General features: G+C 53.5%; 37 protein-coding genes and 2 pseudogenes. 8 read left to right on the forward strand and 31 right to left on the reverse strand.

What is annotated here, in order from left to right; genetic code table 11:
* Positions 1 to 158: 158 nt before the first annotated feature.
* The 11 genes and pseudogenes from M3G15_RS15100 to M3G15_RS15150 form a co-directional block, all read right to left on the reverse strand.
* Positions 159 to 1,614, reverse strand: a pseudogene (locus M3G15_RS15100) (sensor histidine kinase).
* Positions 1,611 to 2,107: pseudogene (locus M3G15_RS15105) on the reverse strand (response regulator transcription factor). Before M3G15_RS15105 ends, M3G15_RS15100 begins: the two co-directional pseudogenes overlap by 4 nt.
* A gap of 13 nt (positions 2,108 to 2,120) precedes the next feature.
* Positions 2,121 to 2,570, reverse strand: a complete 450-nt coding sequence (locus M3G15_RS15110; RefSeq protein WP_036643904.1) for a GNAT family N-acetyltransferase — start codon at positions 2,568 to 2,570, stop codon at positions 2,121 to 2,123.
* 42 nt (positions 2,571 to 2,612) lie between these two features.
* Entirely contained in the window at positions 2,613 to 3,239 is a 627-nt protein-coding gene (locus M3G15_RS15115) for a DUF4085 domain-containing protein (RefSeq protein WP_260071398.1), read from the reverse strand.
* A 20-nt stretch (positions 3,240 to 3,259) separates the two neighbouring features.
* On the reverse strand, positions 3,260 to 3,724 hold the full coding sequence (locus tag M3G15_RS15120) for a putative immunity protein (protein WP_260071420.1): 465 nt from the start codon (positions 3,722 to 3,724) through the stop codon (positions 3,260 to 3,262).
* Positions 3,725 to 3,751: 27 nt separating this feature from the next.
* Positions 3,752 to 4,006, reverse strand: coding sequence for a hypothetical protein (locus M3G15_RS15125; protein ID WP_260071399.1), 255 nt, complete (start codon positions 4,004 to 4,006; stop codon positions 3,752 to 3,754).
* A gap of 109 nt (positions 4,007 to 4,115) precedes the next feature.
* On the reverse strand, positions 4,116 to 4,748 hold the full coding sequence (locus tag M3G15_RS15130; RefSeq protein WP_009222894.1) for an NUDIX hydrolase: 633 nt from the start codon (positions 4,746 to 4,748) through the stop codon (positions 4,116 to 4,118).
* 38 nt (positions 4,749 to 4,786) lie between these two features.
* The gene (locus M3G15_RS15135) at positions 4,787 to 5,431 is read right to left on the reverse strand and encodes an alpha/beta hydrolase (protein ID WP_260071400.1); all 645 of its coding nucleotides are present in this window, start codon (positions 5,429 to 5,431) and stop codon (positions 4,787 to 4,789) included.
* Between the two features lie 158 nt (positions 5,432 to 5,589).
* Positions 5,590 to 6,159: a GNAT family N-acetyltransferase gene (locus M3G15_RS15140; protein WP_009222892.1), complete on the reverse strand. Its 570-nt coding sequence runs from the start codon at positions 6,157 to 6,159 to the stop codon at positions 5,590 to 5,592.
* Positions 6,146 to 6,682 carry an RDD family protein gene (locus M3G15_RS15145; RefSeq protein ID WP_009222891.1) on the reverse strand — a complete coding sequence of 179 codons (537 nt, stop codon included), beginning with the start codon at positions 6,680 to 6,682 and terminating at the stop codon, positions 6,146 to 6,148. Before M3G15_RS15145 ends, M3G15_RS15140 begins: the two co-directional genes overlap by 14 nt.
* 77 nt (positions 6,683 to 6,759) lie before the next feature.
* Positions 6,760 to 7,266, reverse strand: coding sequence for a GNAT family N-acetyltransferase (locus tag M3G15_RS15150; RefSeq protein WP_009222890.1), 507 nt, complete (start codon positions 7,264 to 7,266; stop codon positions 6,760 to 6,762).
* Positions 7,267 to 7,480: 214 nt separating this feature from the next.
* Here M3G15_RS15150 and M3G15_RS15155 point away from each other — a divergent pair, with 214 nt between their 5' ends.
* The gene (locus tag M3G15_RS15155; RefSeq protein WP_036643901.1) at positions 7,481 to 8,728 is read left to right on the forward strand and encodes an RICIN domain-containing protein; all 1,248 of its coding nucleotides are present in this window, start codon (positions 7,481 to 7,483) and stop codon (positions 8,726 to 8,728) included.
* A gap of 81 nt (positions 8,729 to 8,809) precedes the next feature.
* On the opposite strand, the gene M3G15_RS15160 is transcribed toward M3G15_RS15155, so the two are convergent.
* From M3G15_RS15160 to M3G15_RS15180, 5 genes are all read right to left on the reverse strand, one after another.
* Positions 8,810 to 9,259, reverse strand: a complete 450-nt coding sequence (locus M3G15_RS15160) for a PH domain-containing protein (RefSeq protein WP_009222888.1) — start codon at positions 9,257 to 9,259, stop codon at positions 8,810 to 8,812.
* 80 nt (positions 9,260 to 9,339) lie between these two features.
* Positions 9,340 to 9,984: a pentapeptide repeat-containing protein gene (locus M3G15_RS15165; RefSeq protein ID WP_260071401.1), complete on the reverse strand. Its 645-nt coding sequence runs from the start codon at positions 9,982 to 9,984 to the stop codon at positions 9,340 to 9,342.
* 48 nt (positions 9,985 to 10,032) lie between these two features.
* Positions 10,033 to 12,273: a DEAD/DEAH box helicase gene (locus M3G15_RS15170; protein ID WP_260071402.1), complete on the reverse strand. Its 2,241-nt coding sequence runs from the start codon at positions 12,271 to 12,273 to the stop codon at positions 10,033 to 10,035.
* A complete protein-coding gene (locus M3G15_RS15175; RefSeq protein ID WP_009222885.1) occupies positions 12,270 to 13,616 on the reverse strand; it encodes an ATP-binding protein in 1,347 nt (448 codons plus the stop codon). The genes M3G15_RS15170 and M3G15_RS15175 overlap by 4 nt, the downstream gene beginning before the upstream one ends.
* A 60-nt stretch (positions 13,617 to 13,676) precedes the next feature.
* Positions 13,677 to 15,446 carry a TerB N-terminal domain-containing protein gene (locus M3G15_RS15180; protein WP_260071403.1) on the reverse strand — a complete coding sequence of 590 codons (1,770 nt, stop codon included), beginning with the start codon at positions 15,444 to 15,446 and terminating at the stop codon, positions 13,677 to 13,679.
* A gap of 125 nt (positions 15,447 to 15,571) precedes the next feature.
* On the opposite strand from M3G15_RS15180, the gene M3G15_RS15185 reads away from it, so the two are divergent.
* A complete protein-coding gene (locus M3G15_RS15185; protein ID WP_260071404.1) occupies positions 15,572 to 16,282 on the forward strand; it encodes a M50 family metallopeptidase in 711 nt (236 codons plus the stop codon).
* Positions 16,283 to 16,292: 10 nt separating this feature from the next.
* On the opposite strand, the gene M3G15_RS15190 is transcribed toward M3G15_RS15185, so the two are convergent.
* Positions 16,293 to 16,925: a hypothetical protein gene (locus M3G15_RS15190; protein ID WP_260071405.1), complete on the reverse strand. Its 633-nt coding sequence runs from the start codon at positions 16,923 to 16,925 to the stop codon at positions 16,293 to 16,295.
* An 8-nt stretch (positions 16,926 to 16,933) separates the two neighbouring features.
* On the reverse strand, positions 16,934 to 17,752 hold the full coding sequence (locus M3G15_RS15195; RefSeq protein WP_260071406.1) for a VOC family protein: 819 nt from the start codon (positions 17,750 to 17,752) through the stop codon (positions 16,934 to 16,936).
* Positions 17,753 to 17,935: 183 nt separating this feature from the next.
* On the opposite strand from M3G15_RS15195, the gene M3G15_RS15200 reads away from it, so the two are divergent.
* Complete coding sequence (locus M3G15_RS15200; protein ID WP_260071407.1) at positions 17,936 to 18,670, forward strand: HD domain-containing protein; 735 nt, start codon at positions 17,936 to 17,938, stop codon at positions 18,668 to 18,670.
* Complete coding sequence (gene murI, locus M3G15_RS15205; protein ID WP_009222879.1) at positions 18,651 to 19,433, forward strand: glutamate racemase; 783 nt, start codon at positions 18,651 to 18,653, stop codon at positions 19,431 to 19,433. The genes M3G15_RS15200 and murI overlap by 20 nt, the downstream gene beginning before the upstream one ends.
* A gap of 84 nt (positions 19,434 to 19,517) precedes the next feature.
* On the opposite strand, the gene M3G15_RS15210 is transcribed toward murI, so the two are convergent.
* The 3 genes from M3G15_RS15210 to M3G15_RS15220 all read right to left on the reverse strand — a co-directional run bounded on the left by M3G15_RS15210 (position 19,518) and on the right by M3G15_RS15220 (position 22,170).
* Positions 19,518 to 20,063, reverse strand: a complete 546-nt coding sequence (locus M3G15_RS15210; protein WP_009222878.1) for a GNAT family N-acetyltransferase — start codon at positions 20,061 to 20,063, stop codon at positions 19,518 to 19,520.
* A gap of 206 nt (positions 20,064 to 20,269) precedes the next feature.
* A complete protein-coding gene (locus tag M3G15_RS15215) occupies positions 20,270 to 21,112 on the reverse strand; it encodes a Gfo/Idh/MocA family protein (RefSeq protein WP_009222876.1) in 843 nt (280 codons plus the stop codon).
* On the reverse strand, positions 21,109 to 22,170 hold the full coding sequence (locus tag M3G15_RS15220; RefSeq protein ID WP_260071408.1) for a Gfo/Idh/MocA family protein: 1,062 nt from the start codon (positions 22,168 to 22,170) through the stop codon (positions 21,109 to 21,111). The genes M3G15_RS15215 and M3G15_RS15220 overlap by 4 nt, the downstream gene beginning before the upstream one ends.
* A 233-nt stretch (positions 22,171 to 22,403) precedes the next feature.
* Between M3G15_RS15220 and M3G15_RS15225 the strand changes: the two genes are divergently transcribed.
* A complete protein-coding gene (locus tag M3G15_RS15225; protein ID WP_260071409.1) occupies positions 22,404 to 23,981 on the forward strand; it encodes an FAD-dependent oxidoreductase in 1,578 nt (525 codons plus the stop codon).
* Between the two features lie 68 nt (positions 23,982 to 24,049).
* Here M3G15_RS15225 and M3G15_RS15230 read toward each other — a convergent pair whose 3' ends face one another.
* The 4 genes from M3G15_RS15230 to M3G15_RS15245 all read right to left on the reverse strand — a co-directional run bounded on the left by M3G15_RS15230 (position 24,050) and on the right by M3G15_RS15245 (position 32,366).
* Complete coding sequence (locus M3G15_RS15230; protein ID WP_260071410.1) at positions 24,050 to 28,786, reverse strand: S-layer homology domain-containing protein; 4,737 nt, start codon at positions 28,784 to 28,786, stop codon at positions 24,050 to 24,052.
* A 29-nt stretch (positions 28,787 to 28,815) separates the two neighbouring features.
* On the reverse strand, positions 28,816 to 30,351 hold the full coding sequence (locus tag M3G15_RS15235) for an extracellular solute-binding protein (protein ID WP_260071411.1): 1,536 nt from the start codon (positions 30,349 to 30,351) through the stop codon (positions 28,816 to 28,818).
* Between the two features lie 106 nt (positions 30,352 to 30,457).
* Positions 30,458 to 31,372, reverse strand: coding sequence for a carbohydrate ABC transporter permease (locus tag M3G15_RS15240; protein ID WP_260071412.1), 915 nt, complete (start codon positions 31,370 to 31,372; stop codon positions 30,458 to 30,460).
* A gap of 19 nt (positions 31,373 to 31,391) precedes the next feature.
* Positions 31,392 to 32,366 (reverse strand): ABC transporter permease, encoded by a 975-nt coding sequence (locus M3G15_RS15245; RefSeq protein ID WP_260071413.1) that lies wholly within the window; start codon positions 32,364 to 32,366, stop codon positions 31,392 to 31,394.
* A gap of 326 nt (positions 32,367 to 32,692) precedes the next feature.
* Between M3G15_RS15245 and M3G15_RS15250 the strand changes: the two genes are divergently transcribed.
* Positions 32,693 to 33,022, forward strand: coding sequence for a TIR domain-containing protein (locus M3G15_RS15250; protein ID WP_009222869.1), 330 nt, complete (start codon positions 32,693 to 32,695; stop codon positions 33,020 to 33,022).
* An 845-nt stretch (positions 33,023 to 33,867) separates the two neighbouring features.
* Here M3G15_RS15250 and M3G15_RS15255 read toward each other — a convergent pair.
* Genes M3G15_RS15255 through M3G15_RS21700 form a run of 5 tightly spaced genes read right to left on the reverse strand, consistent with a single transcriptional unit; the run spans position 33,868 to position 39,455 of the window.
* Positions 33,868 to 35,463, reverse strand: coding sequence for a response regulator transcription factor (locus tag M3G15_RS15255; protein WP_260071414.1), 1,596 nt, complete (start codon positions 35,461 to 35,463; stop codon positions 33,868 to 33,870).
* The gene (locus M3G15_RS15260; RefSeq protein WP_260071415.1) at positions 35,408 to 37,228 is read right to left on the reverse strand and encodes a cache domain-containing sensor histidine kinase; all 1,821 of its coding nucleotides are present in this window, start codon (positions 37,226 to 37,228) and stop codon (positions 35,408 to 35,410) included. The genes M3G15_RS15255 and M3G15_RS15260 overlap by 56 nt, the downstream gene beginning before the upstream one ends.
* 32 nt (positions 37,229 to 37,260) lie before the next feature.
* A complete protein-coding gene (locus M3G15_RS15265) occupies positions 37,261 to 38,829 on the reverse strand; it encodes an extracellular solute-binding protein (RefSeq protein ID WP_260071416.1) in 1,569 nt (522 codons plus the stop codon).
* A 44-nt stretch (positions 38,830 to 38,873) separates the two neighbouring features.
* Positions 38,874 to 39,158: a PNPOx family protein gene (locus tag M3G15_RS21535; protein ID WP_311202288.1), complete on the reverse strand. Its 285-nt coding sequence runs from the start codon at positions 39,156 to 39,158 to the stop codon at positions 38,874 to 38,876.
* A gap of 39 nt (positions 39,159 to 39,197) precedes the next feature.
* Positions 39,198 to 39,455 carry a pyridoxamine 5'-phosphate oxidase family protein gene (locus M3G15_RS21700; protein WP_397376633.1) on the reverse strand — a complete coding sequence of 86 codons (258 nt, stop codon included), beginning with the start codon at positions 39,453 to 39,455 and terminating at the stop codon, positions 39,198 to 39,200.
* A gap of 623 nt (positions 39,456 to 40,078) precedes the next feature.
* On the opposite strand from M3G15_RS21700, the gene M3G15_RS15275 reads away from it, so the two are divergent.
* Together M3G15_RS15275 and M3G15_RS15280 are read left to right on the forward strand one after the other, a co-directional pair.
* Positions 40,079 to 41,089 carry an Ig-like domain-containing protein gene (locus tag M3G15_RS15275; protein WP_260071417.1) on the forward strand — a complete coding sequence of 337 codons (1,011 nt, stop codon included), beginning with the start codon at positions 40,079 to 40,081 and terminating at the stop codon, positions 41,087 to 41,089.
* The gene (locus M3G15_RS15280) at positions 41,064 to 42,368 is read left to right on the forward strand and encodes a fibronectin type III domain-containing protein (protein WP_260071418.1); all 1,305 of its coding nucleotides are present in this window, start codon (positions 41,064 to 41,066) and stop codon (positions 42,366 to 42,368) included. Before M3G15_RS15275 ends, M3G15_RS15280 begins: the two co-directional genes overlap by 26 nt.
* Positions 42,369 to 42,381: 13 nt before the next feature.
* On the opposite strand, the gene M3G15_RS15285 is transcribed toward M3G15_RS15280, so the two are convergent.
* Positions 42,382 to 43,371, reverse strand: coding sequence for a dihydrodipicolinate synthase family protein (locus tag M3G15_RS15285; RefSeq protein WP_260071419.1), 990 nt, complete (start codon positions 43,369 to 43,371; stop codon positions 42,382 to 42,384).
* Positions 43,372 to 43,429: the final 58 nt, after the last annotated feature.

The following is a 43,429-nucleotide window of genomic DNA, read 5'->3' on the forward strand; positions in this document are numbered from 1 at the left end:
CCCAAAACGCCCTTTGGGAGCGAAATCGCCCCATTTCAAATGCACTTTTGCATTTCACCGGCTCAAAACCAGCGGTTATCCTAGAAATCAACTGCACTTTTGCATTTGGATGCAAAAAAAGCCCCGACTTATTCAAGTCTGGGCTGAAATGAGCCAGCTTAGCCACCGTTCTCAGGCTGCGGACGTTCAAGCGGCAGCTCGATCACAAACGTGGATCCTTCGGGACCGGAAGCCGCCAGGTTCACCGAGCCGTGCTGCTTCTGCGCAAGGCTGCGCACCAGCGACAGCCCAAGGCCCGTCCCGCCGTGGGCTCTGGACCGGTCGCTGCTGACGGTGTAGAACGGATCAAAGATGCAGGCCTGTGCCTCCGGCGGAATGCCGATACCGGTATCCCTGACCGTGATTTGCATCCGGCCGGTTATATTTCACCGCGTTATCCAACAGATCCATCACCATATGCATCACATTATCTGCATCGGCCCATACCTTGCCGTCCTGCAGGTCGGTGACGATCTGGATGCCTTGCTGCTCTGCCCTCGCCTGCAGGCGTGCCGCCGCCTCCTCCAGCAAGGGCTTCAGGTCCACCGAGGCCGCATGCGTCTCGAATTCATAGACGTCCATGGAGGAGAGCTTCAGCGATTTCTCAACCAGCGCGTACAATCGTTCCGCCTCCATGCCGATCTGGCGGCACGCCTCATCGAGCAGCGCCGGGTCGTCCCGATACATGTCCAACAGATCCGTATAGGCGAGGATCGAGGTCAGCGGCGTCTTCAGCTCATGGCTGATGTTCCCGATAAACAGCTTCTGCTGCTGCTCCAGCTCCTGCAATCGGGTCACGGCCTCGATCAGCTTGCTTTTCTCATCGGTTAACTGGGCGTGGGTCGTGGCAATTTTTCCGCTCATTTCAAAAATCCCCAACGCCAATTCGCCAAGCTCGTCCTTCCGGCGAACTGTTGGCTCACGGAGGTACTCCCCTTCCCCGATGCGCATGGCGGCACGGTTTAGCCGCGTAATCACATTGGCCTGCCGCCAGACATAGAGGTAGCCGAGCAGAAATCCCCCAACCAGTACGGCCGCGCCTACAAGCCAGAACAGCCGCCGAATCCTTTCGTAAAAAGCGTGCTGCTCCGCAAGGGACACATGAAATTGGACCGTCCCTACCGGCTGCTGATCCATCGTATATAGCGGTGCTAGATACAATAGCTGATCCCCTTGCGTGATATACGCCGACTGTCCTTTGGCCGTATAAGCCAGCGCGTCCTGGACGTCCACCTTCGGCTGAAACGGCAACGAGGTGCCAGCAAGCGTCCCGTCCAACTTATATCATGTGACCGGGAGTCCGCTTTCGGCACCTAAATTGACGGCAAGGCCTTGTCCGCTGAGTTCCATAAACGCGTCCGGAGCCGGTGATACGCTCGTCAGCGCTTCTTGACGGACCCGGAGATTCGCGGTTTCCGCCTCTGCGGCCAGCATTTGCTCCAAGCGCTTGCGCTGGTCCTCCCGGATCCCGGCCAATACCAACAGGCTAAGCACAGCGATCACAGCAGCAAGCAGGAAAGCCAGCAGCAGCGCAGCTCTCCATTTCAAACCAAACCCTAGGCCCCGCTGTTTCATGGCGAAGGCTCCACGCTTTTATAGCCGATGCCGTATACGGTTTGTATGCAATCGTTCCACTGGCCCAGCTTCTTGCGCAGCCGTTGCACGTGCATGTCGTGCCGCCCGCGAAATCCATGTCCCACACCTGCTCCAACAGCGCTTCCCGAGAATACACCCGTCCCGGATGACCGGCCAAGAGCGCCAGCAAATCAAATTCCTTTGGCGTCAAATCGATCAGGGTATCTCCGGCATGAACCGTCCGGTTGAGCAGATGGATCGTAAGGATCGCTGGCCGCAATGGCCGCCCCTCCAGCTTGCGGCAAACCTCGTATCCGCTTAGCTTAGGCATCATCACGTCCAGCACCATCACGTCCGGTTTGAACACCTCAACTTGGTCCAAAGCCTCTTGCCCGTACGCTGCCATCTCCACCGTATACCCTTCCCGCCGAAGCGCATACGACACGGCTCCGGAAATACTCGCCTCGTCATCCACTACAAGCACTTTGGTCATGCGATAACTCCCTTTACTTCAAGCTCAAAAAATAATGATAAAACTCCGTATCCCGATCATACCCGCTTGTTTCATACAATCGCTGAGCCCGGACGTTCGTGATCGCTGTTGACAGCTCTAGGCCTTTTGCATCCGTCCGCTGAGCGTGGGATTTTGCTGCTTCCAAGAGCAGCTTCGCCGCACCTTGGTTCCGATATTCCTCCCGCACGTACAAATCATTTAATATCCACACCCGTTTCATCGAGATCGAGGAAAAAGACGGGTACAGCTGCGTAAACCCAATCGCGTTCCCGCTGACCGAATCGATGGCCAGAAAGACGACGGATTCGCGCCGGCTTACCCTTTCCGCCAGAAAACTACGGGCTCCTTCGAGATCCGAGGCTTGTTCATAAAATTGGCGATACTCGTCAAACAGCCGTACCAAGGTCTCCAGGTCACCGGATTCCGCTTCACGGACGATCAATGATGTAGGATTCATCGGTTTAGCTCCTTCGTAAATGATAAACTACTCTATGTTCACGCCGCCGGCAACCAGCGAAAGCTCGTGCATTTCCCTCGGAGCTTCGAGCAGCAGCCGGAACTCAAACCAATGGGGTTCGGTCCAATCGATTTCCTCATACAAGCACATGCTGCCCTGCAGAAGCTCAGGCTTTTCCACACGAAGTGATTTCACGTTCTGAAAAATAAGACGCGTGAATTGTTCTTTACCAACCTCATCAAGTACAATCTCAACGGAACCATCATCGCGCGGAGTGAATACCTGGATTCGGGCATCATGAAATCGGACATTCTCCCAAAGTTGCCGAGCGTCTGCAGGAAGGTTCTGCATGATCTGTTCATATCTATCCCTGTATTCGTCGCAACGCCGTTTCCATTCTGCATCCCAGTTGCCTTTCCACTCCCTGATCCAGGCAGCCAATTCAGGACTGGGCCATCTTGTCTTCATGAAGCTCCCATCAAGAACCTGAGGATGAATGCTGGAAGGGAAATGCTTTAACATCAGAGGTTGAATGAACCATTTATACATCTCCTTGGCTTCTTTATCATAGTCCCTGCCTTGCTCGACATACCAGGCTTTGTCTGCCTCCAGGATTTGCATTTGCTCATACATTGCTTTGGTAAAATACTTCAACTCAACGCCCCCGTCATTGCTTATGTCCCCAATTCCAGCAACCGACGGAGCTGCCACTGCCGCTCCTGCTCGGCCCTTGCTTTGGCCGCTTCCGCGTTGTCCGCAGCATAGGCGATCGCCTTGGCGGCGTAGGTGGCGCTATGCGCCGCGTGCCCCGCCACATGCGCGGTAGCCGCCGCGTGGCCGGCGGCTCGCGCCGCAGCGCCGGCGGAGGCATGGCCGGCATCATGCGCCGCGTTATGCGCCGCAACCGCCGCCGCGCGCGCCGCGGCCATGCTGACTTCGCCGCGCACCCAAGCGCGCGCCGCTTCGATCGCCTGCCGCGGCCGCAGGTCCTTCGGCCGTGCCGCCTCGAAGCAAGGCAGCACGCGTTCCGCGCATTCCGCCGCCCATAACGCCAGCGTTCGCTGGTCCATCTGCTCCGCTTGGTCTGCGATGGCCCGTTTGATTTTCACATCAACAAACTTCCTGGATTCCAAGTGGATTTTCCCCTTTCCCCGATACGAAGCTAGTTAGAACAATCCCCAATAGAAAATAAGCAAGAGCGCAAGAATCACAGCGGCGGTAATGGCCAGGTTTGGGATCAAATTTCCGTAATAGCTTTTGAGGTGTGTATAGCATTCCGTTAAGAGTAATAACCCGGCGAAGATCGTTACAATCATGCCAAGAGCGCGTATAAACCCGAAGATGGGACGAAGCAGAAAGAAATCCATCGCCGGAAAAGGAACCGGACAAAAACCAACGCCGACCAGAAAAGCGTATAGCAAGCTCTTTTCCTTGCTCAGCGGAAGTCACCTCCTCGCTTGTTCTTGCGTTCATGCCGCACACGTCTATACCATTTATATATGCTGACGCCCAGCAGAAAACCCGCCGCGTTCAGAATAAGGCGGTAATCCGGTCAAATAACATTTGATAATACTCGTCCGAATTGGGCGTAAAATCCGTGAGCCGCCACGTGGCCTGTTTTTCCTTCAGAACCCCGTTGGCTTCATCCACGTAAACTCCCGTTGACGTCAGCTCGTCGCGTTCCCCGCGGCGCAGCTCCTGAAAAGCCAGCATGCCCACCCAATACAACCCGGTCAGTTCCTCGGTCTGGATGCGGTAATCGAGCAAGGGCTTTTCATTTTCGTAGATAAAGACATGGTTGACCTCACGGTCGATCAAATCGGGTGAAGGAAAATGCTCTTGAGCTACCCTGCCGAGATAAGTCAGATCCTCGACCGGCACCGCTAACCCAAGCTCCTCCTCCAATTCACGGATACCGTCCTTTGCGTCTTCTCCGGCTTGGAGATGACCTGCGCAGGAAGTATCCAATAGCAACGGGAATACGTCTTTGTTGGGATGACGCCGTTGAAATAACAGATAAATCTCACCCTGGGCATCCCGTTTAATGATCCAGCAATGAAAGGTTTGGTGCCACCACCCTTTTGCATGGACCTCTTCTCTAGAGGCTGTACCCAGCTTCTTCATATCCTTCGTGTAGATGTCAAACATTTCAGTTTCGCTCATGCTGTCCTCCAAGTGGGTTCGTTGTCAGCCGTTCTTCTTTAGTCCTGATCCTCCGCTCCACCAAGCAGTACTTCCTTATATAAAACGGTGAGCTTTCGTAAAATTTCCAAGCTTTCCTCCACCCGTTCCGCTTCCAAGACATGGTTAGCGCCGGGGATCGGCACAATCTTCAGCCGTTCGGATGCCTTCAGACGGCTTGCCAATCCGGGTGGAAACACATCATCCTTCGTACCGTATACGACAACCGCTTGAGTTTCATGGATGTACGGGAGGGTATCAGAAATTGGCGTCAGATAAATATGCCGGATTTCCTCTGCTCTGACCCCCAATCTGCGATGAAATTCGCCAGCCACCACCGTCCCCAAGCTTTTGCTGATAAACACAATTTCTTCATAGCTGCCGATGACCTGCCGTATCGCGTGTTCGCAATCCTCAATAACCTGCGGGATCTCCCGATACTCGAGCTCCTTACGGGCGGCCTGATAACCGTACTCCAGCGCCAGAATATCATATCCGCACTCCCGGGCTACAAGCGCGGCATAATGCAGCGTGGGTTTATCGCAAGAGTAATTTTTGCCGGGAAACAAAACCACCAGCTTTCGATTGGAATCCGTGACTTGGATATATCTTACGCTCATCTCGGTCTTCCAATGGGAAGGAAACTTCAGAGTGGATGCTTTCATCCTTGTCCCTCTCCTCTCAATATTAGAGTAACTCCAGAGTACCTATAGCTGAAACCGCTCCTGAATGATTTGAGCCACCTCGTCTGCCGTCTCCCTTCCGCATATAATACAACCCGGCTCTCGTATACGTTTGGCCGGGTCATGCAGCATATCACGTTCTATTCACGGCGGGGCAGCTTAGCATCCAGAAAATTCGTCTGGCAATCGTCCCGCAGCAGTTCCATGTAGATTTCATCGAAGTAGGTATTGTTCACGTAGTAGCTTTGCGATCTGCGGCCAAACACGCGGAAGCCCGCTTTTTCATAGCATCGGATGGCCGGTTGATTGAACTCAAAGACGCGCAGCATGATGTTGTTGAGGTTCAGGATCTTGAATCCGTATTCGCATAGGAGCTGAAGCGCCTCGGTACCGTACCCTTGCCCCCGCTGTCCCTCATCTCCCAAGAAGATCCCAGCCTCAGCCACTCTGCGGACATGATCGATGGCAAATAACGAACAGTTGCCTAGCAGTTGGTCTCCATCCAGCTGAACGATCGCGTAATTTTGGCCTTCCTTGGCCATGTCTTCCAAAAAGCTCTTCTCCCGTTGCAACCCGATCACTTCACGGGAAGTACCGAGCCGGATGGAAACGGTTAGATCGTTGATCCACCGAGCGTAAGTCTCCGCATCCTCCGGATTCACCGGGGACAGGTACAGTCTGGACCCCACCAGCTTCTTAAAATACTTCATCGGTTATCTCCCTCTCTCGTGCGCTTGGATTCACCTTCGTGCCAGCAACCAGATCGTGGCAGGTCCGGCTTCCCTTAGTGGAAAATAATATCACAAGATAAACGATCATTAAACCGTTCGGCAAGTAAATCCAGCCTGGATGAGCCGGCGTTTCCACGCTCCACCAAGGTTCGGGCACCAAAATGATGGCGTGGGTCATCTCCCAGGGAAGCAGGCGCACCGCCGTTCTAGCCAAAGCTTGCCATAACCGGATCGGCTCCCCCCGGCGGTTCGTAACGCGTAGATTAAGCCACTTTTTTCCAAACGTCTGTCCATCGCGCAGCTCCATCACAGTAAAAAAACTCCATACGGGCAACGACATCGTGGCCAGCACCCAAAGCTCAATTTCAATCCCCTTGTCGAAATCGTCGAAGGGAAAGCCGGAAGCGGCGGCATTTATCAGCCATTGCAAAGACACCAAAATGACTGCCAGCATTGTGAAATCGATCCAATAGGCAAATAACCTCTTCAGGGCGAGTATCATGTCTCACCTGCCGATTCTTTTTTTATACAAGATACGCTTTTCGCGACTCCATCTGACCTCGATGGCGGTGTTCATGCTCACTCCAGCCTTAACGCCATATAATCCTCATCAAAATAGGCTCCATCCCATTTCAAGGCTCTTCGCTCGGTTCCATACCTCTGAAACCCGAGAGATTCGTAAAGCCTTCGTGCCGAATCATTTGTAGAGACCACCGTTAAATTCAGCTGTTCCAGCCCTTCCATCCGCTTGGCTCTCGCAAGGAGTTCTTCCATCAGCGCCTGACCTATCCCCTTCCCACGCATCCCGGGGGTTACTAATAAACCAAACACGTTTCCTTTATGCCGGGTTTTTGGGGAACTTTCTCGAATAAACGTAACGATGCCGGCTAAGGTCCCGTGCTCGTCGAACGCGCCTAGCACAAAGCGGTCTTCGGTTGGTTTGATGCGCTCCGTCACCATGTCCATTGTAAAGTCCGCCTCCCGCTCGAAGGTAGAGCCGAAGGCTTCCGGATTTACCTGCAATCCTTGCAAGCGAAGGCTTTGGTAGATCGACGCGTCGCTCTCCTCTAATATTCGCAGATTCATAGCTTTCCCCCGTTCCGTCTTGGATTGATACCAGAATACCAGAACCCCATCAATTTGAAAAACCTGTAAAAAAAGTTGTTGTAAAACAAACCTCTAAATGGTAATCTATGTAATGATAGCGCTATCATATCAAAATCGAAACCGGTTTAGTATGAATTTCGCCTGTGGTAAGTTAGCCCAATCCATTCATTCTTGAAAGGAGCGATTTTTCATGATGCTAAAACGCGGTAAACCGATTCTCCTCTTTCTGGTGCTCACCCTCCTGGTCGTCTTTGTCCCCGTCCCCAACACGACAAGCGCGGCTCCCAACTGGCAGTTGGTATGGAGCGATGAATTTAACGGTTCCTCGTTGAATCGCGGCGTTTGGACGCCCGAAATTGGCACCGGCCAGAACGGATGGGGGAACAACGAACTTCAATATTATACCGACAGGCCGCAAAACGTACAGGTGACGGGAGGCAATCTGGTCATCACTGCCCAACGGGAAAATTATGAAGGAAGAAACTACACCTCTGCACGAATCAAAACCCAAGGCTTAAAGAGCTTCCAATACGGCAAAATCGAAGCCCGCATTAAGCTTCCAACCGGACAAGGCATTTGGCCGGCGTTCTGGATGCTGGGCGAAAACTTCAGAGATGTCGGTTGGCCTTACTGTGGTGAAATCGACATTATGGAACATGTCAACAATGAATCGGTTGTCCATGGTACCGTCCATTGGGACGCCAATGGATATGCCTCTTATGGCCGGGCCTCGGGCAATTTGGATTTCTCTCAATTCCATACGTACTCCATTGAGTGGGACCCGAGCTATATCCGCTGGTTCGTTGACGGCGTTCAGTACAATGAGATCTATATCGCCAACGGAACCGGGAATACAGAAGAATTCCAGAAGCCGTTCTTCATTCTGCTGAATCTCGCCGTCGGCGGCAACTGGCCGGGCAGCCCGAACGGGTCGACACCTTTTCCTGCACAAATGCTTGTGGATTATGTTCGCGTCTATCAGGATCAAGGGGGTTCCTCGCCCGTCCTTGAGAACGGTGCCGTATACACCATCGCCTCCAAAGTCAGCGGCAAGGTACTGGATGTCGTGGATGTCTCCACTGCGGACGGGGCTAAAATTCAACAGTGGACCAACTATTCCGCCAGCAACCAACGCTTCCGGCTGGAATCCACGGGCGATGGCTATTATAAGCTGACCGCCATCCATAGCGGCAAGGTGCTGGACGTCCCTAGTGCAAGCACAGCCGCAGGCGTGCAGCTGCAACAATGGACGGATAACGGCACCGATGCACAGCGATGGCGAATCGTAGATGCAGGCGGCGGATATTTCAAGCTGATCTCCAAAGCCAGCGGATTGGTCATGGATGTGTCTGGCGCTTCAACAGCGGACGGGGCGGCGGTCCAACAGTGGACCGATAACGGCACGGATGCGCAGAAGTGGATGTTTACGAAGGTAAATTAAGCTTGAGCTTCAAAGGGGCGGATATCAATTTCCGCCCCTTTGGTTCTAGGTAAGCTGGCAGGATAGCCCTTTTCCCCCTGCTCAGGATTGATCGGCGATTTGGATGGAGGGGTTCCGGCGAATCAGCTCTTGAATAAACCGCTCCTGATCCACCGGCGAAATGACGACGCTGCCCAGGACACCGTTCCGGTAATGGATTTCGATCGCATCCCGCGAGAATAAGAGCCGATATCCCAACCAGATATTCGGTTGCCGCGTTATTCGAGTGATATCCTCATAACGAATTTTTGAATGAAACATCCCGCCTTTGACAAACAGCAGATCCTCCCTGATCACATAAGAGATATCAAGCGCTAACCAAGCCAGCAATAGGGTGACGAGCGCATCGGGCACGATGATCCCTACAAGCTCCGTTCGCGTTAACGCTTGCGGATCAAGAAGCAGCGGCCAAAGCAGCACTAGATTAGCAACCAAGAGAAAGAATAGCCAAAGGCATACAAACAACGGATCCCGTTTCGTTTTGAATCGCATAGCAACCCTCCTGCAATTCACGTTTACGAGTAACGTCGAGATATCGCCGGATGTATCCGGGTGTTACGTGCGTTTTTGTATTATTTTACGATCAGGCCAAGCAGTTTGGCAAAGCCGATCGCTTGCTCCGGGGAAACCGTGCAGCCTGCCAAGGCATAGGCCGGGATATCTACGCGTTCAAACGTACAGGTGCTGATATCCATTCCCTTCAGTGAGGTATCGTTAAAATCCGCCTCATTCAGATCCGAGTTCAGCAGCTCAACCTCTTTGAATTTGGCGCTGTAAAAATTCGCGTTCTGCAGAGAACAGTCATGAAATCTCACCTGCTTCAAGGAGGCTTCCACGAAGTCGCCTAAATTCATGATGCAACGCTCAAACATCACGGAACCGGCATTCACTTTGGACAGATTCAGCCCCGTCAACTTGCAGTCTTTAAAATGCACCCGGTGGATAATGGCATTCTCCAGCACCGCGTTGGATAAATCGCAATTTTCCAGCACGACGTCGGTCATGTCCATCCGCTCAAAAGTGGTACCCACAAAGGAACAGCCCCGAAGCATCACTTTGGATAAAATACATTTTTCGATACTCCCGTACTCATAGGATGCGCCCGCCACCGTAGCTCCAACCAACTCATGGTCCTCATCGTCCAGCACATCCTCCCAATCGGCTTCCATTAATTCAGCCGTAAGCTGTGGGGGACTCATTTTCGTTTTTTTGCTCATCAAGTTTCCTCCCGGATGACGTCTTCGCCAACTCATTCACTTCATCGATCAAGCTTCGGAGTTCTTGGATGCTTTCGCGGAGTGTAAATCACTTGGCTTCTGCGCCGCTTCCAAAGCTTCGGCTAATCCCTTTACATCCAGCCCGTCCACGGCAAAAGCGCGCCGTACCAGCTCATGCGGCACAAACTCGTCGTATTTGCCCAGATAAGGGGCTTCCGACGCAGCTAGCAGCGCCTCCGGGTGAGGAATCGAGGCGAGTTCTGCCTCAATGGCAGCAAGCAGCTCCTTGGCGCCTGCTCTCCCCGACACGACCATATAATAGGGTTCCATCGGCACGACCTGGCGCAGGCCCATTGGATCCGACAAGTTGTGCTTCAGCAATCGTTCCAGGGTGCGAAATTGCTTGCTTCCCGCCCACGGTAAAATAAACAGCGAATCGCCGCCTGCCGGAATCACAGGACTGTTAAGCAGCCCGCTCTCCCGGGCTAACCGGCGCGCCCGTTCCAAGCGATTGGCCGCGCCCGGAGCAAGATACGGGTACAAAGTATGCACCTCCAATACCTGGCGCATCTTCTGCATGACCCGGGTATGGACATCTCCCCCGGCGCCAAGCCATAGCGTATCCACCTTGCCGCGCGAGGATTTGACGTACACCGCTTTATGCTTGCTGTCCACTTCCTCGACCTTCCACAGCTTCCCGGCCAAAGAGAAGCAATAGCCAGGCGGCGGCACAGTGGTGATGCTGCCAATTTCCTCAGAGCCGTTGTAGACGACATGCTCCTCGTCATCTTTAAAGACAGCGTAGAAGCGGAAGTTATTTACGACCTTCTCTCCGCCGAGTCCGATGATCAGCGTGCCTTCCTCGGTCTGCTGGATATGGTCGGTTTGCAGCAGGTACTGTAACAACGCCTTGTACTCCTCGGGCTCAACGCCGCGAAACGCCGGCAACGTCAGTACAGCCCGGGCCAAATCCGCCGGTTCCGCTTCGCCGATGCTCTTAAGCGTGCTCATCGTCTGATGGTACAGCACGCCAACCGGCTTCTTGCGCAGCTCGACCGGCTCCACCCAGCGCTCGCGCACATACAGCTCGATGACGGCGATCGCCCGCAGCAGCGTCCACGGCATGCGTGCCGGCAATTGGGCGTCCTCATCCTCTTCCTCTGCGCAGAGGAACATCATCTCCGACGCCTGATCGCCGCGCCGGCCAGAGCGGCCCAGCCGCTGCACGAAGCTGGAGCAGCTGTACGGTGCACCGAGCTGGATGACCCGCTCCAGCTCGCCCAGATCGATGCCGAGCTCCAGCGTCACCGTCGCTGCGGCTACCGCCGGGCCGGGGCCGGAGCGCAACGCGGCCTCGGTCTCTTCACGCAGCATCGCAGAAATGCTGCCGTGATGGACATGGAACACATCACGCTCCTCCCGCTTTGCCGCAATCCGGCGGAGCTCCAGCGTGGTCAACTCGGCGTCCGTGCGGCTGTTGGTGAAGACGAGTGCTTTTTTGCGATGGGTGTTGTCGTAAATGAAGTTATAATACTTCTGCTTGGCCAGCTCCAAATGCTCTGCTTCCCGTTCGTCGCGGGCATCCGGGAAGGAGAAATGCTCCACCGACAGCTTTAGCTTGCGTCCGCCCGGCGGGGAGACCACCTCCACCGGCTGCGGCGTCCCCGCCCCAAGCCATCGGGCAGCGATCTCGTAATCACCAAGCGTAGCTGATAAGCCGATTCGTCTCGGCTTGCAGGAAGCCATACGCTCTAATCGGGTCAGCTGGCTGATAACCTGAATCCCGCGATCGGCCCCCATAAACGCGTGCACCTCATCGATCATGATATATCGCAGATCATGGAACAACGCCGGGATCGCATTCGGGCGGTTCATGAGCAGCCCTTCCAGCGATTCGGGGGTAATTTGCAGGACACCGCTGGGGCGCTGCATCAGCTTGGTTTTCTCCGCTTGGGCGACGTCGCCGTGCCAATGCCAGACCGGCACTTCCCCGTCTCGCAGCAGCTCCTTGATCCGCTCGAACTGATCGTTAATCAACGCCTTTAACGGTCCGATGTAAAGAATGCCAACCGACTCCGAAGGCCGATGATAGAGCTCCGTAAGCGCAGGGAAAAAGGCCGCTTCCGTCTTCCCCGACGCGGTGCCTGATGCGATGAGAAGATGGTGCGGCGTGTCAAACAACACGCGGCAGGCTTCGATCTGGGCGTCACGCAGCGAGTCCCATCTTTTGCGGTAAATGTATTCTTGAATAAACGGCGCCAACCGGGAAAAAGGGCTCGTCCCGCTCATAACTCAAACTCCGCCAAAAAGTCGTCCAGCTCGTCGGTGCCGCCCTTGTTCTTGTCCCCTTGGTTCGCAGACGCCGCATATTCCTGCTCCCGTTCGCCCATCAGTTCCTCGAACGACAGCTCCGGCTGCTGGTGCATCAGGTGCAGCACATCCATAAAATCGCGCACGACCTCCCGGGTCGTGAGCAACTCCTCGGCACCCAAGCGGTTCACCGCCGCCTGCATAAAGGCGATCAACTGCTCATCGGTCAGGCGCATCGTGTAACCGAAATGGATCGCGTGAATCTCGCGCAGCTTCTGCAGCAAGAGCAAAATTTCCTCATGCGACAGCATGTCCAGCTTCAGGATCGGCGACGTATACGAACGGCGCGTCCCACTGCTGTAGCGCCCATCGATCAGCCGCGAGCGCAGGGCATCGTAGCTGAACAGCCCGCGCCGCTCGTCTTCCACGAATTGCGGCGTGCCGCCCAAGAAGATGCCGAGGTACTGGGCTTTCCCCTGCATCGTGTCGTTGAACATCGTCAGGATCTTCTCGTAATTGCTTTGGCGGGAGATGCTGTTTGTGATTTTGTACAGATTGACGCCCTCATCGATGAACAGCAGCAGCCCGCGATACCCGATGCGCACTGCAAATTCCGCCCACAGCTTCATGTAGTCGTACCAGTTGTCGTCGTCGATGATCACGCCGACACCCAGCTCCTGGCGCGCCTCCGTTTTGGTTGGCACCTCGCCGCGCAGCCAGCGTAAAGCCGCGGCTTTCCGGTCATCGTCGCCAAGCTTGTAGCCCGACCAGTAGGCTGCCAGCACCTTGGCGAAGTCAAATCCGTGCACGAGGCTTTGCATCTCGTTGGTCACCGCATAAATTCGCAGCTCCACCGCATCATGCAGCTGCGGATCACCGGGACGCAGGCCGGTGGCCTGCATTTGCTCCTGCTGGAGAGCGGCGATCCACTTCTGCAGCATCGTCTCCAGCGCGCCGCCGTCAGGCCGCGTTCGGGTGGATAAATGCATCATCAGCTCCCGATAGGTTGCCAGCCCCTGCCCTTTTGTGCCGACCAGCCGGCGCTCCGGCGAAAGATCGGCGTCAGCCACCACGAAATCGCGGTCCATCGCATAGTTGCGAATCATCTGGAGCAGGAAGCTCTTCCCGCTTCCGTAACGCCCTGTGATCAAACGGAAAGCCGCCCCGCCCTCCGCAATATTGTCCATGTCCTGCAGGATCGACGCCACCTCCGGTTTACGCCCGACCGCGATATGCTCCAGCCCGACCCGCGGCACGACCCCGGCCGTCAAGGAATTGACGAGCGCGGTGGTCAGCCGCTTGGGGATTTGCACCTGTTTCATTCTCGTTCACCTCATCGTTCCAAACTTATCCTATATCCTACAATGTATCTCTCTTATCGCTTAGCGTTGACTTGCAAGCCACCCGTCAAGCTCTGCGCGGTAGTCATCTACAACTTCGTCTCCGTCGATTAAGAGATCCCCGATCTGCTCCATCGCCAGCTCATTGATCTCATCGATCAGCAGCTCAGGCATGGAGCCAGCCTGCTCGGCAATCGCTTGGCGTTCCTCAGCACTTTGGCCCTGGAGTAGAGCGGCCAACATCTGCGCCTGCGGAGCCGTCAAGCCAGCGAACAGTTCCTGCCATTCCTCCGGCAAGTTCGTGATCGCCCCGCTTTGGAACTGCTCAGCATCGCTTCGTTCCTCGGCCAATGGCTGAGGAACTTCTTCAACCGGGTGCGGGGACTGCGAATCAATGGCCGTCTCTTCCCTACGCTCCCCAAACGAATCTGCTCTATCGGATCGCGCCGCCTCTGCCTCTTCCAGCACCTGTTCATATCCCCGTTCAAAATCAAAGGCGGGCTGCAACGGTTCCACTTCGACAGGCGATCGTCCTAACGAAATTGCAGCCTGCTCCAGCGGCATTCCCGGTGCTTCCGGCGCAAAAGCCAGCGTCTGCTCCTCGCTAAGCAGCATGTCCCGCACCTCTTCGGACTCCTGCTGCAGCTTGCGCAATTTGGCGGTGTTAATTTTCACTTTGGGTGCCCGTGCTTTCGCTTCTTCTGCCCTCTGTCGTTCAAATTCCTTGCTCAAATAACGGCGGACCAGCTGCTCGATCTCCGGCCCCACGTCGATCCCCCGCAGCTTTCCCTTAAACCCGGTTAACTCCCGCAATTGGTTCTCGGTTAGGCGTACGAGCTGGGTCAGAAAGGCTCGCAGCGGCGGATGCCCGCTATAAGGCAAGACGGTGACTGGCTTCGTGCGCCCATACAATTCATGATCATACACCGCGCTGCGGAACAGGTAACGGGCGATTTGAGTCTCCTTCGGCTTATACAGCTCCAGAATCCGAATGCCCTTGCTTCTGGAAAGATAGCCGTCGACCAACGAAATGACCCTCGGCACGTAGTTTTGCATGTCCTTGCGCCCTTGCTCCTGGTAAAAGCGGCTCTTTTCCACATTATAATCCACCAGCTTGAGCAGCAGCTCCCAGCTCAGGTCCAGCGGTTCGGCGGTGAATCTTCTGCGCCATTCCAGCTCCTTCAGCTCCATGGACAGATTGCGTGGCAGCTTGGCCATCGGTTCAGTGGGACGTTCCTCCAGTTGGAACACCAAGGCCAAATCGAATAACCACTCCCGTACGTAGAGATCCAGCTTAGGATAACGCTGCCGGTATCCCTGCCAAACCTGCTCCATTAAGGCATATCCTTCGGCCGGCTCCGACCAGCCGATCCCATGGATCAGCTCGTACAAATAAACGAATACGTAAGACAGATCAGTATCCGGATAACGTCCGGAACGGACCTCCCCGCGCCAGAACAAATACCATTTCAGCTGCCTTGGCTGCATCTCATCATAGGTCGGCCAATACGTCTGAAAAGGAACAAACTCCGCTGCCCCCTCAAAGGCTGTCTCCAATTCCTTCGCCTTCTGGACAAACCGTTGCTCCCGGGAAATATAACGAAAATCCTGTTGCCAATCCGTAGTACGCTCCCAAAGATCCGGCGCAACCACCCGGCTCACCGGCTCCTTCCTGCCTTCCTCCGGCTTGTTTCCGTCCACCACTTCCAATTCGGCGAAGGTTAGCTGGTGTTCCGGGTTCGTCTGTCGTTCCCGATTATTATGTAGATGTCGGCTGAAAAAGCTGTGTTTTTCATCCGTTCCGTCGTTCATCGTTCCTAAACCTCCGTCACGTCCATTATACCACCCGACCGAAAATTTGTTCGCCTTTTGAATACTATTTTGCCCTCCCTTATAATGAAAAGCAACTGCAAGTTGCCGGGGAGGGCGAAGGTTTGATGAATCAATGGCTGAAAGCTTGTTTTTTTCTGATCGGAGCGGCCGTTTTAACCCGATTGATCCCGTTCTCCGATTGGTTCCGCATGCTGGACACGATGGTGCATGAGTTGGGCCATGCCGTGGTTACCTTACTTGCGTCCGGACAGGTGCTTCGCATCGAACTGCACCCGGATCACAGCGGCGTCACCTATTCGGTACTGGCATCGGGATGGAGCCAATTCGCCGTATCCTTGGCTGGATATACCTCGGCTTCCCTGTTTGCGGTCGCCATGTTCTTCGGCTATTCCCGACAACAACAAGCCGCCGGCCTCGTCTTGATCAATATGCTGGCGTTGATCTCGCTGCTGCTGTTTGTACGCTCGGGCTACGGCCGGGGATGGTTAATCTTGTTTCTGCTGGTGAACGCAGCGTTTTTCCTGTGGGGAGGACGAATTCGCAATTTCTATTATCTGTTGCTGGCGTTCTTATGCTTGGAAGAGTCGGTGCTGGGGCCGGTCACGCTGCTGCTGAATTCCATCGTTTCGCCCAGCCAGGCGGGAGATGCGACCAATCTGGCCCAGCTTACAGGAGTTTCCCCTCTGGTATGGTCGCTAATCTTTCTAGCCATTTCACTGCTATGCGCCTTGTCCGCGCTGCAACTGTATTGGAATGACCGCAGACGGAACCGGGAGAAGCGCAGAATGAGCCGTTCGAGCTCGGTGAGCCCGTAGAGGGCTCCCCTCATCGATCCTTAATGATCGTACATCTCAAGACATGAACTTCCTGATTGTCACGGATCAATGCATCGACATCATCGCTGGACTCCATATGGCCCTTCCCTTTATTTCTCGCAATTACGCCCAATACGGCCGTTTCATTTGGGTTCGCGGTAATGGACGTCATGGGATGGGTCATGGCACTATCATAATCGCTCTTGGGCATTTCCGCTTTGGAGCTGACCACGTTTCCTTTCTGCCGGAAAGCAATCGTCCAGACCTCGTCCCCGTTCCTCATGCCAAGGGTCGTTAAATACAAGCGAAAGGTGTCTTTGACCTGTTCCAGAGAAGTTTCCAGCCCGAGCAAGGATCCCACTTTCTCCCCATTCACATACTGATCAACCCAAAAATGAACCCGATCGGCTTGAACCTCACCTAAGTTCACGTCAAATATCAATGAACTATCCGATCCTGTCGCTTTCAGAATGGCATACTCTTCGTCGTCCATCGGCAGGGGTTCAATCTTGATGCCCTCGATTACCTTCTTTGGTAAATGGTTCTCTAGGTCAACCGTCTCCGAACGACTCCCTTCGCAACCCGAGAGGACCAAGGAAGCAACTAGAACACAAGCCAGGATGGGATAAAAATATTTTCTCATTCTACACCTCACAAACTACGGATATTAAATCGATTTCCGTCCGGATCATAGAAATGAAAACTTACTAATCCCTGGGTCAGATAGCCGCCGATCCCGGAGGTTTCGATTCCGCGTTGTTTTAAATATTGATGATACTTGAAAAAGTCTTGACGGTCCTGAATCCAGCACACCGGCTGAACCTGCCCGTCCACTTTGCCGACGTACGCCTCATCACTTTTTTGTTCAAGCACCCAAAGCGACTTCGCTTCGGAATGATTCAGCGGCAGCTCCATCACTGCGTAGCCGTCGGTCGGATGATGCTGGGTACATTTCATGCCCAGATGTTGTCCGTACCATTGAATCGCCTCGTTTAACCGGCTGACGCCTACCCTGGTCCAAGAGGGCGCTAAGTCGGAAGATGGCAACGTCAAATCCTCCTGCAGCGTTAACCGGATGCCTTCGGCGGTAGCCCATACATCAAAATATCGGGATTTGGGCCCAGCATATACGGCAGATACTCGCACGCCATCGGTGACAAAAGCTCGCCGCAGACGATCCAATTCCCGGGTTCGAAAGCAAACCCGAAGGTCGGCATCCACGGTCCCTCGTTCAGCATAGTGATGGGGGAGCCGGGTATCCGTAAGATAAGTCACCAGCCAGGTTCCAAGAGGCAACTGAATCATTTTACCTTGGGAACAGCGGGGATCCACCTTCCAGTTCTCTTGCCGAAGCACCTTCCAGCCAAAGTACTTCTCGAACCACTTCACCACTTGATCCTGATTATCCCACAACACATCGATCGTTTGCCCGTCAAAATAAAGCTCGGGGATCTCCTTGCCCGCTGCCATAGGGAGCCTCCTTCATTCATTCATACAGAACTTTCCAATCCTATTATCGCTGAACCTGTCCGCAGGATAAAGGTAAATATTTGCACTTTGCGCCGCTTCCTTCTGAATCTTTCGTTCATATAATGCGACTGGGACTCACAAACAAGTTTAAAGAATGGCGATTTTGCGGTAAGATGGTATTCGATGTTTCTAGGAACTAGGGATTGGAAAGGAACGGTGCAGATGGATCGGCAGCAAATCATCGAACAAGCCGAGCACTTTGTGCAAAACGTGCACAGCGGGGACGGGAGTGGCCACGACTGGTGGCATATCCATCGGGTGCGGAATATGGCCTTGGCCATCGCCCGCAAGGAGCAGGCGGATTTGTTCGTATGCGAGCTGGCGGCCCTGCTGCACGACGTCGCCGACGAGAAGCTGAATCCGTCCAAGGAAGCGGGATTGCATCGGGTTTGCAGCTGGTTGGAAGCACATATCGAGGATCCATCCGTCATCAGCGAAGTCATGGAGATTATTTCGACCATGTCATATAATGGCGGCAAAAATCCCCCTATGGCGACGCTCAACGGACAAATCGTTCAGGATGCCGACCGGCTGGATGCCATGGGAGCGATCGGCATTGCCAGAACATTTGCTTATGGGGGCTCCAGAGGCAGATCCATGCATGAACCGGGGCAGGATTTCTCCGATTTGGATTACCGCAGCCATGAGAAAACGACGATTTATCATTTCTACGAAAAGCTATTAAAGTTAAAAGATTTGATGAATACCCGGCATGCCCGGAAGCTGGCCGAATCACGGCATGAATTTATGCTGCGTTTCTTGGAGCAGTTTTACCGGGAATGGGATGCCGCTGACGAACATCAGGATGAACAAACCACAACAAATTCAGGTGATATGAGTGAGAATCGCATTTTTTGACTCAGGGATCGGCGGCTTGACCGTGTTAACGGAGGCGATGAGGAAGCTGCCGAACGAGGATTTTCTTTATTTTGCCGATACGCTCCACGTGCCTTACGGGACCAAAACGCTGCCCGAAGTGAAACGGTACGTCGAGGAATCGGTAAGTCTTATCATGCAGGGCGACATTAAAGCCTTGGTCGTGGCCTGCAATACCGCAACGAGCGCCGCCATCGAGGAACTTCGCCGTACGTACGACATCCCGATTGTCGGCATGGAGCCGGCCGTGAAGCCGGCCGTGAAACGAAGCCAAGCCGCCGGCAAACGGGTCTTGGTTTTTGCGACCTCGTTGACGTTAAGCCTTTCGAAATACACTGACCTGGTGGCCCGGGTGGACGACCACAAGGTGGTGGATTCGATGCCGCTGCCGGAGTTGGTGCAATATTGCGAACAACTGCAGTTCGATCGGGACGAAATCGAGCGTTATTTCAGCCGCAAGCTCGCGGGGATCGATTTGTCGCAATACAGCACGATTGTGCTGGGATGCACGCATTTTCCTTATTACAAAAGCATCCTGCAGCAAATCCTGCCGCCCCATATTGAGCTGATCGACGGCAGCCATGGCACGGTAGAGCGGCTGTGTTCGCTGATTGGCAGCTCGGCCAATCCCGGTCAAGCTTTTAAAGGGCATATCGAGTTCAAATGCTCCGACGAAAACCCGGCTTATCTGGACAAAATGGCCCGGGCGCTGGATTACCTGCAAACGCAATATTCTGCTCAATAATGCGCGGTAACGTATAAAAGCCTTGTCCCGGCGGTGAAATCGCTTAGGACAGGGCTTTTTTAGCTGCGCGGGCATGGGGTTTAATTACTCCATCTCCTCATTGAGCAGAACCATATGAATATGATCTTCCCACTTCCCGTTAATTTGCAGGTACTTTTTCGAGATTCCTTCATTTTGAAAACCTAACTTCTGCACCACGCGAAGCGATGCGTGATTTCTTGGCATGATGTTTGCCTCAATCCGATGCAAGTGCAACTCGCGGAACGCATGGCCAACCACCGCCTCGACGGCTTCCGTCATCAGTCCCTTTCCTTGCTCCTGCTCATCGATTCGATACCCCATGTGGCAGGACTGGAACGCCCCTCTGACAATATTGCTGAGCGCCACCGAACCTATAATCCGGCCATCTTGGAATAGCCAGAATTTCCGGAGCAAACCTTGCTCCATCTTCTCGGCTTCGTCCCGCAGGATTTCCTGTTGAACGGAGTAAGTGTAGAAATCTTCCGTCCTTAGCGGTTCCCACGCCTTAAGGAAGTCTTTATTCCGAACGACAAACGCCAAGACCTGATCCGTATAGGTGTCATCGATGATTTTAAGCGTCATGCGTTTCGTGGTGATTTCATTTTTCATAGATAATCCTCACTTTTCTTATACCTCAATCTATGATTCCGAAATCTTGGTACTGCAAGTTTTCCTCATAGTTCCTCCCGCAAGTGAGCTTTGGGATTGAACGCTTCCATCATTATACATTCTTATCTCGGAAGATCACTAGCCTCTGATTCAATCATCTAAAAACCCACCTTCAGGCGAAGGTGGGTCGTGTCAATCAATTATGATTAGGAGGATGGCAAATCCAACCATATCCCTGGTGTTTCCGCCGCCTTCAATCCGTACTCGATTACGGTGATCACGGCTACAGTTTCGGCCGGGTCAACTGCGGGCTCGCCGGTTTCAAAGAAGGTCACCAGGTTCCGGATAAACGGATCAAAGAAATTGGAGGCCGCCGTGGCTTGCTTAAAGGTTCCATTATCGTATTTGATGCCAAGGGTAAAAGGACAATTGTCCCCCAAATGGTGGATCGATGCTTGGCGGCCTTCCCCGAAGTCGATGAGAAGCGCGGGGGAATCCGGCGTTCCGGTGTACATGACGCGCTTGGGATCGGCCCCCATCAGACGGATGATCGGCTCGATTTGATGAATCGAATAGTTGTCGAATGCGCCGGGCCCCCAGCTGCAAATCGTTTGAATCCCTGCCTTGTCAATCTCCGCATATTCGCTGGCAAAACGGAGGGCAGACGTCGAATACATCGGCGTTCCGTGCTGCGCGGCCAGGTCGAAGAGGCGTACCGCCGTCTCCCGGTCCGGAGCAAACGTCTTATCGATGTAGGTCGGCTTGCCCGACTGCAACGGAAGCTGCGACAATTCCTCATGGAACTCCGGATTGTCGGGAGATAACACGATCAAGTAATCGCTCCGCTCCACGACGTCTTGAATGGACGGCAGTAATTCGATGCCGTGCTCCTTGCACCACGCCTCGTTTGTGAGTCCGTTCTCCTTGTCTCTTTTCCCATAAGCATACGTTACCTTCATGGCGCCATCGGAAGCCTGCTCGATCCACCCGGGATATTTGTTGGCATGGAACTGGTCGAGGTGCAGGTCGATAAACCCGATTTTTTTCATGAGAGCGCGATTTCCTCCCCTTTGTCGGACGAGTCATAAATCGCCTGAATGATGCGGGAGGACAGGATGACGGTGTCGATATGCGAAGGCTGCTTCTCCCCCGTTTGGATGCACTCCAGGAACCCGTCGATTTCCTGCTGATACATATTGCCGGAGATAAATTTTGGCGTCGTCTCGGTCAAAGCACCGTCTTTCGCCGTATAGAAGGTAAAGTCCCCGCCGTAGTTCAACCGAATGCCACCTTTGTCGCCCAGGAAGTCGATAAACATCTCCTCGACTCCGATGTTCTGCGCCCAAGCTCCGTTCAAGGAGATCGTTGGGCCTTCGGTGCGGATCAGCGCGGTTACGAAGTCGTCGACATCATAGGTGCCGTTATAGTCCGGCGGTCCTGCCCACATTTTGAGATACGTATAGTTTTCCATATCTTTCCCCAGTTTGGAGTAGGCTTGACCGGTGACGGTCTTTGGCTTGGGATCGCCCGCACAGTACATGACGATGTCGATAAAATGAACGCCCCAGTCGATCAGCGCGCCGCCGCCGGCGATCGCCTTCGTTGTAAAAGCCCCGCCTAAGCCCGGAATCGATCGGTGTGCGCGGAAGCTGGCGTACACATGATACAACTCGCCAAGCTCGCCGTTTTGAATCATTTGTTTGATGCGGTTGACGCTTTCGTTGTACCGGTTAACCACCCCGATATTCAACACTTTGCCCGTCTCATGCTGAACCTTCTGCATTTCCAGAGCTTCTTCGTAAGTCCGCGCTGCCGGTTTCTCGCACAGGACATGCTTGCCCGCACGCAGGCAATCAATGGCGATCGTAGCGTGCGAAGCATTTGGCGTACAGATGGATACGGCATCCACCTCCGGATCTTCAACAATCTGCCGGTAATCCGTGATCGCCTGGCCGCATTCGTATTTGGTGACAGCCGCCTCTGCACGTTCCTTCAGGATGTCACAGAAATACTTGATTTCTACATGCTTGTGATTCAGGTAAGACGGGATGTGGGCGTGGTTTGCAATCGTGCCGCAGCCAATCACGGCAATGGTGATTTTGTTCATCAGCTTCCCTCCTGCTAACGTGAAATCGTCGGATCAAGATAAGTCTATGATGATTCCTAGCATACCAGATCAGAAGCAAATTGGAATAAGCCGGAAGGCGAAACCACATCAAATTACCATAAAAGGTCACCCGCTTCCCGTACCGTTCTCCTGCCCAACCATCTACAATGAATGCAATCACGGGCAACCTGTCGTCAAACGTTTAATCTCAAAACAAAAGGAGAATTGAAGCGATGAAACGCGAAATGAAGGCGGATATCGTCATCCTTGGGGGCGGCACCGGAGGAACCGCCGCAGCCCTGGCCGCGGCAGCTTCGGGCAAAACCGTCATGATGACGGAGGAGACGCTTTGGATCGGCGGGCAGCTGACCAGTCAGGCCGTACCGCCGGATGAGCACCCCTGGATTGAGCATTTTGGTTGTACAAGAACTTACCGGAGATTCCGCGAAGGCGTACGCCAGTACTATCGAGAGCATTATCCGTTAACGCCGGCTGCCAGAACCCTACCCGAATTAAATCCCGGCGGCGGTATCGTCAGCCGGATTAGTCATGATCCCCGCGTTGGCCTGGCCGTGCTGCAACAGATGCTGGCTCCGTACATTCACAGCGGCGGGCTGACGATTCTGCACCGCTATCGAGTCCAACAAGCTGAAACCGATGGAGATGCCGTCCGCAGCGTGACGGTGCGTCATCTTGACACCGGGGATGAACTGGTGCTGGAGGCGCCGTTTTTTATCGATGCCACCGAACTTGGGGATTTGCTTCCGCTCGCAGGGATCGAATATGTAACCGGGGCCGAATCGAAAGCACAAACCGGCGAGCCTCATGCGGTCGATGGAGATCCCGCACCGCAGGACATCCAAAGCTTTACGTATTGCTTTGCCGTAGATTATGCAGAAGGGGAAGAACATCTCATCGACAAACCTGAGATGTACGAATTCTGGAGGCAATACCGAGCCGACTTCTGGCCGGATCGGCTGTTAAGCTTAACCGGCGTGAGGCCAGCCACAAACGAGCCGGTTGAATATGAGGTTTTTCCGGGTTATGGAGGCAAGTTCCCGCTGTTTCAATACCGGCAAATCCTCGATCCCACCCATTTCGACAGCCGCTTCGGCTTTCGTCCGATCTCCCTGATCAACTGGCCGCAGAACGACTATTGGCTCGGCTCCATTATCGACGTCCCGGAGGAGGAAGCCGCGCGTCATCTCCATCAAGCTAAGCAGCTAAGCCTGTCGCTGTTGTATTGGCTGCAGACTGAAGCTCCTCGGCCGGACGGCGGGCAAGGCTACCCTGGTTTGCGCCTGCGCCGCGACGTCGTCGGAACGGAGGACGGGCTGGCGATGGCTCCGTATATCCGCGAGTCGAGACGAATTCAAGCGGAGTTTACGGTGCTGGAGCAGCATGTCGCCACGGCCTCCCGTCCAGACGGTGCAGCCGAGTGGTTCCCGGATTCCGTTGGGGTCGGATGTTACCGCATCGATCTGCATCCGAGCACGGGCAACCGGCCGTACATTGATATCTCTTCCTTGCCCTTTCAAATTCCGCTGGGCAGCTTGATCCCGAAACGGGTCAAAAACGTGCTGGCAGCCGGTAAAAACATCGGGGTCACCCATATCACCAACGGCTGTTACCGGCTCCATCCCGTGGAATGGAACATCGGCGAAGCTGCAGGAATGTGCGCCAGCTTCTGCTTGGATCGCAACCTCTTCCCAACGGACGTTCGCAATCATGATGAAACCTTATCCGACTTTCAACAGCGCCTCCTCAGCCAAGGCGTTGAATTACAGTGGCCCAAGCTGCGCCCAGTTTGATATTTCAAGGAAAAAAGAATGCCAGCCAGCGGATGAAGCCTTCCGCAGGCTGGCATTTTGCGTTCCATTTACGGATTGATCAGCCCCGCCATCCGCAACATTCGGGCAAGCACCGTCGCTGCTTCTGCACGGGTAGACGATGCTTCGGGGGCAAAATCGCCATCCCCGCGCCCTTTCATTAAGCCCGATTCCACGGCGATAGCTGCGGCTTCTTTAGCCCAAGCTCCAATTTGGCTGCGATCCTCGAATCCAGCCAGCGTGGAACTCGGGTTTCCAAGAGGAACCTCGGCTCCTGCCAGCTTCAACGCACGAACCAGCAGCACACTCATCTGTTGACGCGTAATTTGCTCGTTCGGACGGAACTCTCCGCCGGCAAAACCTTCAATTAACCCGTGTTCTACCGCCGTCGATACCGCACTCGCATACCACGCACCCGGGTTTACATCGGTGAAGCCCCCGCTCGGATTCGGCTGCTGTCCTGTCAAACCGAGGGCACGGACAAGCATCGCCGTAAATTGGGTTCTCGTAATCGGTGCATTGGGGCTGAATTCCGTATCGGAGGTGCCTTGGATGACCGTTTTGGAGGCTAACATCCCTACCTCGTCAGCCGCCCAGTGGCCGTTCAGATCCGTAAAGGTCTTCCGGTGCGCGATCGCCGCATAAATGCCGCTTGCCTTCAACCGGAACGTGATCTGGGCCTTACCGCCTTCCTCCTTGATCACCGCAGGCACAAACGTGTAGCTGCCCAAAGAAGGCTGCAGAAGAAGAACGGTGGTCGTACCGGCAGAGACGGAACCTGACAGCGGTGCAGCCGTAAACTTGGCATTGGCTCCCTTAAAGGCTGGCAGTTCAGTTAAGGTGTCGCCTTGCTCCCAAAAGAAGGACACCTCCAGCAGCGATCCAAGCGGTGCAGCCTGATCCGGCAACAAGCGGTGAAGCTCTTCTTCCTGCGCTTTCGCAGGTAGACTGAGGCGAATATGCAAGCTGTCCGCAGATCCCCGCAGTTGCAGAGACTCGCTTAACGCCTGAACCGGCAGCTCCAGCCTGCCTACTAACGGCGACTCCAGCAGGATAACGCCATTTGGCAACTCCTTCACCGCTGCCTCCAATCCCGCGGTTGGCAAGTGCAGGGTGAGGACGTCGGCGGATTCAGTGAAGCTGTATTGAAGCTGCTGCGATTGGGCCGGTTTCGTTTGAAGACTTTTGACCTCCTCAAGCATCCGCGACAATTCGGCCTTAGCGTCTACGAGATGCTGTCCATTCTCCGCCGTAGTCTTCACAACGTCCAGCCGCTCCGGCTTCACCGGCTGGGTTGGCGTCGTACCGCTGCTGCTGCCGCCCGACGATCCCGGCTGGCCAGGATTGGAGCCGCCATCCCCGGTGGATGTGCGAATGATCTGCACGGTCTGGCTATTCGTTTTCAGATCATCCACATATACATCCACTTGGACGAAATTGATCCCTGGCGATAACGGGACGTTTGCTGAGAAAGTTCCGGTCGGGGTAACGGACGCGGACTCCCCATTTACTTTCACGGAAGGCGTTCCTGGGCCAAGCACCTCAACCGTGCCTTCCAACGGATAATGGCTGTCCCGTGTTTCTCGCAACGCATCATCCATCAGGCCGCTTAAGACGGCGGAACGAACCTGATCGCCAACCTCATAAGCGTTGGCCACAAGTTGCCGATTGGTTCTAACTCCCGATGGATCAATGGTCGAGATGACGAAGCCGCCTGGCGGAATGACGCTGTTATTCTCCTCCGGCGCTCCCCAACTCCAATTGATCGCTTGATTGCGGTTGGCCACGCGGGTGACGACGCCCGTATCATCCACAACCACCTCAACGCCAAAATGATTCGTTCCCGTTGTCGTTCCAAACGCGTCCGTCAGCACATTAATGTTACCTTCCACCCGGTTCACGTTGTAATAATGGCCTTCGAGGAACGTATCAGGACGATCCGGCAAGCTCATGCCCAGTTGGTAATCCTTCACCCATTCGCGGTCCTCCAGCGACGCCTTGGCAATCGCCCAGTTAATTTGGGAAGCGTCGAACAGCATGAGTCCGTTTGTCGTTCTCAGGCCCGCCTGGAACACCTCCCGCTGAACGGCTGGAAGCTGTACATTGTTTAGGGCAATCCCCGCATACAGTGGAATCTCGCCATTCGTCACGATGTTCCCAAGGGTAATGTACTTCTGAATCTCCTGACTGGTCGTCTGATAAGCGCCAATCATCAGAAAATCTAGATATTCGATGTACCCGGTATCGTAATACTCCGGTGTATAAATCGACTCAACCGGCAAGCCCAGGGAAGGATGGATACGGAAATTTTTGCTCGCCCAGTTCACCCCGTTGAGATAATACGTCTCATACCAGGAACCGACGTAGGAAGACACCTTGATCGTTCTTCCCGACCCAGCCTCGTAGGAATCCACCAGCGACTTCACTTCGCCAAAAAAGCTCTGGATCACACCTGACCGGAACTCCCACCAATCTTGGATGAGCGGGCCATCCACTCTGACGTTATTTTCATAATAAAAAATGTCATTGGGCCAGTCGTTCAGCTGCTTGCCGCGCTGGAGCAAGAACTGCTCAAACTTGACCCGCGTTTCCTCGCTGAAATCTGCACCTTCATTGTCGTAGCGTCCACGGTCATGTACGACGCCATCCACGTCATAATTTTTGAGAATCTCTTCAAAAGTCTTCAGCTCGAACTCGCGCACCTCATCGTTTGCCGGATTGACGAAGGCGACCAAGCCCTGCTTCGCGCTTTCCCGCAGCCGTTTGATTTCACCGTTGTTTTCCGCGTAGTGCACGCGCTCTTCCCAGTCCAGGTGATCATTCAGCACGGCGTACTCGTTATAGGCGATAGACCCTTCGGCAAATACGTTAACCACCGCATGGATTTCCAACCCTAAATCATGGCCATGATCGATGAATTCCTGCAGCAGATCCAAGTCCGGATTGGCTCCTGCTCTTCCGGGAGCTTGAAGTTCGCTGACGTAGGGCCTTCCGGTCAAGTCATTTTTCTTGTACGAGACATAGCCTTCTACGCCCTTCACATCCAAGGCGATGGAGGTGACTCCGCTATCCTTGGCCTTTTGAAGAAAAGCGCGCACCTGCTCGCTGGTTTGAAACTTTTTCGCATTGGAGGCCTGATCGACCCATAAAATGACTTCTTTGTCCGAGGCAAGATGATCCCGGGCAAACACCGCCAGATCCCGACGGTCCTGCTCGATCTCGTTTTTTAATACCCTCATTTCGATATAGTTGGTGCCTTTCGTTAAAGGGTAAGAATAGCTAAAGGATCCATCCGCCTCAAAAGGAACGGAAGTCCCATTCACCAGCAGCTGGATGGCCGCCGGATCGTCGATATTCTCGATGATCCCCGACAGGATCGTGTGGTCCTCCGTCACCGTATACATCCGCTGATTGTTTACCTTGAGACGGGCGATCGGGCCATTCCCGCTCATCAGATCCCGGACGGATACGACTTCTCCGTTCTTGCGAAGCTTGATGATGTCTCCCACTTTGAAATTTTCTGCGAGGAAACGCTTGATGTAATTGCCAGCATAACTGTCGTCCTGCGCCATCAGTACATAACCTTCCTCCGGAATTTCAAGGAGGGTCGGCCCGGTCCATACGGGAGGCTGACCGTTAATTGAAGGGTTAATCACCTGCAAAACCCGGTTGTTAGCATCGACCTGTACGGCCACATTGAACTGTGGAATTTCGATCGATTCGCCGTAATCTCTAGTAAACAACGCAACGATATTGGGCACGCCAGTCACGTCTTTATCCACGTAATCGATCTTGATCCGCGGTCCATCAATGTCGATGGAGATATCTTTGGGTGCGGCTTCAACTTCGATATAGTCCTGATTCTCCGACGGCTCATACATAATCGTCAATATCTCCCTTTCCAATTCCTCCCCGGCCTGAAGTAAGATGACCGTTACTGCGTTCGCTCCCGCACTTAAATACACATTTTCACGAAAAACCCCATCCGCTGATAACTCGACCTGGTCCCCATTTACCGTAACGCCAAGCTCCAGCTGCTCATCATAATTCGCCACAAACCCGGCAACTTCGATGACAGGAATGTCCACGATCGTCTGGTCTTCCGTTAACAGCATGAGCTCGGGAAGCGCTGGCTCCGGATCGGGATCCGGTTCAGGATCAGGTTCCGGTTCGGCGGCAGGTGGAGGCTCTGGAGCAGGTTCCGGGTCCGGATCAGGCGTTGCCGGAATAAAATCCGCCGCGGTCACTTCCACCCCCGCACGCATCAGCTTCACCTGATCCCCGAGGTGATACTCCTGAAAGAGCGCCGGTCGATATGCCGACTCGTCCCAAGAGCTCTTCCCTCCAGCCAGCACGAGGTATCCCCCTTCCGGAATCGGGAGCATTCGCTCCGCATCCCATGTTGTGGGAGGATCATCTAGGGGACCAACGACTTCCTGCACGATCCCTTCGGCATCAACGGTGACGGCCACTTGCCCTTCCGCAACCCGTACCTCCGACACAGGCTCATACGCGGCATCGGTTACGGTCGCCCCGCTCGTGAACAAGGCAAGGTAATCGGTCTTTTCCTCCAGCGAGGCACCCGCTGCGTTAATGTCCGTGAATTCAAGCGAAATACCGCCTTCTTCTTTTACAAACTGAACCGGTTCCCCTGAAGTCTCTTCCGCCCTCGGAAGTTCCTCCGTACCTGCGGCCGAGGAGGCGATGGGCATCCCTGGCCAGAACAACGCCGCCAGTAAAGTGAGACAAATCACCCCGGCCATTCGCCTCTGCAACATACGTTTCATCCAGATGCCTCCTTTTATCCGAGGATGGCTTATTTCGTTGACTGGAACCATTCGTTCGCCGCAGCAACCATGTCGGCTCCGCCTTCCGCTCTCCATTGCGCCAGGAATTGGTCGTATTGCTCAATCGGCTTCGCACCGGAAATAAACTGCAGCACATTATCATCTAGCATGGTCGTCAGCTTCAGCAGATTTTTGGACACGGCTTCAATTGGCGGCGCGGTAGACATCGGGTCTACGACAACCAGACCTTCCGCATTTTTCTGGAACGCTTCAAAATGTGCCTGAAGCACCGGATCCTTCCGCACGCGGGCTTGCCAGTAGATCGGATATTTCTCTTCGTCCACGCCGGTCAGGAAGTTGCTCGCATTGTTTAACTGTTCATTAAAGATCGGGAGAATCGGGTAATATTTGTCGTCCTTCACTTCATAATGAACCCCTTCTTGACCAAGCGCGATCCCTTTGAAAGTCTCCGGCTCCAGCTTCGCATTCAGGAAATCCATCGCCGCTTCTTTATGCTTGGAGGATTTCAGAATGCCGATGTACCACGTCACATTTGCTTTTGCGCCAACGACAGCTTTTCCGTCCGGTCCTTTCAGATAAGGAACGATCGACGTCTTGGCCTCAGGGAAGTTCTTCTGCAACGCCGCGATCGCAGATCCCGCATTCCACCACGCCAACTTATACATCGCTGCTTTGCCGCCGGAAAACTTCTCGATCGATTCCTGAGCGGTATTCAGCGGTGTTTCGGTGTCCAATAATCCTTCCTTATACAATTTGTTCATGAAGGTAATGTATTCTTTCATCTCCGGCTGTTCCGCCCGGTGCACCAGCTTGCCGTCGACTTCCTTCCAATCGGTAAGCACGCCAAAGGTGGCCGCAATATCGCCGTAAATGGAGTCCTTGCTCATCGTCAGCGGGATGACATTTTTCTTCTCCTTGATCGTCTTGAGCACCGTGTAGAGTTCATCGCGGTTCGTTGGGATGGACAAGCCCAGCTCATCCAGCCAATCCTGGCGAACGACCAGCTCTTCACCGATGCTCACGCCCGCACCAGTTTCGGGAATCCCGTAAATCTTCCCGTTGATCGTGGCGCTGGCGAAAGACTCGGGCTTGATCGACTGTGTAATATAGTTCCCATGGGCCTCCAGCAGCTCATCCATCGGCTCGAGCGCCCCCGCCGAAGCCAGATTGTAGAACTGGGCGGCATTCAGCTTGGCGATGTCATAATTTTCTTTACTGGATACCATCAAGTTCAGCTTCTCATCGGCGTTCTCCGCCGGCAGCAATTCGTATTCCACATGAAACCCGGTTCGTTCCTCGATGTATTTCGCCACGTATTCGGTCTTCGGATCAAACAACCCGTATTGCATGATCATCCGCAAATCCGGTTTGTCTGTGCTTCCCCCGCTGTTATTTCCTTCTGTTGATGCGTTGGTCGTCCCCCCCGAAGGCTCAGTCGCATCAGGCTCTGACGTTCCTCCTCCGCCGCCGCAACCGGACAGCACCAGGGCAAAGCCAAAGATGGCGGTAAGTACCACTGACGTTTTTTTCATTTTTAAATTCATATATACCCTCCTTCAAATCGGTTGATTTTGGGTTTCTACTGGGGTTCTACTGCAAGCGGAGCACATCACCTCCCTTCAGATGCAGCCTTAACCGATCCATGCCGCCTCAGCCTTTCACTGAACCAACCAGCACGCCTTTAACGAAGTATTTTTGCAAGAAAGGATACACGAGCAGAATCGGAATGGTCGCCAGCAAAATGGAAGAAGCTTGGATCGACTGCGGGGTAGTGTTAATGGCCGCATCGATGTTATCTTTCAGGAAGTCCCCGCTGGAGGAGACGAGCAGCTCCTTCAAATACAGCTGCATCGGCTTAATGGCCGGATCGCTGATGTAGATCATGGCGGTGAAGTAGTCGTTCCAGAACGCCACGGCAAAAAACAATCCAATCGTAGCAAGCACCGGCAGCGACAAGGGGAGCATGACCGACATGAGAATCCGGATATTCCCCGCCCCGTCCAGTTTGGCCGATTCCTCCAGTTCTTCCGGAAGGCCTTCAAAGTAGTTTTTAATAATCAGCATGTTGTAGACGTTTACCATCGCCGGGAGGAATAAGACGGGAAAGGAATTGACCAGGTTCAGGTTCTGCATCAGCAGGTAGGTGGGAATTAACCCGCCGCTGAACAACATGGTAAAAACGAAAATCAACAAGATCCCTTTTCGTCCGCGCAGCCGTACTTTAGACAAGGGATAAGCCGTGAGCGTCGTCAGAAACAAACTGCATGTTGTCCCGATCACCGTCAGGGCGACGGACACCTTGAGCGAATTGAGAAACATGGAGTCTTGAAGCACATAGTGATATGTCTCAAATTGAAGCCCTACCGGCAGCAACCCCACTCTTCCTGAGATCACGGCGCTTTCGCTGCTTAAGGACTTGGCAAGCAAATTGACGAACGGAAGCAAGGTCGTCAGGCCCAACAGAATAAAGAAAACGTAATTAAAAACGGTAAAACATTTTTCGGAAAACGAGGTTTTAATCACACCGCGCGGCTGCAATCCTTCTAAGGCCTGTTTATGATCCATGTCATGGGCTCCCCCTTTCCTACCAAATCCCGCGCTGCAGATATTTGCGGCTGGCTGCGTTCCCTGCAATGACCAGCGTGAAGGAGATCACTGCCTCAAACAGCCCTACCGCCGTGGAAAAGCTGTAATCCTGACTGCCCAGCCCTCGGCGGTACACATACGTGCCGATGACATCTGACACCTGATAGACCACAGGATTGTACATCACCAAGATCTGTTCCGTTCCGGCTTCCAGCACGCTGCCGAGCCGCAAGATAAACATCAGGATGATGACCGGCGCGATCCCCGGCAGGGTAATATGCCACAGTTGCTTCCATCTGCCGGCTCCATCCATCCTTGCGGCTTCATAGAGCATCGGATCGATGGTGGTGAACGCCGCCAGATAGACGATCGTACTCCAGCCGGTTTCCTTCCAGCCCGCCGAAGTGATCAGGACGCTGCGAAACACGCTGTTGTCCAGAAAGAAAGCGATCGGTTCCATCCCCATCGCAGTTAGCGCCTTGTTGACAATCCCTCCGTTCGTCGATAGTAAATCCATAAACAACCCGCCAACGATCACCCAAGACAGGAAATGAGGCAGATAGATCACGGTTTGCACCGTCCGCTTGAAGATCATATTTCGCATCTCATTGAGCATCAGAGCAACCACGATAGGTAATGGAAACAAGATGACAATCTTCAGAAAGCTGATGATGACCGTATTTCTGAATACTTGGGCAAAATCCGGCGACGTAAACAGCCGCTCGAAATGCTTCCACCCCACCCAAGGGCTGTCTGCAAAACCGCTGAAAATATTAAAATCCTTGAAGGCGATCGTAATTCCGTACATTGGTGTATACTTAAACAGCAAAATAAACAAAATGCCCGGCACGAGCATGAGATAGAGATCCCATTCCTTCCGGATGTCAAGTCCTAACCGCCTCCAATAGCTTCGCTTCACTTGAGGTGTTTTGGTTTGGGTCGATTCCACCCCGGCTCTGGTCTTTACTTGCATCCGCTTGCCCCCTTTCGCTCTCCATCGTCCACTTGTGACCATCTTGTGAACATATTGTAAAATCCGACCGGCGGGCTGAGTAGGAGAGTTCAATTACTATTTGTGGTAAAATGATGGCTTCTGAGTCTTTCATGGGCAAAAAAAAAGAAGCCTTGCGGCTTCCATTAGTGTGGAGCATATATTTAATTTCACGGTTTGGCCTAGGTTATACATAATAGCCTCGTAAAGAAAATCTAGTATTTGATTCGCTCATCGGATTTGTAAGTGAAAGCAGTAAAAGTCAGTAACTCGAATTCCGAAAGAATATTATGAATAAGGGGACCTGTATGAACGATTTTTCGCAACATAATAAACCAATCGTAGTGACTTTATGTGGTTCAACAAAGTTCAAAAAACAATTCCGTGAGGCAGAAGCTAATTTGACCCTAAAAGGCAGAATTGTACTTAGTCTTGGTTTTTTCGAGCAAAGCGATAATATCGAAGTAACCGAAGAACAAGTTAAACTCTTTGAATATCTTCACTATCACAAAATCGATATGTCAGACGAAATCTTCGTGATCAATGTCAATGGATACATTGGTGAAAGCACAAGAAGAGAAATTGATTATGCTACCCAACAGGGCAAAGAAGTAATCTATCTTGAGCCAATTACATAAAGTAAACCTATGAACTTCAAAATCTGAATCGGTCTACTTAGGGTGAATTATTATCTATGACGTAACGTAAGAGTTAAGCACACTTGTCAGCTGTTTCTGCCCAGCGTCGGCATGCTCCGTGCGTGTTCATGTCTCGCTAACGCTTGCCCTGGTGCTTATTTCGGGAAAATCGGGGGAGTTCAGATTCTAACGCTTGCCAGAGAGCTTATTCACGGAAAAACCTCCCCTGTTCCGCCGAAAATCGGGAAATAAGCTTTCTGATCAGCGTTAGATTTCAAACCACGCCGTAAATCCCCAAATAGCGTTGCTCACAAGCGTTAGAACTGAAACTGCGGTTGCAGACCTGAAATACAGCTGTTTCGGTAAGCTCGCTCCGTGCTCATTTCCTACCCAGGTCCGACACAGCCAGCTGCTCGGTAGGCTCTCTCCGTGCTCATTTCTCTCTAACGCTTGCCACGGCGCTTATTTCGCGAAAATCGGGGGGTTTTAGATTCTAACGCTTACGAGAGAGCTTATTCACGGAAAAACCGCCCCTGTTCCGCCGAAAATCGGGAAATAAGCTTTCTGATCAGCGTTAGATTTCAAACCACGTCGAAAAGACCCAAATAGCGTTACTCACAAGCGTTAGAACTGAACTACTGTCGCGAACCCGAAACACCCAGCACCTAACCACCAGCACCACACCACATTTACGTACCCAACAGCAGCTCCACGCACCAAGTGGTCCCCAACATCCTGCCACCGCCCTTGCATCAGACTTCTAACAACTGGTACCCAGCACCACACATCCCCCGCCCCAAGCCAGGCACAGCCCGGAGTCGGGCCAAGCCGAAGCTTAACCTAAACTAACCCTTACACTCCCCGGGGTTTACTCCCCAGTACTTGCGGAACACCTTGGTGAAGTAACTGACATCCCGGTAACCCACTGAACGCGCGGCATCATAGACCTTGTGCCCTTCCTGCAGCAGCGCCTTGGCTCGCTCCATCTTGCGCTCGAGGACGTAATCTGAAAAGGCTACTCCCATCTCCTGCTTGAACAGCCGGCTGAGGTAAGAGGAGTTGATATATATGCGATCCGCTACCATGTGCAGTGTCAGTTCCTGATCCATTTCCTCGTTCACCAGACGAAGGACCTCCTTCACCACCTGGTGGCTGCTCGCTTTCCGCTGCTCCTTCACGTAGGCTATGATGCGTTGCACGATTCTCGTCAGCAGCGCCCAAGTTTGCGTTTGGGTGCTCAGCAGACTCACATTCTGGATATACTTCGCCTCGTCGCCAAGCACCTGCTTGGTCGTCCACCCCCGCTTTTGAATCATCCGGGCAAACAAGCCAAGCACAAAAAGCACCGCCTCGTGAAAATCGTCCGAGGACGCCATTCTCGAAACCAGCGCATCCCATATCCCCTGCAAAGCTGTCATCGCCTTGGACTCATCTGCGGTCTCCAGCCCGATCTCCAGCTCCTTCTCCAGATGGGGCTCGATCGCAAAAGGCCGAACGGTCTCCCCGGCGGTTTCACGATATGGGATCACTAAGTCATGCCCGTACACAACTCGCTCCTGCAGGGCATGACAAGCCTGCCGGTACAAGGATGACAGGTCCTCCAACGGACCAACCGCCGCACTAAGGCCCGCACTGGCAGTCCGTTGCAGCACTTCCTTGGTTCGCGAGAGCAGCTGGGACAAGTCCGCATTCATGCGCAGCAACGCTTCGCTCGCATCGGCCTCGGGGCCAATCACGCAGACCATCATCAGATTCATGTCTGAGTTGGCGGCGATCCACCAATCCGGTGGAGTTAGCAGCTCCTTGGCCAGCAACTGGAGTGTAAACTTCTGAATTTCCGTCGTCTCTTCCTCCTTCGGGGAAGGGTCCAGTTCCACCGCCGCAACCGCAATCCGATCCTCCCGATGCAGCGGAACGTGCAGTTCATGGCTTTTCGCCAGAATTTCCTCCCGTCCCATCTTGCCGCCCGCCCACTGAAGGAAGAACAGGTTTTGCAAATGCGGCAGGTTGGACCACCACTGCTTCTCCAAAGCGGCCTGCCGCCGCCACTCTTCGAGATCCTGTTGCAGCTGGCGTCTGGCATCCAAGACCGCTTCCAAGATCTCCGCCTCGCCTGCCGGCTTCAGTAAATACCGTGAAACCCCATGCTTAAGCGCAATCTGGGCAAATTCAAAATTGTCGTGTCCGCTTAAAATAATGATTTTCATCAACCGGTTGAGTAAGCCCCGACCTTTAAGCTCCCGCAATAACTCCAATCCGTCCATGCCCGGCATTTGCACGTCGATCAGCATGAGATCCGGCTTCTTGCGCTCCATGAGCCTAAGCGCATCCAAACCGTTTGCTGCGGTACCAATCATGTCGATCCCGTGCGACTCCCACATGATATTATAGGCTAGCGCTTGCCGCAGCCGGGGCTCGTCCTCCACGATCATCAGATTCATCCTGTCCCTCCTTTAATGGAATCGATAACGTAACGGTCGTTCCTTCCCCCGGATCGCTTTGTACGGTCAGCCGTGCCTCCGGTCCGTAGTACAGCTTCATCCGGCTCAGCACATTCCGCAGGCCAAATAAATCTTTCACCTGCTCTTCATCCTGTGAATAGGCCACGATCTTGCGGAGATCCATCCGGTCAAGCTCCTGTTGAATGTAGTGAAGCCGTTCTTCCTCAATCCCCGGCCCATTGTCCTCCACGCGGATGTGAAGCGTATGCTCCTGTTCCACCCAACTGGAGATAACTAAATAACCGCCCACTTCCTTTCCCTCCATCCCATGGATGATGGCATTCTCCACAATCGGCTGCAGCAGCAGCTTGAGCAGCGGAATCCGCTTGCTTTGCTCCGAAATCCGGTATTCCACTTGGAAGTTATCCATGAAGCGAAGCTGCTGAATCCGTAAATAATAGTTCAAGTGAGCGATGCTCTCCTCGACCGTAAACTCCTGCCGTCCTTTGTTCAGGCTCAGCCGGAAAAAGCTGGAGAGATTCATTACCATCTCACTGATTTCCTCCGCATCGTAATTCTTAGCCATCCAGTAAATCGAATCCAGCGTGTTATATAAAAAATGCGGGTTGATCTGCGACTGCAGAAACCGGAGTTCGGTTGTTTTCAGCCGCAGTTGCTGCTCGTAATGGTCCTCGATTAAATGCTTCTGTACCAGGGCCATGCGATTAAAAGATTGAATCAAAAAACCGAATTCATCCTTCCGGTTCGTGCGGACATGTGCGTTAAGCTCGCCGTTACTTAAGCGCCTCATCCCCTTGGCCAATTTCAGTACGGGGGAGGCAATTCCGCTATAAACCACCCAGGAAACGATCAGTGCCAGAATTAAGCTCAGCCCAATAATTGAAAAAGTAAACAGCCGCAGTTGATCCGTCTCCCGGTACAGCTCGCTTTTTGGCTGAACCAATGTCAGCTGCCAGGGCGAATAGGAGGAATCGATGGTGACGGTCATATCCTGATCCGGCAGATGCATCGCCGAAGGCTTGCCCACTTCCAGCAGCACTTCCCCCCGTTCATTCGACAGGACGATCCGGCTGTTTTCGGAAGGCAGCAGCGTTTTAATAATGTTTAATAATTTGTTCTTGCTGAACGACACGACCAATAAATTGGCTTGCCGATTGCTGTTATACAAATCCATCGCCCTTAGCAGCGAGATACTGTCGGAGTTCGTTAATTGCCCAAAGGTCACTTCGTCCGTCACGGCATAATCGGCCTTAACGTAAGAAATCCCTGTCCCGTTGCGGCGGGCAGTTTCCACAAACCATTCCTTCTGCGCGTCCCCGGCCAGTTGCTTGCCTCCGTAATGGGTGGAGATCAGCATCCCCGAGGCGGGATGATAGACGGAAATTTGTGAGATATACCGGTTCACTGAGACCGAATTCGACAACTGTTCCAAAATGGAAGAGAACGCCAAGATGGATTGCGGCGAAAAATCGCTGCCGCTTTCGTTCAGCAGCGCATTCATTGCCGGGTCGCCGGCGATCAGCGTCGAAATCTCCTCGACGTTCTGAAAGACCAAGTCGAAATGGTTCATTGCCGAGGAGAGGGCCGTTTCGGTCCGCTGCACCGCCTGATCATAGAGAATATCCCGCGACCGCTCCACCGCAAACAGACTGATCAAGACCAGCGGAAGCAAAATGAGAATAAAATATCCGGTCAACCGGAATTGAATATGGTGCGAAAACCGGTTCACAATCCATCGAATCACCGTATTCCCCCTTCCAAGCCGAGAAGCTTGCCTTATCTCCTGTTCTCGCTTTCGTACCAGCGATTCACTTCTTTCGTAATTTCACTCCCTCCTGCCGCCTTCCACTGCTCGACATACCGGTCGAACGCATCCAACGGTTCGATGCCTAAAATAATTTTGACAAATACGTCCCCCAATCGATTTAGATTTTCGTTGTATTTTCCCATGGCTGGGGTCGGAATTCCGTAAAACGCGTTCGGCATAATATTGCGGTGGATGGTCTGGATATTGTTATACAAGTTAAAATCCCCCAGAGAATCCAGCCGCTGCTTAAACAACGTCTCATCGGGAACGTCCACCAAGGACTGATAGATCCCGCGGTACAGACTCTCGTCATGCAGAGCGAAGTCCGTCACAATCCGATCCCCTTCCCGCCGCCAAATTTCATTCTCAAAGCCAAGCTTCAACGTTTTATAATCGCTGGCGATAAAGTCCAGCAGTTGAATGACCTCAGCCGCATGCGGCGAACTGGCAGGGATCACGTTGTATCCACGGATGACATCGATCCCGTATACCCCTTTGTCCCCCTTTGGTCCTGTCGGATATTCTAAGGGAATCCAGCGGGCGTTCGGGTCGCGTTTCATATTGGCCGCAATCGGGCCGCGTGTATCGTACCAGGTTGCGGAGAACAGCCCCACCTTCCCGTACTCGATCTTCTCAGACAGGTTCGTCTGAAGGTTTAACGGAAACTCCCGTTCCAGCAATCCTTCTTGATACAACCGGGCCAGAAAGCCAAGCGCTTCCTTCGTTTCCGGCAGGATATTGCCATATACTAACCGTCCGTCCCGTTCAAACCAGGTATCCAGCTGCGTTCCGAAGGCGCCAAAAAACGGTGAGGACCGTCCAAGGTTGGCCGTGAACGTCAAACCCACGGTATCCTGCAGACCGTTGCCGTCCGGGTCGTCCTGAGCAAAGGCACGAATCACCTCGTAATACTCATCCAGCGAGTTCGGCGGATCCAGGCCCAGCCGGTCCAACCAATCTTTTCGCGCGTACATCAATTCGATGCCCGTCACTTCATTTAAGCTGGGAACGGCATAAATTTTGCCGCCGTATTTCACTCTGTCCCATACTTCAGAGGGGATTTTCGCTTTCAGGTGGGGGCCGTACTGATCAATAAGATCATCCAACGGCAGGAGCGCCCCTTGCTTGACATAATTGTCGAACCATACAGGCTCATAGGCGTGCAGCATGTCGGGGAGATTCCCCGAGGACATGATGACATCCAATTTCTCATCATAGACCTCGGTGGGGGGCGTATTGACCTGGACGTCCAGGCCGGTTTGCTCTTCGATATAGTTCAAATAGCGGTTATCGTTCTCGTCCATGCCTTCGGGGAAGGTCATGCCGAGGTTGGAGATGACGATGCTAACCACAGGACGATCCCGCCCATCGCCAGACGGAGAGGGGCTTTCAGAAAGATCGGTGAATCTACACCCCGTTACACTAATGGACAGCACAATGGATAAAGGAAGCAAGCAAGCGGCCCAACGGCAGGGACGGATTCGTGATCTTGTTGTTTTCGATTTCCCTTTCCATGTATCGGTCTGATTCATCGACATGTCATTACCGCTCCCTTCATCTGGTTCGTGAAAGCATGACTTGATCAATACAACCGGTTCTTATAGCTGTCCTGCAACGATTGTTCAATTTCCTGTTGCGATTTGCCCAGCTTCTTCGTATGTTCAGCCAGAATCGCTGCCGGGTTTGGCAAAGCATCCTTCAATAACCACGTGTTTGTCTCCCATACCTGCGATCTCATGAATGCTTTGGCACAATGGATGTAACATTCCTCGACCTGCACGCCAATTCCAAGTAACGGCACCTTGTTTTTGGCTTTCATTCGCTCCATCAGCTTCGGATCCTTGACGATGCATGCATGCACGTCCATTAATGCGCAACGTTTCTTTCAACCCGGGGATGACAAAGATCAGCCCAATCTGCGGGTTTTCCAAAATATTGTCCAAAGAGTCAAACCGTTTGTACCCGGCCGTTCAGGAATGACCAAATGCTGGTCGTCCAAGACCAATACGAAGCCAGCCTCATCCCCTCGCGGAGAAACATCGCAATTGCCCGCAGCATCACTCGTCGCCATAAATAGCAATGGGGACTTTGAGATAAAATCGCGGATATGATCATCTAAGCGCGGGACCGCTTTATGGTTTACCAGTTCATTAGGTACCCGCATAGCGCATGGATTCCTGTTTGGAGCGGATGGTTTCTTGAAATATCGTTGGATTCATTGGTGTCCGCCCTGTTCTGCAAACCCTGGGCTTGTTTTCTCTTAACGAAATTATACACACTCTCGTGCGGGGAAATTGTCGAATGTTGAAAATTAATCTTTTTGAGGTAAATCATTTTAGTTCATGTTAGATTCGGGAGGAATAGATCAATCCTTTATTAGGAAGGAACATCATGGAGTCTAAAGTTGAAAAGCTCCCCCGGTATCGCATCGTTCGGTCCCGGAAACGTTCAAGTGATGGAGCAGATCGTTGGGGCGTGGAGTGGAACTTGCTAAATCATTTACTTCTCCTAAAATATAGCACCTCCTTAATCTGTGTGAGTTTTTTTCTATTCTTCGTTTTTGCTTATTTTTAGGAGAATCAAAGAATAGCAAGCGAATTGAAATTACTAATCATGAAGCGCCTCGTGAATAGAGGCGTCTTTCTGTTCTTCTGCGGCAACCTCTCTGTTGTGAACTGGACAAGCCTTCTTTTTCGGACGATTTACGGAACTATTCACTTATTTGTAAAGCGTTTACAATGGTAAAAAATGTCTCATCATTTTAAAGAAGGAAGTGAGGAGATCAAAATGTTTGCGTTATTTGCTAAGCAAAAAAGGTTTGTTAAGCTGTTCGCCGCTCTTTGCATCGCTTCTCTACTTCCGCTTTATCCGCTTGGCTCCCTATCAACGGTCTCAGCTGCTTCCCTCGTAACGATTGACACCCCTGCCCACGGAGATGAAGTGGAAGTAGGAACGCTCACCGTATCAGGCCAATACACGGAGGCGTACAACATCGTCCTGATCGTCAATGGCACCGATCAACTGCCAACCCGGATCAACAGCGAACAAGGCGAGGCCTCGGGCGTATGGGTTGCTGAACTGGATACCAGCCGGTATGATGGCGAGATTACGTTGCTGGCCAGAGGGACCCAAAGCACAACCCGATACGGGGTATCGAGTCAGCCCATTACAGTCCACGTCGATAATCCCCAGATCGCAAAACCTCACGTCACGATCACGAACCCGCTTGACGGGGCGAAGCTGAAAGGAAACTCCACCTCAATTCAAGTCAGCGTCAATTCCAGAAACCGCATCCGATCGGTTGAAGTGAGGATGAACGGCGGAGTCTGGCAACCCGCGAAAGAGACCGGAAACGTCTACAAATATGTCTGGAATACGAAAGGGCTCGGCGACAAAACCTCCAGTCTGGAAGCCCGAGCTACCGACGAATATGGCAATATCGGCCGCAGTATGACCGTCTATGCCTCCACAGGCAAAGGAACCCACGAGCCAATCACGTTGGAAAGACAAGATCGAGCGATGTGGATCTGGGAAAAAGCTGCCTACAACCTCTTTCTGAACCCCGGCTCCCGATCCGCGCTCAAAGCCCTTGCCGACGACACGGCGACGTTTGATTCCGACCCCATCACAACCTTCTATATCGGCATGTTCCCTTACGGCGGGGTGGATATCCTTGAAGAGTCCCCCGACAAGGTACGCGATTTTGTACGCTGGGCCCATGATAACGGCTATCAGGTGCACGCCTGCATCGCCGGCGGCACGACGCCGCCACATGGGAGCTTTGTCGCCGTTTCATGAACATGCCGTACGAGAAATTGAGAAAATCATCAATTACAATATCGCTGCTGCGCCAGAAGAACGCTTTGATGGCGTTAACGTAGATATCGAACCGTACATCCTGCCGGAGTTTAATGCGGAGAAGCCTTCCGTTCAACTGCAATACCTGGATGTGCTGCAAAAAATGATCGATCGCCGGAACACCGCCGGCATTGACCTGCCCTTTGGCCCGGCGATTCCCCGCTGGTTTGACAGCAGCGAAGGCGCCAAAGAGATTACATGGAACGGGCAAACCAAATGGCTCTCCGAGCATGTTCAGGATCTCAGCGATTATATCTCGATTATGGACTATCGCGACGTAGCGGATGGCGGAGTCGGCATCATTGCCCAAGCGCAAGGCGAGCTCAACTACGCCAATGCCATCGGCAAGCCCAATTCGGTGGTCATTGGCGTGGAAACGCTGGATATCGCAAACAGCGGTGATCCGGAAACGATCACGTTCCGCGAAGAAGGGCGCACGTATATGGAGGCCGAGCTGGATAAGGTGTATGCGGCGTTCCAGGACGATCCCGCCTTCGCCGGCATCGCCATGCATCACTACGACTCGATCCGCTGGCTGCCATCCATCTGGGGCCCGGGCGGCTACCTGTGGCGCGTGGATCCCGCAGATACGGAGCCGCCTTCTGCCCTGCCGGGTCCGCCGCTGGTCACAAGCATTGACGACCACACGATACAATTAAGCTACGGGCGGGCGACGGACAATTCCGACATCGAGCATTATTTGATTTATCGCGGAACGGAACCGGACTTTACGCCGGATGAGGCCCATGTGGCCGGAAGCTCCCGCAATTTGACGTATATGGACACGGGGTTGCTGCCGAATACAACTTATTACTATAAGGTCGCGTCCGCGGACATCAGCGGCAATATCGGGCCGGCCACCACGCCGGCGGTATCCGCCACGACGGCAGCCTCCTATACCGATCTGCGGCCGATGATCGTTGGCGGAATGAGCGTGACCTATGACGGTACAAGGGCCGTCGTCCAACTGCAAGTTGTCGATCTGGAAACCGGCGAAGGCGTGCCTGCCACGGTTTACGGACGGTTTACGCAGAGCGGAGGCCGCTACATCGAAATGGTGACCGATGCGGACGGCATCGCCAGCGGTTCGTCCGAGGCGCTGTCCTTCCCGTCCGGGGAAGTTGGGTTTCTGCCGCAGCGGATCGTGGCCCCCGGCTACTACTGGGCTTCGGCCTATGACCTAGACCGCCACATCACCGCCGTTTGGCCGCAGGACTAACCGCAGGCATGGTTTAATACAACCGATACCTTTGAATGGCCCGGTGAAGAGAGGTGATCTCTTGCCGGGTCATCTCGTATCCGGCGAGGTCATTTGCCGCCTCCTCCGGGATCACACCGGACAATACGAGACACCAAAGCATGCGCAAAATATACTTATCCATCGGGCGGAAAAACGTTCGTTCCGCATAGCCGTCCACCCGGGCGGATAACTCCATAAACCGCTCGAAGTCCCCCGATGCATACGCCTGCATCAAATCATGCTGGATGTTCGGATATGCAGCACCCAACCCCACTAAAGCGCCGCGAGCCCCTCGCATCAAGGAGTAGCCAAACATCCGGTCCTCCCCTGTGAGCAGCAGCTGCTCCGGGAACTCTTCAGACATTAGCGCGGATACGTCCTGCAGCGTCATGACGCTGTCGAGCGTCGCCAGTTTGATTCCTGCCGTCATGTCCAGAGACAGCAAGGCCCGCAATACCTCAGCGGAATAGCCAATCCCCCCGGCCTCGTCATACAAATAAAATAAAATGAGCGGGACGCCTAACCTCGATAATTCGCGATGATATTCTACGATAGCTTCATCCTGTTCTGCGTCCGGGAGCTCCCGGAACAGCGAAGGCGGAAAAACAAGCAGCGCATCCGCTCCCCCCTGGATCGCATCGGCTGCCATGGCCAAGCTGTCCTGCTGCCATTGGCTGATCTTCGCAGAGCCCAGCCGCCGGGGATCGGGAATTGCGCCAACGCCGGCAACCAGCAGCTTAGACGCTCCAAGCGCGGATTTCCACTGCTTCAACACCGCCATTCGCTCGAAACGTTCCATATGTAAGCCGCGCCCTGTATGTGCCCAAACGGCCACCCCGGCAATCGATTGCTCCGCAAGATACCCGGCGTAAGTTTCCTGCGCCTGCAGGTGAATTCGCCCCTCGCGGTTTCGCGGCACCGGAACGGCGGGTATAAGCCCCCATTCCAGGGCTTGTCTAACCTCATTAACATTGGCGTTCATGAATCATCCCCCTCGTATAGTATCTTTAAAAAGCTCTTTTAGGTTCATTTCCATCCCC

The sequence above is a fragment of the Paenibacillus sp. p3-SID1389 genome (genome assembly GCF_025151705.1).
In the GTDB taxonomy this organism is placed as follows: domain Bacteria; phylum Bacillota; class Bacilli; order Paenibacillales; family Paenibacillaceae; genus Fontibacillus; species Fontibacillus phoenicis.

Excerpts from the sequence above, each read along its gene's own strand:
- M3G15_RS15280 (WP_260071418.1), top strand. The coding sequence starts at position 41,064 with ATGGGAGCTTTGTCGCCGTTTCATGAACATGCCGTACGAGAAATTGAG.
- M3G15_RS15200 (WP_260071407.1), top strand. The coding sequence starts at position 17,936 with ATGTTTCTAGGAACTAGGGATTGGAAAGGAACGGTGCAGATGGATCGG.
- M3G15_RS15170 (WP_260071402.1), bottom strand. The coding sequence starts at position 12,273 with ATGAGCGGGACGAGCCCTTTTTCCCGGTTGGCGCCGTTTATTCAAGAA.
- M3G15_RS21535 (WP_311202288.1), bottom strand. The coding sequence starts at position 39,158 with ATGGACGTGCATGCATGCATCGTCAAGGATCCGAAGCTGATGGAGCGA.
- M3G15_RS15185 (WP_260071404.1), top strand. The coding sequence starts at position 15,572 with ATGAATCAATGGCTGAAAGCTTGTTTTTTTCTGATCGGAGCGGCCGTT.
- M3G15_RS15210 (WP_009222878.1), bottom strand. The coding sequence starts at position 20,063 with ATGAAAAATGAAATCACCACGAAACGCATGACGCTTAAAATCATCGAT.
- M3G15_RS15150 (WP_009222890.1), bottom strand. The coding sequence starts at position 7,266 with ATGAATCTGCGAATATTAGAGGAGAGCGACGCGTCGATCTACCAAAGC.
- M3G15_RS15215 (WP_009222876.1), bottom strand. The coding sequence starts at position 21,112 with ATGAAAAAAATCGGGTTTATCGACCTGCACCTCGACCAGTTCCATGCC.
- M3G15_RS15130 (WP_009222894.1), bottom strand. The coding sequence starts at position 4,748 with ATGAGCGAAACTGAAATGTTTGACATCTACACGAAGGATATGAAGAAG.
- M3G15_RS15230 (WP_260071410.1), bottom strand. The coding sequence starts at position 28,786 with ATGAAACGTATGTTGCAGAGGCGAATGGCCGGGGTGATTTGTCTCACT.
- M3G15_RS15160 (WP_009222888.1), bottom strand. The coding sequence starts at position 9,259 with ATGCGATTCAAAACGAAACGGGATCCGTTGTTTGTATGCCTTTGGCTA.
- M3G15_RS15240 (WP_260071412.1), bottom strand. The coding sequence starts at position 31,372 with ATGGATCATAAACAGGCCTTAGAAGGATTGCAGCCGCGCGGTGTGATT.
- M3G15_RS15220 (WP_260071408.1), bottom strand. The coding sequence starts at position 22,170 with ATGAACAAAATCACCATTGCCGTGATTGGCTGCGGCACGATTGCAAAC.
- M3G15_RS21700 (WP_397376633.1), bottom strand. The coding sequence starts at position 39,455 with ATGCGGGTACCTAATGAACTGGTAAACCATAAAGCGGTCCCGCGCTTA.
- M3G15_RS15155 (WP_036643901.1), top strand. The coding sequence starts at position 7,481 with ATGCTAAAACGCGGTAAACCGATTCTCCTCTTTCTGGTGCTCACCCTC.
- M3G15_RS15225 (WP_260071409.1), top strand. The coding sequence starts at position 22,404 with ATGAAACGCGAAATGAAGGCGGATATCGTCATCCTTGGGGGCGGCACC.
- M3G15_RS15285 (WP_260071419.1), bottom strand. The coding sequence starts at position 43,371 with ATGAACGCCAATGTTAATGAGGTTAGACAAGCCCTGGAATGGGGGCTT.
- M3G15_RS15165 (WP_260071401.1), bottom strand. The coding sequence starts at position 9,984 with ATGAGCAAAAAAACGAAAATGAGTCCCCCACAGCTTACGGCTGAATTA.
- M3G15_RS15135 (WP_260071400.1), bottom strand. The coding sequence starts at position 5,431 with ATGAAAGCATCCACTCTGAAGTTTCCTTCCCATTGGAAGACCGAGATG.
- M3G15_RS15175 (WP_009222885.1), bottom strand. The coding sequence starts at position 13,616 with ATGAAACAGGTGCAAATCCCCAAGCGGCTGACCACCGCGCTCGTCAAT.
- M3G15_RS15250 (WP_009222869.1), top strand. The coding sequence starts at position 32,693 with ATGAACGATTTTTCGCAACATAATAAACCAATCGTAGTGACTTTATGT.
- M3G15_RS15245 (WP_260071413.1), bottom strand. The coding sequence starts at position 32,366 with ATGCAAGTAAAGACCAGAGCCGGGGTGGAATCGACCCAAACCAAAACA.
- M3G15_RS15275 (WP_260071417.1), top strand. The coding sequence starts at position 40,079 with ATGTTTGCGTTATTTGCTAAGCAAAAAAGGTTTGTTAAGCTGTTCGCC.
- M3G15_RS15235 (WP_260071411.1), bottom strand. The coding sequence starts at position 30,351 with ATGAATTTAAAAATGAAAAAAACGTCAGTGGTACTTACCGCCATCTTT.
- M3G15_RS15145 (WP_009222891.1), bottom strand. The coding sequence starts at position 6,682 with ATGATACTCGCCCTGAAGAGGTTATTTGCCTATTGGATCGATTTCACA.
- M3G15_RS15265 (WP_260071416.1), bottom strand. The coding sequence starts at position 38,829 with ATGTCGATGAATCAGACCGATACATGGAAAGGGAAATCGAAAACAACA.
- M3G15_RS15255 (WP_260071414.1), bottom strand. The coding sequence starts at position 35,463 with ATGAATCTGATGATCGTGGAGGACGAGCCCCGGCTGCGGCAAGCGCTA.
- M3G15_RS15140 (WP_009222892.1), bottom strand. The coding sequence starts at position 6,159 with ATGAAGTATTTTAAGAAGCTGGTGGGGTCCAGACTGTACCTGTCCCCG.
- M3G15_RS15190 (WP_260071405.1), bottom strand. The coding sequence starts at position 16,925 with ATGAGAAAATATTTTTATCCCATCCTGGCTTGTGTTCTAGTTGCTTCC.
- M3G15_RS15195 (WP_260071406.1), bottom strand. The coding sequence starts at position 17,752 with ATGGCAGCGGGCAAGGAGATCCCCGAGCTTTATTTTGACGGGCAAACG.
- M3G15_RS15180 (WP_260071403.1), bottom strand. The coding sequence starts at position 15,446 with ATGAACGACGGAACGGATGAAAAACACAGCTTTTTCAGCCGACATCTA.